Annotated in this window: 52 protein-coding genes and 4 tRNA genes (2 of these 56 cut by a window edge); 39 read left to right on the top strand and 17 right to left on the bottom strand. The window is 57.2% G+C overall.

Going from position 1 to position 57,671, the window contains the following annotated elements; all coding sequences use genetic code 11:
* The 3 genes from CLR77_RS12850 to CLR77_RS12860 all read right to left on the bottom strand — a co-directional run.
* Positions 1–504, bottom strand: partial view of a response regulator gene (locus CLR77_RS12850; protein ID WP_097461076.1) — the beginning only. Its footprint begins 576 nt before the window's first position; only the first 504 of its 1,080 coding nucleotides appear in the window; it begins with the start codon at positions 502–504; the stop codon falls past the left edge of the window.
* A gap of 65 nt (positions 505–569) precedes the next feature.
* Positions 570–1,922 (bottom strand): PEGA domain-containing protein, encoded by a 1,353-nt coding sequence (locus tag CLR77_RS12855; protein WP_097461077.1) that lies wholly within the window; start codon positions 1,920–1,922, stop codon positions 570–572.
* A gap of 177 nt (positions 1,923–2,099) precedes the next feature.
* Positions 2,100–2,672 carry a DUF2189 domain-containing protein gene (locus CLR77_RS12860; RefSeq protein WP_227519916.1) on the bottom strand — a complete coding sequence of 191 codons (573 nt, stop codon included), beginning with the start codon at positions 2,670–2,672 and terminating at the stop codon, positions 2,100–2,102.
* Between the two features lie 253 nt (positions 2,673–2,925).
* Here CLR77_RS12860 and CLR77_RS12865 point away from each other — a divergent pair, with 253 nt between their 5' ends.
* On the top strand, positions 2,926–3,372 hold the full coding sequence (locus CLR77_RS12865; protein WP_227519917.1) for a methylglyoxal synthase: 447 nt from the start codon (positions 2,926–2,928) through the stop codon (positions 3,370–3,372).
* A gap of 231 nt (positions 3,373–3,603) precedes the next feature.
* Positions 3,604–6,528: an insulinase family protein gene (locus CLR77_RS12870; RefSeq protein ID WP_097461079.1), complete on the top strand. Its 2,925-nt coding sequence runs from the start codon at positions 3,604–3,606 to the stop codon at positions 6,526–6,528.
* A 74-nt stretch (positions 6,529–6,602) separates the two neighbouring features.
* Here CLR77_RS12870 and ppsR read toward each other — a convergent pair whose 3' ends face one another.
* Positions 6,603–7,418: a posphoenolpyruvate synthetase regulatory kinase/phosphorylase PpsR gene (gene ppsR / locus CLR77_RS12875; protein WP_097461080.1), complete on the bottom strand. Its 816-nt coding sequence runs from the start codon at positions 7,416–7,418 to the stop codon at positions 6,603–6,605.
* Between the two features lie 370 nt (positions 7,419–7,788).
* On the opposite strand from ppsR, the gene ppsA reads away from it, so the two are divergent.
* From ppsA to rraA, 4 genes are all read left to right on the top strand, one after another.
* Positions 7,789–10,158: a phosphoenolpyruvate synthase gene (ppsA, locus tag CLR77_RS12880; RefSeq protein ID WP_097461081.1), complete on the top strand. Its 2,370-nt coding sequence runs from the start codon at positions 7,789–7,791 to the stop codon at positions 10,156–10,158.
* Between the two features lie 348 nt (positions 10,159–10,506).
* Positions 10,507–11,469 carry an alpha/beta fold hydrolase gene (locus tag CLR77_RS12885; protein ID WP_097461082.1) on the top strand — a complete coding sequence of 321 codons (963 nt, stop codon included), beginning with the start codon at positions 10,507–10,509 and terminating at the stop codon, positions 11,467–11,469.
* Positions 11,470–12,171, top strand: coding sequence for an NAD(P)H-binding protein (locus tag CLR77_RS12890; RefSeq protein WP_097461083.1), 702 nt, complete (start codon positions 11,470–11,472; stop codon positions 12,169–12,171).
* Between the two features lie 41 nt (positions 12,172–12,212).
* Complete coding sequence (gene rraA, locus CLR77_RS12895) at positions 12,213–12,701, top strand: ribonuclease E activity regulator RraA (protein WP_097461084.1); 489 nt, start codon at positions 12,213–12,215, stop codon at positions 12,699–12,701.
* A gap of 45 nt (positions 12,702–12,746) precedes the next feature.
* Here the strand turns inward: rraA and CLR77_RS12900 are convergent, their stop codons facing one another.
* The 4 genes from CLR77_RS12900 to CLR77_RS12915 all read right to left on the bottom strand — a co-directional run bounded on the left by CLR77_RS12900 (position 12,747) and on the right by CLR77_RS12915 (position 14,961).
* Positions 12,747–13,058 carry a PilZ domain-containing protein gene (locus CLR77_RS12900; RefSeq protein ID WP_227519918.1) on the bottom strand — a complete coding sequence of 104 codons (312 nt, stop codon included), beginning with the start codon at positions 13,056–13,058 and terminating at the stop codon, positions 12,747–12,749.
* A 155-nt stretch (positions 13,059–13,213) separates the two neighbouring features.
* Positions 13,214–13,897: a TIGR04211 family SH3 domain-containing protein gene (locus CLR77_RS12905; RefSeq protein WP_198962760.1), complete on the bottom strand. Its 684-nt coding sequence runs from the start codon at positions 13,895–13,897 to the stop codon at positions 13,214–13,216.
* Positions 13,898–14,067: 170 nt separating this feature from the next.
* The gene (locus tag CLR77_RS12910) at positions 14,068–14,367 is read right to left on the bottom strand and encodes a YciI family protein (protein ID WP_097461086.1); all 300 of its coding nucleotides are present in this window, start codon (positions 14,365–14,367) and stop codon (positions 14,068–14,070) included.
* A 45-nt stretch (positions 14,368–14,412) separates the two neighbouring features.
* Positions 14,413–14,961, bottom strand: a complete 549-nt coding sequence (locus CLR77_RS12915; protein WP_097461087.1) for a septation protein A — start codon at positions 14,959–14,961, stop codon at positions 14,413–14,415.
* Between the two features lie 80 nt (positions 14,962–15,041).
* Between CLR77_RS12915 and CLR77_RS12920 the strand changes: the two genes are divergently transcribed.
* The gene (locus tag CLR77_RS12920; protein WP_227519919.1) at positions 15,042–15,911 is read left to right on the top strand and encodes a PHP domain-containing protein; all 870 of its coding nucleotides are present in this window, start codon (positions 15,042–15,044) and stop codon (positions 15,909–15,911) included.
* 26 nt (positions 15,912–15,937) lie between these two features.
* Here CLR77_RS12920 and CLR77_RS12925 read toward each other — a convergent pair whose 3' ends face one another.
* Positions 15,938–16,477, bottom strand: coding sequence for a YecA/YgfB family protein (locus CLR77_RS12925; protein ID WP_097461088.1), 540 nt, complete (start codon positions 16,475–16,477; stop codon positions 15,938–15,940).
* Between the two features lie 241 nt (positions 16,478–16,718).
* On the bottom strand, positions 16,719–19,970 hold the full coding sequence (gene rne / locus CLR77_RS12930; RefSeq protein ID WP_097461089.1) for a ribonuclease E: 3,252 nt from the start codon (positions 19,968–19,970) through the stop codon (positions 16,719–16,721).
* 653 nt (positions 19,971–20,623) lie between these two features.
* Here rne and rluC point away from each other — a divergent pair.
* From rluC to sppA, 3 genes are all read left to right on the top strand, one after another.
* Complete coding sequence (gene rluC, locus CLR77_RS12935; protein WP_097461090.1) at positions 20,624–21,607, top strand: 23S rRNA pseudouridine(955/2504/2580) synthase RluC; 984 nt, start codon at positions 20,624–20,626, stop codon at positions 21,605–21,607.
* Positions 21,604–22,254, top strand: coding sequence for an HAD family hydrolase (locus CLR77_RS12940; RefSeq protein ID WP_097461091.1), 651 nt, complete (start codon positions 21,604–21,606; stop codon positions 22,252–22,254). The genes rluC and CLR77_RS12940 overlap by 4 nt, the downstream gene beginning before the upstream one ends.
* Positions 22,255–22,326: 72 nt before the next feature.
* Positions 22,327–23,346 carry a signal peptide peptidase SppA gene (gene sppA, locus CLR77_RS12945; RefSeq protein WP_097461092.1) on the top strand — a complete coding sequence of 340 codons (1,020 nt, stop codon included), beginning with the start codon at positions 22,327–22,329 and terminating at the stop codon, positions 23,344–23,346.
* Here sppA and CLR77_RS12950 read toward each other — a convergent pair.
* Positions 23,313–23,933, bottom strand: coding sequence for a Maf family protein (locus CLR77_RS12950; RefSeq protein WP_198962785.1), 621 nt, complete (start codon positions 23,931–23,933; stop codon positions 23,313–23,315). The two genes, sppA and CLR77_RS12950, sit on opposite strands and share 34 nt — an antisense overlap.
* A gap of 146 nt (positions 23,934–24,079) precedes the next feature.
* Here CLR77_RS12950 and CLR77_RS12955 point away from each other — a divergent pair, with 146 nt between their 5' ends.
* The 21 genes from CLR77_RS12955 (at position 24,080) to CLR77_RS13055 (ending at position 44,165) form a co-directional block, all read left to right on the top strand.
* A complete protein-coding gene (locus CLR77_RS12955) occupies positions 24,080–24,625 on the top strand; it encodes a YceD family protein (RefSeq protein WP_097461094.1) in 546 nt (181 codons plus the stop codon).
* Positions 24,626–24,688: 63 nt separating this feature from the next.
* Positions 24,689–24,868, top strand: coding sequence for a 50S ribosomal protein L32 (gene rpmF / locus CLR77_RS12960; RefSeq protein ID WP_097461095.1), 180 nt, complete (start codon positions 24,689–24,691; stop codon positions 24,866–24,868).
* Positions 24,869–24,887: 19 nt separating this feature from the next.
* Entirely contained in the window at positions 24,888–25,892 is a 1,005-nt protein-coding gene (gene plsX, locus CLR77_RS12965) for a phosphate acyltransferase PlsX (RefSeq protein WP_097461096.1), read from the top strand.
* A gap of 66 nt (positions 25,893–25,958) precedes the next feature.
* Positions 25,959–26,900 carry an ACP S-malonyltransferase gene (fabD, locus tag CLR77_RS12970; protein WP_097461097.1) on the top strand — a complete coding sequence of 314 codons (942 nt, stop codon included), beginning with the start codon at positions 25,959–25,961 and terminating at the stop codon, positions 26,898–26,900.
* 13 nt (positions 26,901–26,913) lie between these two features.
* Positions 26,914–27,657, top strand: a complete 744-nt coding sequence (gene fabG, locus CLR77_RS12975) for a 3-oxoacyl-ACP reductase FabG (RefSeq protein WP_097461098.1) — start codon at positions 26,914–26,916, stop codon at positions 27,655–27,657.
* Positions 27,658–27,778: 121 nt separating this feature from the next.
* Positions 27,779–28,012 (top strand): acyl carrier protein, encoded by a 234-nt coding sequence (acpP, locus tag CLR77_RS12980; RefSeq protein ID WP_097461099.1) that lies wholly within the window; start codon positions 27,779–27,781, stop codon positions 28,010–28,012.
* A 285-nt stretch (positions 28,013–28,297) separates the two neighbouring features.
* Complete coding sequence (fabF, locus tag CLR77_RS12985; RefSeq protein WP_097461100.1) at positions 28,298–29,545, top strand: beta-ketoacyl-ACP synthase II; 1,248 nt, start codon at positions 28,298–28,300, stop codon at positions 29,543–29,545.
* Positions 29,542–30,363 carry an aminotransferase class IV gene (locus tag CLR77_RS12990; RefSeq protein WP_097461101.1) on the top strand — a complete coding sequence of 274 codons (822 nt, stop codon included), beginning with the start codon at positions 29,542–29,544 and terminating at the stop codon, positions 30,361–30,363. The genes fabF and CLR77_RS12990 overlap by 4 nt, the downstream gene beginning before the upstream one ends.
* Positions 30,364–30,367: 4 nt before the next feature.
* The gene (gene mltG / locus CLR77_RS12995; protein ID WP_227519921.1) at positions 30,368–31,417 is read left to right on the top strand and encodes an endolytic transglycosylase MltG; all 1,050 of its coding nucleotides are present in this window, start codon (positions 30,368–30,370) and stop codon (positions 31,415–31,417) included.
* Positions 31,414–32,061, top strand: coding sequence for a dTMP kinase (gene tmk / locus CLR77_RS13000; protein ID WP_097461102.1), 648 nt, complete (start codon positions 31,414–31,416; stop codon positions 32,059–32,061). The genes mltG and tmk overlap by 4 nt, the downstream gene beginning before the upstream one ends.
* Positions 32,062–32,231: 170 nt before the next feature.
* On the top strand, positions 32,232–33,014 hold the full coding sequence (locus CLR77_RS13005; protein WP_097461103.1) for a helix-turn-helix transcriptional regulator: 783 nt from the start codon (positions 32,232–32,234) through the stop codon (positions 33,012–33,014).
* 224 nt (positions 33,015–33,238) lie between these two features.
* A complete protein-coding gene (gene putA, locus CLR77_RS13010) occupies positions 33,239–36,424 on the top strand; it encodes a bifunctional proline dehydrogenase/L-glutamate gamma-semialdehyde dehydrogenase PutA (protein WP_097461104.1) in 3,186 nt (1,061 codons plus the stop codon).
* A 226-nt stretch (positions 36,425–36,650) separates the two neighbouring features.
* Entirely contained in the window at positions 36,651–37,781 is a 1,131-nt protein-coding gene (locus tag CLR77_RS13015) for a branched-chain amino acid ABC transporter substrate-binding protein (protein WP_097461105.1), read from the top strand.
* 30 nt (positions 37,782–37,811) lie between these two features.
* A complete protein-coding gene (locus tag CLR77_RS13020) occupies positions 37,812–38,717 on the top strand; it encodes a branched-chain amino acid ABC transporter permease (RefSeq protein WP_097461106.1) in 906 nt (301 codons plus the stop codon).
* The gene (locus tag CLR77_RS13025; protein WP_097461107.1) at positions 38,714–39,643 is read left to right on the top strand and encodes a branched-chain amino acid ABC transporter permease; all 930 of its coding nucleotides are present in this window, start codon (positions 38,714–38,716) and stop codon (positions 39,641–39,643) included. The genes CLR77_RS13020 and CLR77_RS13025 overlap by 4 nt, the downstream gene beginning before the upstream one ends.
* Positions 39,640–40,437, top strand: a complete 798-nt coding sequence (locus CLR77_RS13030) for an ABC transporter ATP-binding protein (protein ID WP_097461108.1) — start codon at positions 39,640–39,642, stop codon at positions 40,435–40,437. Before CLR77_RS13025 ends, CLR77_RS13030 begins: the two co-directional genes overlap by 4 nt.
* 2 nt (positions 40,438–40,439) lie before the next feature.
* Positions 40,440–41,147, top strand: a complete 708-nt coding sequence (locus CLR77_RS13035; RefSeq protein ID WP_264754701.1) for an ABC transporter ATP-binding protein — start codon at positions 40,440–40,442, stop codon at positions 41,145–41,147.
* Positions 41,148–41,768: 621 nt separating this feature from the next.
* Positions 41,769–42,023, top strand: coding sequence for a BufA1 family periplasmic bufferin-type metallophore (locus CLR77_RS13040; RefSeq protein WP_097461110.1), 255 nt, complete (start codon positions 41,769–41,771; stop codon positions 42,021–42,023).
* A gap of 90 nt (positions 42,024–42,113) precedes the next feature.
* The gene (bufB, locus tag CLR77_RS13045) at positions 42,114–42,956 is read left to right on the top strand and encodes an MNIO family bufferin maturase (RefSeq protein WP_097461111.1); all 843 of its coding nucleotides are present in this window, start codon (positions 42,114–42,116) and stop codon (positions 42,954–42,956) included.
* Positions 42,953–43,699, top strand: coding sequence for an HvfC/BufC family peptide modification chaperone (locus tag CLR77_RS13050; RefSeq protein ID WP_097461112.1), 747 nt, complete (start codon positions 42,953–42,955; stop codon positions 43,697–43,699). Before bufB ends, CLR77_RS13050 begins: the two co-directional genes overlap by 4 nt.
* A gap of 4 nt (positions 43,700–43,703) precedes the next feature.
* Positions 43,704–44,165 (top strand): DoxX family protein, encoded by a 462-nt coding sequence (locus CLR77_RS13055; RefSeq protein ID WP_097461113.1) that lies wholly within the window; start codon positions 43,704–43,706, stop codon positions 44,163–44,165.
* A gap of 58 nt (positions 44,166–44,223) precedes the next feature.
* On the opposite strand, the gene acnB is transcribed toward CLR77_RS13055, so the two are convergent.
* Positions 44,224–46,797, bottom strand: a complete 2,574-nt coding sequence (gene acnB, locus CLR77_RS13060; RefSeq protein WP_097461114.1) for a bifunctional aconitate hydratase 2/2-methylisocitrate dehydratase — start codon at positions 46,795–46,797, stop codon at positions 44,224–44,226.
* Between the two features lie 219 nt (positions 46,798–47,016).
* Here acnB and miaE point away from each other — a divergent pair, with 219 nt between their 5' ends.
* The gene (gene miaE, locus CLR77_RS13065; protein ID WP_227519922.1) at positions 47,017–47,655 is read left to right on the top strand and encodes a tRNA-(ms[2]io[6]A)-hydroxylase; all 639 of its coding nucleotides are present in this window, start codon (positions 47,017–47,019) and stop codon (positions 47,653–47,655) included.
* An 84-nt stretch (positions 47,656–47,739) separates the two neighbouring features.
* Here miaE and CLR77_RS13070 read toward each other — a convergent pair whose 3' ends face one another.
* Both CLR77_RS13070 and CLR77_RS13075 read right to left on the bottom strand, forming a co-directional pair.
* Positions 47,740–48,477, bottom strand: a complete 738-nt coding sequence (locus tag CLR77_RS13070; protein WP_097461116.1) for a UDP-2,3-diacylglucosamine diphosphatase — start codon at positions 48,475–48,477, stop codon at positions 47,740–47,742.
* Positions 48,474–48,983: a peptidylprolyl isomerase gene (locus CLR77_RS13075; protein ID WP_097461117.1), complete on the bottom strand. Its 510-nt coding sequence runs from the start codon at positions 48,981–48,983 to the stop codon at positions 48,474–48,476. The genes CLR77_RS13070 and CLR77_RS13075 overlap by 4 nt, the downstream gene beginning before the upstream one ends.
* Before the next feature lie 275 nt (positions 48,984–49,258).
* Between CLR77_RS13075 and CLR77_RS13080 the strand changes: the two genes are divergently transcribed.
* Both CLR77_RS13080 and cysS read left to right on the top strand, forming a co-directional pair.
* Entirely contained in the window at positions 49,259–50,941 is a 1,683-nt protein-coding gene (locus CLR77_RS13080) for a glutamine--tRNA ligase/YqeY domain fusion protein (RefSeq protein WP_097461118.1), read from the top strand.
* 25 nt (positions 50,942–50,966) lie between these two features.
* Positions 50,967–52,361, top strand: a complete 1,395-nt coding sequence (gene cysS / locus CLR77_RS13085; protein WP_097461488.1) for a cysteine--tRNA ligase — start codon at positions 50,967–50,969, stop codon at positions 52,359–52,361.
* Between the two features lie 104 nt (positions 52,362–52,465).
* On the opposite strand, the gene CLR77_RS13090 is transcribed toward cysS, so the two are convergent.
* Positions 52,466–52,693, bottom strand: coding sequence for a hypothetical protein (locus CLR77_RS13090; RefSeq protein WP_097461119.1), 228 nt, complete (start codon positions 52,691–52,693; stop codon positions 52,466–52,468).
* Between the two features lie 90 nt (positions 52,694–52,783).
* Between CLR77_RS13090 and CLR77_RS13095 the strand changes: the two genes are divergently transcribed.
* Entirely contained in the window at positions 52,784–54,964 is a 2,181-nt protein-coding gene (locus CLR77_RS13095; RefSeq protein WP_097461120.1) for a malate synthase G, read from the top strand.
* A gap of 142 nt (positions 54,965–55,106) precedes the next feature.
* On the opposite strand, the gene folD is transcribed toward CLR77_RS13095, so the two are convergent.
* Positions 55,107–55,961 (bottom strand): bifunctional methylenetetrahydrofolate dehydrogenase/methenyltetrahydrofolate cyclohydrolase FolD, encoded by an 855-nt coding sequence (gene folD, locus CLR77_RS13100; RefSeq protein WP_097461121.1) that lies wholly within the window; start codon positions 55,959–55,961, stop codon positions 55,107–55,109.
* A 168-nt stretch (positions 55,962–56,129) separates the two neighbouring features.
* Between folD and CLR77_RS13105 the strand changes: the two genes are divergently transcribed.
* From CLR77_RS13105 to CLR77_RS13120, 4 genes are all read left to right on the top strand, one after another.
* Positions 56,130–56,206 (top strand) — tRNA-Pro (locus CLR77_RS13105).
* Positions 56,207–56,238: 32 nt separating this feature from the next.
* A tRNA-Arg gene (locus CLR77_RS13110) sits at positions 56,239–56,315 on the top strand.
* An 84-nt stretch (positions 56,316–56,399) separates the two neighbouring features.
* A tRNA-His gene (locus CLR77_RS13115) sits at positions 56,400–56,475 on the top strand.
* A gap of 142 nt (positions 56,476–56,617) precedes the next feature.
* Positions 56,618–56,702 (top strand) — tRNA-Leu (locus CLR77_RS13120).
* 201 nt (positions 56,703–56,903) lie between these two features.
* Here CLR77_RS13120 and CLR77_RS13125 read toward each other — a convergent pair.
* A protein-coding gene (locus CLR77_RS13125; protein WP_097461122.1) for a LysR substrate-binding domain-containing protein crosses the window boundary here: on the bottom strand, positions 56,904–57,671 show its 3' portion. Its footprint extends 192 nt past the window's final position; only the last 768 of its 960 coding nucleotides appear in the window; the start codon falls outside the window, past its right edge; the stop codon is at positions 56,904–56,906.

A 57,671-nucleotide genomic window follows, 5' to 3' on the forward strand; every position in this document is an offset into this window, starting at 1 on the left:
AATGTCGTGCTGCTCGGCCTCTGGGGAACTCATTCTCACTGTGGCTTTCACCGCCACCTCCTCATCCTCAGGTTCTGGCGCCATTTCGACACTGTCGGCCGCAGGAGGTTCCGGCAGGCTGCCTGAACTGACATCACTGTTGAGTTGTTTGAGAATCTGGTCCAGCCCGTCGCTTTGCGGCGGTTTGGTCAGAATGTTATAGACGCCGAAACGTTTGGCTTCTTCGACGAATTCCTCCGATTTCTTGGAGGTACACATGACGATAGGGATATTGGAAATCGTCGGGTTGCGCTTGATGGCCTTGGTTGCCTCGACGCCGTTCATGCCAGGCATCAGGTGATCCATGAAGATCACGTCGGGGCGGGAGTTGGACTCCAGGTAGTCGAGCGCCTCTTCAGCAGATCCCGCCATGCTGACCTGCATATCCCGATTCTCCAGGAGCTTGCTCAACGCAAAGCGGGCTACCTTGGAGTCATCCACTAACAGCGCGTTCTTGATACCCATCTAGCAACCTCGATTATTCTGTTTTTACCCTGACAGGTCCGCCGCGGTCCCTGCGTCGTTTTTATCTACTTCCAACCACTCAGGGGCGGACACTGGGTCGCCCGATAGCTGTTTTGACGATAGCACACGCCGGGTTCGGACGTGCGAGCCGTAAAGATGTCGCCTTCCGGTGTTGTCAGCGTGACTTGGCCGTATGGCTTCCCGAAACGGAATGTCGCTGCGATCTTGCTACCGTTCGGGTTGTACAGGACGCCGTCACCATGGTACTCGCCGTTAATAAACTGACCGACGTACTTGGTGCCGTCCGCATAGATTTCCGTTCCCTGGCCATGGAACTGTCCCTTGGTAAAGCCACCTTCGTAATGGCGTCCGTCAGGGTAGGTGATCTTGCCTTGGCCCTGGAATTGACCGTTAAGGAAACCGCCGACATAAAGCAGGCCGGCTTTGGTGGTGAGTGTCCCCTGGCCGTTGAGGGTGCCGCCTACCCACTGGCCGGTGTAGATATCGCCATTGGCGGTGGTAAGTGTGCCCTGGCCGCTGTATTTGCCGTCCTTGAATTGGCCGGTGTAGTTGTCGCCATTGGCTTTGGTCAAGGTGCCCTGACCGTTCATCTGGCCTTCAGACCACTCGCCGTCATAAACGGACCCGTCAGGGAAGTGCGCCGTGCCATTGCCCTGGAATTGCCCCTTATCGAACTCGCCTTTGTAGCTCAGGCCGGTTTTGTCCACATAGGTGCCGTCACCTGACATAACGCCACCCCGCCAAACGCCGTTACGGAATTCGACGGTGGTATAGGCATCGAGCAGGGCGTGCAGGGTCATTTCCTGTCCTGCTTTCAGGCGGATATCGTCGGTCCAGGGTTTGAAGCCGCTCTTGCTGACTTCAACCTTGTAGGTTCCTGGTTCCAGCTTGAGGTCGAGTTTGGTCGGCCCGTAGGATTTGCCGTTAATGTGTACCTCGTCGCCCACCACGTTGGAGCGCAAAACCAAGTGGCCGGTTGTCGGCTTGGGTTTCGGCTTTGGCGGCTCGGCCTTGACCACGGCCTGCGTGGGCGTCGGCGTTGCTGCAGGCGTAGCGGGCGCCGTCTTAACCGGTGGAGTGCTTTCCGGCGACTGGGGGCGCGCAGGCTCCGGCGAGGCAATAACGGGCTGGGGCGTCACCTCGGCCTTTGCCGGCTCTGTGTGCGATATCGGAGCGCTGGTCGTTGTGGCAATGGCCGGCGTCGTGTCTGTTTGTGGCGCTTGAGCCTTGTGCTCCACCGCGGGAGCCTTTTTATCGACAACTGTCGTGGTATCGCCAGGTCGCGGGTAATGGGCACCCACGAAGTCCGGCGTGCGCTCCAAACTCGCGAAACCGGCCGTCACCAGCAGCATCAGTGCCAGTGCGTTGGCGAAAAGAATGGGTCTGAAATCGACCATCAACACTCACCTCGAGTTCGTGCGGCTTTTGATGGGAGTGGCGAATCGCCTCTGTTCGGCGCTTGGTCGAGGCGGACTCGAACAAGATCAAAATAGCGGATATATGAAAAAATATTAGCGATTAAGTTCATGGAATGTAACAAAAAGTCACAGAGCTTCCTGAGTTTGCTGCATGTTTCACACTTTGTCGGGAAGCGGGTCACGCCGCTGCTGATTCGATTCGTGACGCCGCCTTTTCTGTTCCTGCTCCCAGGCCCTCATATGGACGTCTGCTTCGTACTCATAGGGAGACTTGAAGGGGGTCAGCACCAGATCGAATACGGCAAAGATAAAACCGATGGAAAGCCAGGCAATAAACAGCGTCTGCTCGGTATTTGCCTGAACTTCAGGGTTGGCATTGATAAAGGCCTGCAGGCTTGGCATGGCGCGGGTGACCATGACGACCGGATTGAACCAGGACAGGACCAGCGGAACCCAGAATGCGATGAATATCGGGAAAAAGCCGAAAGACCATAGAAAGCGGCGCAAGAGATAGATCAGCGTGGCTCGAATATTCCGACGCCGCAATTCCGGTACCTTGCGGATGTGCTCCAGATAACGTTTGCGTTCGACCCAATAGGCCTCGAGAACCGGGGTACGTGCTTCCGTCGCGGTGCTGGGGGATTGGCTTTTCGCCTTCTGGGCGCTTCCAGTCGACAACGTTTGTGTATCCGGTCCTGAGGGGCGAGAGTCTGCGCTGGTTTCTTTCATGCGGGCTCGTTCATCTTCTTTAGATCTCGGTATCCGGCGCCCGGAACGGCATTCAGGGCGAAGACCGACTGCAGATTCATCTAATATAGTGCAAAATAGCCCATTGCGTCGTGGTTGTGGCCGTCAGGGTCAACGTGTCGTGCTGCCTGGATGGTTCTTACAGCCATCATGGTAGCGTGACGAAGCCGGCGGTTTACCGCGACCGATTGCAGGATTCCTCACTCCGGAAACAACCCCGAACCAAACAGGGCAGATGGATTACCCGATGACGCAAACTATACGTACCGTGGCATTGGTGGCACACGACAATTGTAAACAAGCGCTTATCCAGTGGGTCGCCAATAACCGCCAGTACCTTCAGGGATGTGAGCTGATCACGACCGGCACGACCGGACGTTTGCTATCAGAACATACGCAACTGCCCGTTACCCGCCTGAATAGCGGGCCTCTCGGCGGTGATCAGCAGATCGGTGCGCGTATTGCCGAGGGGCGTGTCGATTTGCTGATTTTCTTCTGGGATCCGTTGGAGCCTATGTCGCATGATCCGGACATCAAGGCATTGTTGCGTATTGCAACTTTATGGAATATCCCGTTCGCCTGCAACGAAAGTTCGGCGGACTTCATTATTCAGTCCCCATGTTTTCAATCGTACCAGCGTCGCGAGCCGGACTTCTCCGTTTACGAGCAGCGCAAGGTTTGAGCTGAAAAATCGTAAGTGGCGTTAACGCCTTGCCGACACCGGACCCATCTGACGCTTGCCACGCTGGACATCGGCCCAGACAAACCGTCAGACTTTGGTCGTATCGGGTTCGGCGCTGCTACTGCGATGGTCGGTGGTGGACCGTCGCCAAGCCTCCCTGGGGGACTCCGGTCACCGGCCTTTACCGTGAGGCGAGCCTTCAACCTTTGACGATCAGGATACCGTTTTACTATGGCCCAGACAGAGAAACCGCCCGTTCATCCGGCTTTTCGCCATCTCAAGACCCAATATATTGCGACGTTGCAGTTGACGGTCGAAACCTATGAGCACATAGCGACGGGCGCGCATCACCTGCATATGGCGGCGGACAATGACGAGAACGTGTTTCTGGTCGCCTTGCGCACATTTCCTATGGATTCCACCGGGGTTGCACATATCCTCGAGCATACGGCGCTGTGTGGCAGCGAGCGCTATCCGGTGCGCGACCCCTTCTTCATGATGATCCGGCGTTCGCTGAATACGTTCATGAACGCTTTTACCAGTAGTGACTGGACCGCCTATCCGTTTGCCAGCAAGAACCGCAAGGATTTCGATAACCTGTTGTCGGTCTACCTGGACTCTGTGTTTTTCTCCTCCCTGGATCCCTTGGATTTCGCCCAGGAAGGGCACCGACTGGAGTTTTCCGAGCCGGAAGATCCGTCCTCTCCGTTGGTCTACCGGGGTGTTGTCTACAACGAGATGAAGGGCGCCATGAGTTCGCCTGCCTCTCAGTTGTGGCAGGCGCTGACCAGTTACCTGTTCCCGACGACGACCTATCACTACAACAGTGGCGGTGATCCCGAGCACATCGTAGACCTCAGTTACGATGACCTGCTGGCGTTCTACAAGCGTCATTACCATCCGAGCAACGCCTTTTTTGCCACCTATGGCAACCTTCCTGCGGTCGAGCATCAAGCCCGTTTCGAAGAATGGGCCCTGTCCCGGTTCCAGCGTCAGGAGATGCACCTGCCTGTGCACGATGAAAAGCGCTACTACGCCCCGGTGCGGGTGGAGCAGGCTTACCCGATAGCCGAGGAAGAAAAGACGGAGGCACGGACACACCTGGTGATGGGGTGGTTGCTGGGGCACAGTTTCGATCTTGAGACAAACCTGGAGGCGCACCTCCTGTCCAGCGTGTTGCTCGAAAACAGTGCTTCTCCGCTGCAGCGGGCGCTGGAGACGACGAGTCTGGGCAAGGCGCCGTCGCCGCTGTGCGGGCTGGAAGACGGCAACCGGGAAATGGTCTTTGCCTGTGGTATTGAAGGCAGTGAGCCGGAAAATCGCGATGCCCTGGAAAAAATGGTACTGGAGGTGCTCGAGACCGTCGCCCGCGAAGGCGTCAGTCACGAGCGGCTGGAAGCGATTCTCCATCAGCTGGAGTTACATCAGCGCGAGATTGCCGGCGACCACTTTCCCTATGGCCTGCAGCTGATTATGGCGGGCCTGACGCCGATGGTGCATGGCGGAGACCCGGTCTCATCGCTGGATATCGATCCCGTGCTGGATCGCTTGCGAGAGCGTATCAAGGATCCTGATTATGTGCCGGGACTGGTGCGTCGTCTGTTACTCGACAACCCGCACAGGGTCACCCTGACGATGGTGCCGGACCGGGCGCTGGAGAAGCGCCGGCAGGCGGCGCAGGAAGAATACCTGGCCGAGCGTAAGTCTGCGCTGAGCGAGGCGGAGGTCCAGGACATCGTTGCGCGAGCCCAGGCGCTACAGGCTCGCCAGAATCGCAAGGATGATGAATCCATTCTGCCCAAAGTGGGGCTGGAGGATGTGCCAACACAAGTGCCCGAGCCGCAGGCCCTGGTTGATGCCGAGTTGCCGGTGACCAGTTATGCCCAGGGCACCAATGGCCTGGTCTATCAGCAGGTGGTTATGCCGATGCCGGCGCTCACGGACGAGGAGTTGGCACTACTGCCGATCTATACCACCTGTCTGGCAGAGCTGGGTTGCGGTGACCTGGACTATCTGCAGATGCAGGATCGGTTGTCGGCGGAAACAGGGGGCATCGGCTCCTTTACTACTGCCAAGGGCACGATTGACGATGTTCAGGCGGTGCAGGGCTTCCTGGTACTGACCGGTAAGGCGCTGGCCCGTAACCAGGCCAAACTTGCGCAGCTGCTTCACGACCTCGTTACGCGGGTGCGTTTCGACGAAACCGGCCGCATTCGTGAACTGGTGGCCCAGTTCCGCACACGACGGGAACAGAGCGTGACCGGTAGCGGGCACATGCTGGCCATCGGGGCTGCGTCGCAAGGTATGAGTTCCGCAGCCCAGCTGTCCTATCGGCTGGGTGGGCTTGAAGGGCTTAGACGCCTGAAGCGCCTTGATGACGCTTTGGATAGTGAGGGCGGAATCGATCAGCTGGCAGCCGGTCTAGCCCGCCTGCACCAGAAGATGACCGGGGAAGCCCGCCAATTCCTGGTGATCGGCGAACAGGATAATCTGGCACCCATGGTCGGCGAACTGCGCCGCCTCTGGTCGGGTGATCTTGGCCAGGCGGGGGAAGGGTTCCAGATGTCACCGGTGAACGAGCAGGTGCAGCAGGCCTGGCTGACATCGACCCAGGTGAATTTCTGTGCGAGGGCCTATCCGACCGTCGCCGTCGATCACGATGACGCGGCGGCATTGACCGTGCTCGGCGGTTTTCTGCGCAATGGCTTCCTGCACCGGGTTATCCGGGAGCAGGGTGGTGCCTATGGTGGCGGCGCGGGCCAGGATAGCACCTTCGGAGCATTCCGCTTCTTCTCGTACCGGGATCCGCGGTTGGCCGAGACCCTCGATGATTTCGAGTCGGCATTGGCTTGGTTGCGCAAGGAGAAACATGAGCCGCAGTCGCTGGAAGAAGCTATTCTGGGGGTTATCGGACAACTCGATAAGCCTCGCTCGCCGTCAGGTGAAGCGCGCCAGGCATTCCAGAATCGGCTGTTCGGCCGCGACCAGGCTCAGCGCCAGCGTTTCCGTGAGCGAGTGTTAAGCGTGACAATGGACGATTTGCAACGGGTTAGCGACACCTGGTTGCGGCCCGAGCGGGCCAGCGTGGCGGTTGTGACCAGCCATGCGCAACGTCAGACTGTCGAAGGCCTGGGAATGACCATCGAAGAGCTGTAAGCGTTACCGGAACCGGCCGGCGTCAACAACCGGTCGGGATTATCGGGGTGGGAGGTCCACCCCGTCTGTAATGTTCAGCGCTGCCGCTCGATGCCAGTCATGACCATGACCCGTGTGGCGATTTCCTCGACCGAATACGCGGTGGTATTGAGGTAGGGTACGCGCTCCCGTCGATACATGAGTTCCACTTCCTCAACTTCGTACATGCACTGTTTTATCGATGAATAGCGCGAGTTGGGGCGACGCTCATTGCGTATGGTCGCCAGGCGTTCCGGCGTGATGGTCAATCCGAACAGTTTGGATCGGTGCTGGCGCAGTGCCGCGGGTAGCTTTTGATCCAGAATATCCTCTTCGGTGATCGGATAGTTCGCGGCCTTGAGGCCGTAGTGCAACGCCAGGTAAAGGCAGGTGGGGGTCTTGCCGCTCCGCGATACGCCGACAAGAATGACATCGGCTTCGTCATATTGGCGGGTGCGCGCACCGTCGTCGTTGTCGAGCGCGAAGTTCACCGCATGGATACGTTTCTCGTAATTGCTCTCGTTTGCGATCGCATGGGATTTACCCACCGTATACGACGAGCTGGCGTTTAACTCCTTCTCCAGCGGATCCAGGAAGGTGCCGAAAATATCCACCATGAAAGCGTCCGCTTTCGAGACTTCCGAGCGAATGGCACGATCGACAATGGTGTCGAAGATAATCGGGGGATGTCCGTCCGTCGCGCCCGCCTTGTTGATGCGGGCCACAACGCTGCGGGCCTTCTCCACATCATCAATGTAGGGAAGTGTGATCTTGCTGAAGTCGATGCGCTCGAACTGTGCAAGCAAGCTGTTGCCCAGCGCTTCTGCTGTAATGCCCGTGCCGTCAGAAATGAAGAATGCGGTTCGTTTCATGATGTGGAATACCCTGAACCCTTCCTTTTATTGAAGACGCCAGTATGTCCCAGCTTCCGTCAATTCGCCAGGGAGCGTCGCGGCACATGGCGTATTTATCCTGCGGTGACTTGACCTGAAAGACTTGCGTTTTATGGGGGCGACATCCGAATATTGGAAATCCAGGCCTGCCGGGGAATAGCGTTATAACAGAGGTTCCCTAGGTAAACAGAGATGTTTAAAGTATGATAGCGGGCTGAAATGGAAAGGCTGTGCACGGTCGCTATGAGCGCCAGGCCGTCGTTGTTGAGGGTTTGGTTGATCAGGGTCTCTGGCTGTGCGGGGGGCGAATTCTGCGCCCCGGCAATCACCACTATAGGGGAGACGCGCTTTGGAAGATTACATCATCTGGTTCGAAAAACTGGGTATGTCGGACGTCGACCGGGTCGGAGGCAAGAACGCCTCGCTCGGCGAAATGATCAGCAATCTTGCCGGCGCCGGTGTTTCTGTACCGGGAGGCTTTGCGACTACGGCCCATGCTTATCGCGAATTTCTGGCCAAGGACGGACTGCGCGACAAAATCGATGATGCGTTGGCACGGCTTGATATCAACGACGTGAACGAACTGGCGCGTACCGGTGCCCAGATCCGTCAGTGGATCGTGGATACGCCGCTCCCGCCTAAACTCGAAGAAGCCCTCGAAGCCAACTTCAAGACACTGCAGGACGGCAATGGCAATATGGCCGTGGCGGTCCGCTCCTCTGCAACCGCCGAGGATTTGCCGGATGCTTCCTTTGCCGGCCAGCAAGAAACTTTCCTTAACGTTGTCGGCTTCGACAACGTCAAGCACGCTGTGAAAGAGGTGTTTGCCTCTTTGTTCAACGACCGTGCGATTTCCTATCGTGTTCACCACGGGTTTGATCATAAGCTGGTGGCACTGTCTGCCGGTATCCAGAAGATGGTGCGCAGTGAGACCGCCTGCAGCGGTGTTATGTTTACCCTGGATACCGAGTCCGGCTTCCGTGATGTCGTGTTTATCACGGCGTCCTACGGCCTGGGTGAAACGGTGGTGCAGGGTGCCGTCAATCCCGATGAGTTCTACGTCCACAAGCCGACGTACGAAGCCGGCCGCCCTGCGATTCTGCGCCGTAACCTTGGCAGCAAGGCCATCAAGATGGTCTACGCGGAGGGTGGTGAGGCCGGTAAGTACGTTGAGACCGTCAAGGTGGAAGCCGATGACCGCAACCGCTTCTGTATCAGCGATGCGGAAATCAATGAGCTGACCAAACAGGCGATCATTATCGAGAAACATTACAACCGACCGATGGACATCGAGTGGGCGAAAGACGGTGACGACGGCCGCATCTACATCGTTCAGGCGCGTCCGGAAACCGTGAAGAGCCGTGCCTCCGCGAATGTCATGGAACGCTACCTGCTCAAGGAAACCGGTAAGGTCGTGGTGGAAGGCCGCAGTATCGGACATAAGATCGGTAGTGGCTCGGTACGGGTGGTAACCAGCATTCACGAGATGGATCGGGTTCAGCCGGGCGACGTCCTGGTAACCGATATGACAGATCCCGACTGGGAACCGGTCATGAAACGCGCTGCGGCGATCGTGACCGACCGCGGTGGGCGTACCTGCCATGCGGCGATCATCGCACGTGAACTTGGCATCCCGGCTGTTGTAGGTTGCGGCAACGCCACCGAAATCCTCAAGGACGGACAGGACGTCACCGTGTCTTGCGCCGAAGGGGATACCGGCCTGATCTATGAGGGTCGTCTGGACTTCGAACTGCGTGAAAATAGCGTCGAGTCGATGCCGCCCCTGCCGTTCAAGATCATGATGAACGTGGGTAACCCGGATCGCGCATTCGACTTCCAGTCCCTGCCCAATGAAGGGGTTGGTCTGGCGCGTCTGGAGTTCATCATCAATCGCATGATCGGTGTTCACCCGAAAGCCTTGTTGAACTTCGATTCGCTGCCTCGTGACGTGAAGCAGACGGTTGAGAAGCGTATTGCCGGTTACGCGTCGCCTGTGGATTTCTACATCGACAAGCTGGTGGAAGGCATCTCAACGTTGGCTGCAGCATTTGCGCCGAAGAAGGTCATCGTGCGCCTGTCGGACTTCAAGTCCAATGAGTATGCCAACCTGATTGGCGGCACCCTGTACGAGCCGGATGAAGAGAACCCCATGCTTGGGTTCCGCGGTGCGTCCCGTTATGTTTCAGACACCTTCCGTGACTGTTTCGAGCTGGAGTGCCGTGCGCTGCGTCGTGTCCGTGACGAAATGGGCTTTACCAACGTCGAAATCATGGTGCCATTCGTACGCACCGTGGGTGAAGGGCGTCAGGTTGTCGAAATGCTGGCCGAGAACGGGCTCAAGCGTGGCGAGCGCGGCCTGCGCGTCATCATGATGTGTGAGTTGCCGGCCAACGCCTTGCTGGCGGACCAGTTCCTCGAGCATTTCGATGGCTTTTCTATCGGCTCCAATGACCTGACGCAGCTGACGCTGGGTCTGGACCGCGATTCCGGTATCGTCGCACACCTGTTCGATGAGCGGAACGATGCGGTTAAGGTGCTGCTGTCCAATGCTATCCAGGCCTGTAAGAAGGCCGGCAAGTATGTTGGCATCTGCGGTCAGGGCCCGTCCGATCATCCGGACCTGGCCAAGTGGCTGATGGATCAGGGGATCGACAGTGTTTCCCTGAACCCGGATTCCGTGCTCGATACCTGGTTCTTCCTGGCCGAACGCGAATTGTAATGTAAGGCCTGAAGTTCCGGGGCCTCGAGTCATCGGAGAACAATGCCGCCTTCGGGCGGCATTGTTGTTTGGGGCACATTATCGTTTCGGGCGCGTGAGTCAGGACAAATTAGCGTCCGGGTGAAAGGGGCAAACCGATTAAAGGGGGCCCGAGTGACAAGGCGGATGCCTGGACAAGCGGTTGCTGCCACGGGAAAATATTCGAAACCTTAAGGCTTCGCCTGGAATAATGTTCCGAGTCGACGTTGGACCTACGATACTGAGTGTATTGTTTAATGAAACCTGCGTTTGGGTAGCAAGAGTGGAACGGCAGTGCGAAACAACGAATTCCCAGGGATGCGGTGATTGATGAGAAGCAGTAGCCAACTTTTTCCTGTCAGCCTGATGGCCGCGGAAACTAACGGCCCCTTCAATGAGGATGTCTATGAACTGCGTCCTCATAACAGTGCTGATGCATCCGTCAGTGTGGCGGTAACTCGCGTTACCGATCCGCGCGCCGCACCCGTGGGGCAGTCCATCGTATTACTGCATGGGCAGTTCGGTAATCGGCGTGTCTGGTTGACGCCGGACGCTCAGGGCCTTGCCGCGCGTCTCGCCGCTGCAGGCTACGATGTTTGGCTGCCGGAAATGCGGGGGCACGGCCTGTCGCCCCGTAATCGCCGCTGGGAGAATAACACCCTTAGCGACATTGGTCGTTTTGACTGGCCAGCTGTCAATGCCTTTGTCGTCGAACAGACGGGGCATTATCCGCGCTGGGCTGCGTTGGATATTGGGGCGCTCTCGCTAGCCTATGGCATGATCGAAGTCTCTGATTTCATGGCCGGGGTCGTCGGTCTGGGACTGGTGAACCCGCTGCGCTCGCCAGCCCGGGCGTGGGATGACCGTGGCGGACTGTCACCTATCCGTTCCTGGCGTTTGCGTCGCAAAGGGTATATCGATGGCTATGAGCGTCGTCTTGGCCCCGAGCAGGAGCCGCTGGCGCTTTATGATGAGCTGCGACACTGGCGGCAATTGGGGCGCAAGGAAGAGCATCCGGTATTCGACCATCTGCGCCGCATAAGGGAGCCAACGCTGGTAATGACGGATCACAGGCTGGACCGGGAGGGCGATTTCGGACGCCGCCTGGTGGGCCTGCTGGGCAGTCGGGAGCGCTGGTATCGTGGCTTCAGGACGCGCTCGGATGCAGCGCTGATGACCACCATGGGTGCCGCGTCACGCGTCGTGTCGGACGTTGAGGATACCTTGCTGACCTGGATTCTTAGCGGTGAGCCGGATGATGTCACGATGAAGCCCCGGATGGAGAGCGCCTGATTGGCTACGGCACGTGTTGCTGTCGTTGCTGGGGCAACGGGCCTTGTGGGCAGTCATTTATGGCCATTGTTGGCCGAAAGGACCGATGTTTGGTCTGAGGTGGTGCTACTGGCACGTCGTCCACAACCGGACCTGCCGCCAAATGTGCATTGCGTCGTTGTTGATTTTGAAGAATTGGCGACCTTGGCATCACTGAAAGCGGATGACTATTTTTGTTGTTTGGGAACGACCCTGAAAACGGCGGGTTCGAAGGAGGCGTTTCGCCGGGTCGATCATGATTATGTCGTCGATATTGCCCGTCGGTTGAAGGCAAATGGTTTGCAACAGCTTATTACGATCAGTGCGGTCGGCGCTGCGGCTGATTCGGTGTTTTTCTATAACCGGGTGAAAGGCGAGACTGAGCGGGATCTGACTGCGCTGGATGTTCCCTCGACGACCTTTTTGCGACCGTCCTTGCTGTTGGGGGAGCGCCGTGAGCAGCGTTTGCTGGAAGGTGTGGCGATTGGCTGTTTGGGTTGGACGGCGCCCCTTTGGCGGGGGCCCCTTGGGCCTTACCGGCCGGTTGAGGCCAGCAGTGTTGCCCAAGCCATGTGTCAGGTGGCCGTCGAGGGAATGTCGGGTGGCGCGTCGGCTGCACCCCGTATCGTCGATTCTGCAATGATACAAACGCTGTCCGATCGGTATCGGAAGCCCTTGTTATAGATCGTTTCAAATGTTGTTCTCAACACTTCCGGAGGTAACGCGTGAAAATTGTGACGCCAGATCTATGTGATGCCTATCCCGAGGTTCGGGTTGTCGAACCCATATTCAAGAATTATGGAGGACGCCCAGAATTTGGCGGTGAAGTGGTCACCGTAAAATGTTTTGAAGACAATTCTGTAGTGAAGGAGCAGGTGGCACTGCCTGGGCACGGTAAAGTGATGGTTGTCGATGGCGGCGGTTCCCGTCGTTCCGCCTTGCTGGGTGACATGCTAGCCGAAAAGGCCGCTCAGAGTGGCTGGGAAGGCATTATCATTTATGGTTGCATTCGGGATGTGGACGAAATCGGTAACACGGATCTGGGTGTCCAGGCGTTGGCAACGCATCCCAGAAAGACCGATAAGCGGGGGATCGGTGACTTGAATGTTCCCGTGTGTTTTGGCGGAGTGACTTTTACACCCGGACAATTTGTCTACGCCGACAATAACGGCATCATTCTGTCCGATGGTCCGCTGGAAATTCCCGACGCTTGACCGGCAGCGATGAGGACCGCGCTGAAGGCGCGGTCCCTATATCGTTTAGCGGTTAACCTGAAGAATCTCGACACCGACGAGACGATTGCCGTTATCGAGAGGTTCGCAGCGGATGACGCGCACCTTGGTGTCAAACGCAGGGAAGCTGTCGTTGTTGGATGGCAGGGAAGCGTTTAACTCACTACCCACAGTGATGGCCTCGGCCACTTCCAGAAGCATGCCGGTACCGCTCAGGTCACGACAAATACCGCGTATTTTCCGGTCGTCGCCGAGAACGCTGACATCAACTTCCGCATTCACCTTCATGCGGATAAAATCGCGCTTTTCCGAAAAGTCCCGCATGGAATTCGAGCTCATCGCCTTTATCCCTCCGCTCCGGTTGTTTTTATCTTTATAAATGCCGAACTTCGATCCGTCAAAGATCTATCTGTCATAAAACGACGAAACGATCAAATATTTGGTATTTGTGGCAGTGTTCACACACCATATGTTGTGTGTGTATCTTTTCCGATTTAGGCCCAGCTGTCATTTTTCCGGGTTGGCCGCATCCAGGGAATAATCACAGCGACGAGGATGCCGAGTCCGACCAGACCGCCGCCAATCAGCATGTAGTCCGTTTCCTTTTTGCCCTTGAGACGGTCATTCTCGGCAGCCAGGACTTCAACCTTGTTTTGCAGTTGCTGATTGGTTTCCTGGAGCTCGCGGTTCCGTTTGTCCAGGTTGATTGCGTCAGAGGAGACGGTTTTGACGTGATCAAGCTGCTGTGACAGGGTTGCCACCTGGGCTTCCAGGCTTTTCTTGTCCTGTTGCAGGCTATCACGTTCCTGTTGGACTTTTTGCAGATCGCTCTTTGCCTGCTGCAGATTGGTGCGCGACTGACTCAGTTCCTGTGTTACCTGTTTCAAGCGATCAGCGGCGATCGGTTGATCCGTCAGGTAGCGCGTCGGCAGGTAACCCTGCTGGCCATCTTCGGTTTGCACCAATGAATAGCCGGTATCGGGGTTATCCTTCAGGTCCTCGAGTTTGGTGCCGCTCTTGAGCCCCTTGTTGATGATGCGGAATTGCAAGCCCTCGCCGGAACGTAAGGGGGCGTAAAGGGTGTCGTCGATATACATGGTTTTCGCGGCCAGGGCTGGTGCCAACGAGAAAAGGCTGCTGAATACAATCGCGTACTTGAGGTGCCGGTGATACGTCACTGTTAAGAATCCCCTGGTTTCCGTCATCCGTCTGTTCTTTCTTTCAAGGCTGTAACATGGAGCTGATGCCCGCCATCACTGCGACGGCCGCCCGATTTTGTCACAACGCCACCGCGAATCAAGCTCGCGTTGATTACAGAATGCTCATACTGCAGGCTGATCTTTAGCTGTCAGGGAAGCGCCAGTTTAAAGGGCTTGACCGTGACTGAACAATAAACGCCTGCGGCCACATAGGGGTCCGCATCGGCCCAGGCTTTAGCTTCGTCCAAGGAGGCAAAGTCGGCTACAACCAAGCTGCCTGTAAATCCTGCTTCGCCGGGATCCTCAGTGTCCAGGGCAGGGTGGGGCCCGGCAATTAGCAAGCGACCTGCGTCGCGAAGGTGCTCGAGGCGGGCCAGGTGATCCGGGCGTGCGGACTTTCGGCGTTCGAGACTGTTGTCCACGTCTTCACTGATAATGGCGTACCACATGTGTTTTCCAATGTCGGGAGCGTTAAACGTTTCCAGCAGGCGGTGTTATTCTGTTGGGTCGGTTTCGTGTTTGAAGTAGCGACTCAGATAGGCAACCTGCAGGATGGCGAAAAGGATCGTCAGGCCGAACAGCCCGAAGACCTTGAATTTGACCCAGACCGGCTCACTGAAGCTGAAGGCGACATAGAGGTTGAGAACGCCGGATATGATGAAGAAGAGCGCCCAGGCAAGGTTCAGGTGCGACCAGACCGGGTTGGGCAGATTGATTTCCTTTTCCAACATACCGCGAATGATGTTACGGCCGGCGAACCACTGACTGCCCAGCAGGACGACTGCGAGTAGCCAGTTTATGATAGTGGGCTTCCACTTGATAAAGGTGTCATCATGCAGGGCAACGGTCAGGCCTCCGAAGACCAGGACGACCACGAGTGTGATAAGTTGGGTTTTTTCCACCTTGCGGTGACGTAACCACAGATAGCTGACCTGAACGACCGTGGCGACAATCAGCGCGGCCGTCGCGGTCACAATACTTTTGCTGTACTGGTAGAATCCGAAGAACACCAGGAGCGGGAAGAAGTCCAAAAGCTGCTTCATGCTTAACCTGCTCATAAGAGTGCCCGTGCATTCAGGCACGAAATATATTCACTGACGACTATTATATGGAATCCGAACGGATGCAAGCCAACGAGGCGATAAATGTGCGTATGTGTGCCGATTTCCACGCCCATAGCACGGCATCCGACGGCACCTTGACGCCACGCGAGTTGGTGGCGCGTGCAGCAGAAGTCGGGGTTACCCATTTCGCGTTGACGGATCACGACACGATCGCCGGTCTCGAGGAAGCGGCCGCGGCTGCCGAGGAGCATGGCATCCGACTGATCAATGGCATCGAGTTGTCCTGTGTCTGGCGGACCCAGACAATTCATATCGTAGGCTTGGACTTCGATGCCGCATCTGCCGATTTTCAGGCCTTGCTGTCCAGGCAAGAGGCCATGCGATGGGATCGGGCGCGCTTGATCGCGTCCCGTCTTCAGAAAGCTGGCCTTCCAGATTTATTAGCGACGGCAGAGGAAGAGGCTGGTGGTGGTGTTCCCGGTCGACCCCATTTTGCGTCGGCAATGGTTCGCGAGGGATGCGTGGACAACCTGCGTTTGGCATTTTCGCGTTATCTAGGCGCCGGCAAAGTGGGGGATGTCACACGCTACTGGCCGGAGTTGTCGGCTATCGTCGAGGGGATCGTCAATGCTGGAGGGCAGGCGGTGTTGGCCCATCCGAAAAAATATCGGATGACCGCGACAAAGTTAAGGGCCTTGTTGGCAGATTTTCAGGCAGCGGGTGGGGTCGGTCTTGAAGTGCTGACCTCAGGCCAGTCATCAGGTGACACCGGATTTCTTGCGGAATTATGCCGGCGCAACGGGTGCCTGGCATCGGTGGGTAGCGACTTTCATTTTCCAGGTGCAGCCTGGTGTGAGCTTGGGCGCCTTCCGGCATTGCCGGAAGGCCTGCAGCCCATCTGGGAGCGCTTTCGCGCCCTTAATCATTAGCGTGGTGGAAGCTGTGGGCCCTGAGGTCATTCGGGGGCATGGAAGAGTAAGTAGAGATCGGTCAAGGTGTCTGGTATGGCGTCGGACATTCGCTGGAACAGATCGTTGTTTTGACGTACCCGCTCAAAATCCTCGTCCTCGAATAATCCCGACAGCGACATGATCGGTACGAGCAGGTCGGCGACCTCCTCTTCGTTTTGATCCAGCCAATCGTCTTCGTGTAACAGGAAGGCGTCGATAAACCCGGCGCACCAGTTCTCAAGCGCATTGTGCGGGTCTCCATCCTCTGGCTCGGGTAGTTCGACTGGCGCTCCGAGATCGAAGGCCTTGCGCAGGGTTTCGCCAAGGTTTTCTATGGCCTGCGCGAAATGGGCCGGAACCTTGTCTACCGTGTCGATTTCCTGACCGGTGGACAGTGCAAAGACTTCAATGTCCGTTAGGGCGGTAGGGCCGACGACGCTGGCGGCGACTACCCCGTGAAGTCCAAAAAAATCCAGGGCTTCGTCGGCCCATTCCTCGGCAAAAAGAATCTCTTCCAGGGCAAGAATGTCTTGTTCGGACAGCATGACGGTGATCCTGTGAGGGAAGTGGCTTCGCGGGGTATCTTCGCTGGATGAGGTAAAGATTATACCCACTGGGCCGGAGTGCGTGAAAGGCGTCTTTCGGATGAATCCGTTCATCGCACGGGCTTTTTGCTGTCTGTCAGCAATTTCAGCCATTCTGGCGGGCTGATCGCTATTACACTGGGACCCGCGAGAATGCCCGCCAGGGCCGTGGATCTACCTCAGCCCTGGCGCGCATCATCATTTATTGCGGTTCGGAAGTGCCTGTGGTTTTCGGCGTTTCCGAATCTTGAGGGGTATTTTGTTGCCCTGATTCGGATGCCGCCTTGACCTTGCTCTCCACCGGCTTGGCGTCGCCGCTGTCTTTTGCCGGAGCGGCGGCTTCTTTGGCAGGCGCCGGCGCTTCAGAGGGTGCTTCCGCTTTGGCTGCCGCACCTTTTTGCTGCTGCAGCTGGCGACGGCGAACTTCGCGCGGGTCATTGGGCGCGCGGCCAGTCGAAGCGGCGGCAGCCGGAGCATTACCCATCTTCGGCGTTGCCGTCGGGGCAGGGGTGTTGTCTGCCTGAGCCATAGCGGTTGCCTTGGGAGCTTGCGCTTTTTCTTCCTTGCGCTCAGTAACCGGTGCCGGCGATGGCGTTGCCGGTTCGGCAGGCTTTGCTTCAGCCTTTTCCGGTTTTGATGCGGTCGCGGTCTCGGACGTAGCAACGGTAGCCGACTTGGGCGATACCTGGCGCTCAGGCTGTGCGGCCTGCGCCGGGCGCTCTTGCGTTGTTACGTCGGCATCGCTTTTACTCGCCGAAGTGGGGGCGGCAGCGGTCGGAGGGACTGATTTTTCCGATTTTTCAACGGATTCAGGCTTGTGCTGTGGCGCGGCTTCCTGCGCTTTGGCACTGCTCTCTGTGGCGAGCCCCTCAGCCTTTTGCGGTGCAGCTTTGGACACGGCGCGTTCGACTTTCTCCGGAGCTGCAGGCGCAGCGATGCTTTCCGTCTTGGAGGGAAGCTTCTCTGGGCTGGTCTTGGGCTTGTCGACGACGGTCTGCGCCTTGTCGCTGTCGGCTTGAGGCTTGGTCTCGGTGCGAGCTTCCGGGGCCGCTGGTTTGGCTTCGCGCGGCGCCGGTTGCTTAGGTGCACGCGTTTCAGTCGCTTGAGTCGACGTCGTTACAGATTCGCTAGCCGATTGCTGTGCTGGCTTATCGTTGTTGGCAACGGTGACGCTCTCCGCGCCCTTGCCGACTGCCGGCTTGGCTTCAGTCGGGTTCTGCGCAATGGCTTCCTTCTGGGGGCGATTGTCGTCCTGGCGCTTCTGGCCGCCTTGTGAAACGGTCTGATCGCTGGGCGAGCCATCACGATTGCGTGGGCGACGGGGCCTGCGGCGTCCTTCGTTCGCCTGATCGCCGCTGTTTTCGTTGCGGCGCTGTTGTCCCCGTTCCGGCCGGCTTTCCTGCCGATTGTCTTGGCGGCCGGTCTGTCGGTCGCCACGCTTTTCGTTGCGTTCGTTGCGTTCGTTGCGTTCGTTGCGTTCGTTGCGTTCGTTGCGTTCGTTGCGTTCCGGACGGTTTTGACGGCCCTGTTGCTGGGCATTACCGGTTTGACGGTTGTCGTTACGACGATCGCGCTGACCTTTTTCTCCATCTCGGTTGTTGCGGCCTTCGCTAGAACGGGTGTTGTCGTTCCGGGCAACACGCGTCTTGCGGCGATCCTGGCGACCGGCACGATGGCGCTGTTCGGCATCCTGGCGGGTTTCGCTCTTCTGTTGTTCCTTCTCAGCTTCCTGTTCGCTGGAAAAGAATCCGGACAGCTTGCGCGAAAGCCGGCGGAACAACCCTTCTTCCGTGGTTGGGGGGAGTCCAGGCTGTTCGGTGGCCGCTTTGGCGGCAGGCGCCGGTTGCGACGGCATGACGGATTTGACCGCAGCCTCTTCGCGGGCGACGGGCTCGCGAGTGACCATGACTTCGGCTTCTTCCGTTTCATCCAGCGTCGTCGCCAGCGCATAGCTCGCGCCTCGATCCTGTAACTGGACATCGTCGTCGCGGAGGCGTTGAACCTCAAAGTGCGGCGTTTCCATGTGCGAGTTCGGAATGACCAGCACGGAAACATTTTGTCGAGCTTCTATATCGGCAATCTGCTTGCGCTTTTCGTTCAGCAGGAAGGTCGCGACGGGAATTGGGACAATAGCGCGGACTTCACCCGTCTTGTCCTTGGACGCTTCCTCGTAAATCAGGCGCATGATGCTCAACGCGAGAGAGTCGATGCCACGAATCGTGCCTTGGCCGGTACAGCGAGGACAAACTTCACTGCGAGTCTCTCCCAGAGACGGGCGCAGGCGCTGACGCGACATTTCGAGAAGGCCAAAACGGGAAATCTTGCCGACCTGGACGCGAGCGCGGTCGATTTCCAGCGCTTCACGAACCTTCTGTTCGACTTCGCGCTGGTGACGGGCCGGGGTCATATCGATAAAGTCGATGACGATCAGGCCGCCGATGTCTCGCAGGCGCAACTGGCGGGCGATCTCTTCAGCGGCTTCCAGGTTGGTCTGCAGCGCGGTCTCTTCGATGTCGCCGCCTTTGGTGGCGCGCGAGGAGTTAATGTCGATCGACACCAGGGCTTCGGTGGGATCGATGACGATCGAGCCGCCTGAGGGGAGCTTCACCTCACGCTGGAAGGCTGTTTCGATCTGGGCTTCGATCTGGTAGCGGCTGAACAGGGGGATTTCATCCCGGTACAGCTTGATCTTGTTCTCGAAGCTGGGCATGACCGCGCGGACGAAATTCAGAACTTCCTCGTGCACGTTAGGGGCGTCGATCAGCACCTCGCCGATATCCTGGCGCAAGTAATCCCGCACTGCCCGGATAATGACGTTGCTTTCCTGATAGATCAGGAAAGGGGCCTTGCGGTTTTCGGCGGCCTTGGTGATGGAGTCCCAGAACTGCAGCAGATAATCCAGGTCCCACTGAAGCTCCTCGGTCGAGCGACCAACACCGGCCGTACGCACGATAACGCCCATGCTTTTCGGGATATTCAGGCCCGACATGGCGTCTTTAAGCTGGGACCGGTCGTCGCCCTCGATGCGACGGGAAATACCGCCGGCGCGAGGGTTGTTCGGCATGAGAACCAGATAGCGCCCGGCAAGGGAAATAAAGGTGGTTAGAGCTGCACCTTTATTGCCGCGCTCTTCTTTGTCGACCTGGATAATGATTTCCTGGCCTTCAGAGACGACATCCTTGATGTTTATTTTTCCGTCGATCTGGGAAGGAGGAGTTTTGAAGTATTCGCGGGAAATTTCCTTGAGGGGGAGAAAGCCGTGACGGTCAGCGCCGAAATCAACAAAAGCAGCCTCGAGACTGGGTTCAACCCGGGTGATCCGGCCTTTGTAGATATTGGCTTTCTTCTGTTCCCGCGTACTGGATTCGATATCGAGGTCGAACAGACGTTGTCCGTCAACCAGAGCAACACGCAACTCCTCGGGATGGGTCGCGTTGATCAGCATTCTTTTCATGAAAGGTTGTACTTTCCATCGTTTGGCGACGGAAGCGAACGGGGCGTGCACGAAAAACCGGATATGCAATATGCATCGGGTAGATGCCTGTGGAAGGGAAAACGACGAGTTTGGTTCCCTCGTGGGGCAGGATCATCAGCTCTTGGGCTTCATTGGGAAGCTCTGATGCCACAGATCGATGCGGTTCCCATCCTACTGCTGCATATCGTCCACATTGTGTTCACACCGGTTCCAAGGTCTCACGTCATATTCAGAAACTGGACCGCCCGGACTGGCATGATGCTGTGATATTCGTTGCGACACGGCCCGCGGGTGCTTCCGCGCGGATTAACATATTTCCTGCCGCTGCCTTAAAAGGTGCAGTGCAGGAGTCCTTATGAGGTCAGCCTTCCGCCGTTTCCGGCAAGTGTTCTCGAAGCGAGGGCGAGGTTGCGTTTGCTATACCGTCGCAGGATAGATTGATCGCTTCGACCGGCTGACATTCAAAGTCTATGGCCATGTGACTATAATGCTGCGTTCTCGGTCAGATGGATCCGAAAGGTTCCTCGTCCCTAGACGCAAGCCGGAATATAACAGTAATCCAGCGCCCTATCAATGGCGTGCAATGTGCAGGGCTGTCGCAACCAAGCGGCGTAGTTCCTGCGGGGAATGGCATGTCCAAATCTGCTTCCAAACCAGTTCCAGAATCCCGTGGCAATTCGGTCGAGTGGGTAACCATCGCGGCCGACCAGGCCGGGCAGCGGCTGGATAATTTTCTGCTGACTTATTTAAAGGGTGTGCCCCGGAGCATGATCTACCGGATTATCCGCAAGGGGGAGGTGCGGATTAACAAGGCCCGGATCAAGCCGGAATATCGTCTTCAGCCTGGGGATTTGGTGCGTGTGCCTCCGGTATCCCGTCCCCAAAAGGGAGAGGTTCCGATGCCGGGCGAGCGGCTCCGGCGTCAGGTCGAAGATGCTGTCGTCTATGAGGATGACAACCTGTTGCTCATAAATAAGCCCACGGGATTGGCTGTCCATGGGGGAAGCGGGTTGGATTTTGGTTTGATCGAGGTGTTAAGGGCGGCCCGCCCTGACGCCCGCTTCCTTGAACTCGTACATCGTCTGGACCGTGATACATCCGGCATCCTGATGGTTGCCAAAAGACGGCCTGCTTTGCGCTGGTTGCAGGATCAGATTCGCCAGCACCAGGTGACGAAGCGCTATCATGCGCTGGTGGTCGGTCGTTGGCCGGCCGGGCGTGACGAGGTTGATGCGCCCTTGTTGAAGAATGAGCTCAGTTCAGGCGAACGGCTGGTGCGCGTGGCTGAAGGTGGTAAGGATTCGATTACCCGGTACCGGACCCTTGAGACGTTTTCCGGCTACACGCTCGTGGAGGCGATCCCGGTCACTGGCCGTACGCATCAGATTCGTGTTCATTGCCAATTCGCCGGTCATCCGATTGCCGGCGATGAGAAATATATGGACGATGCCAGCCTGAAGGCATTCAAGGCGATTGCTGGTCGGCGCCTTATGCTGCATGCCCATGCGCTGGAGTTCTGCTTGCCCGGTGAAACCAGGGTTAAGCGTTTTGAGGCGTCTTGGGATGCGGCTTTTTCCCAGGTCATTGAAATGTTGCGTCAGAGGGAGTCGTCATGACCTACCGTGCAGTAATTTTTGATTGGGATGGGACGCTGGTCGACTCTCTGGACCATATCGCGGGCAGTCTGCGTCGGGCAGCACTCGAAATTGGGTTTCCTGCGCGAACGGAGGCTGCTTACCGCAATATCATCGGGTTGGGGATCGTTGAGGCCCTGGACGAGCTTTACCCCGGCATTACCCGTCAGGATATGAAGGCCCTGAGGGAAGCCTATAGTCGCCATTTCTTCAGTGAAACCACGGCGCCGTCCTCGTTGTTCGAGGGTATCCCTGAATTACTGGTGGGGCTTAGACGTGCTGGCCGGCAACTGGCGGTGGCTACCGGGAAGAGTCGCCGGGGGCTGGATCGGGCTTTGAATAGTTCCGGCCTCGGTCCCCATTTCGAAATTACACGCTGTGCCGATGAAACCCTGTCCAAGCCGGATCCCCTCATGCTCAAGGAGATCCTGGCGTATTTCCGTCTCGAGCCCTCGGAGGCTGTCATGATTGGCGATACGGTTTACGACCTGGATATGGCCCAGCGTATTGGTATGCCCTCAATCGGGGTAACCTGGGGGGTTCATGAAGCGAACGATTTTGCGAGTTTCGAGCCGCGAGCGATTGTCGATACAGTAGATGCATTGCAAGGGTTGCTGATGGAAGGCTGACCTTGGCCGGTGTCCCGCGAAGCTCGTCCGTGCGCCATTTATATCCGTACGCCGTCTATATAAGGAGTAAGTATGTCAGATTGGGAAAGTAAGTCGGTTGAAGGATGGAGTGGCAAGCCCGCGGAGGGCGCTGCGGCCCCTTCTGCGGAAAAGGATCTGGCAGTGGAGCGGCGCTTGATCGAGAAACTCGTCGATTCGATGCAGAGTGAGCAGCGGAAAAGCCGGCGCTGGGGGATTTTCTTCAAGTCGATAACGCTGATCTACCTGTTTTCGCTACTCATTCTCTGGCGCTGGCCGGGCGACAATGCGCTGTCGGCAAAAACGGGACCGCATACGGCGGAGGTGGACGTTAAAGGTGTCATTGCGGCGGATGCGCCCGCGAGCGCCAAGCGAATCATCAAGGGGCTTCAGAGGGCCTTTGATGACCCTAATACCCGTGGTGTCATCCTTAAGATCAATAGTCCCGGAGGCAGTCCGGTGCAGGCCGGTATGGTGTATGACGAGATCCGTCGCTTGCGCGGCCTGCACCCTGAAATCCATCTCTATGCGGTGATTACCGATATCGGTGCGTCAGGGGCCTATTACATGGCTTCAGCCGCCGACGATATCTACGCCGATAAGGCGAGTCTTGTCGGCTCCATTGGTGTGATATCGAGCGGTTTTGGCTTTACGCAGCTCATGGATAAGTTGGGTGTGTCCCGGCGATTGTATACGGCGGGAGCCCATAAGGCATTTTTGGATCCTTTCTCGCCGCAAAAGCCCGAGGAAGTGAAGTTGTGGCAGCAGGTGCTCGATACGACGCATCAGCAGTTTATCGACGCGGTCAAGAAGGGACGTGGTGATCGTCTGAAGACGGACAACGATCAGTTGTTCAGCGGCCTGGTTTGGACGGGGCAGCAGGGACTCAAATTGGGGCTGATCGATGGACTTGGAAGTCCGGAGTTCGTGGCCAGGGATGTTATCAAGGCCAAGGATATTGTGAATTACAGTTCTGAGCCTTCCGCGTTCGATCGGCTGGCGCGACGGTTTGGGGTGTCGTTCGGCACCGCGTTTGCCGATCATCTGCTGCAGACGCGTTTTGATCTGCAGTAGGCTTCCTGGAGTACGTCGACGCCGAAATGGCGAAGACCATCGATAAGGGCTATCAAGGGTAGCCCTATCAGCGCGTTGGGGTCGCGCCCCTCCAGTTTTTGGAAGAGCGCGATTCCCAGTCCTTCCATTTTAAAGCTGCCGGCGCAATCGAAGGGTTTTTCCGTTTCCAGGTAATGCTCTATATCCTCGTCCGTCAGGGGGCGAAAATGGACATTGAACGTCTCGATATGATGCCAGGTTTGGCCGTTGCTCGCATTCAGGAGGGTCAGACCTGTCAGGAAGCATACCGATTGTCCGGCGCACTGCCGCAGTTGCCGGGTTGCGCGATCCAGGTTGCCGGGTTTGGTCAGGATTTCGCCGCTGGGCGCGCGGGCGACCTGGTCCGAGCCGATAATCAGGCGATCAGGATAACGCTCGATCAAGGCGCTTGCCTTTGCGGCGGCGAGTCGGGCGACCAATGCTTCCGGCGATTCGTCTGGCAGGGGTGTTTCGTCAATGGACGGACTGGCACAATCGAATGTCAGGCCGAGTCGCTCCAGCAGGGCTTTGCGGTACGGTGACGACGAGGCAAGGACGAGAGCTTTGATAGTGGTCATCGGCTATGCAAGAAAAGAAGTGTGGTCGATGGGGAGGGATATTACCCGAGTCCGTGTTGGCTGTCCGGTAAGTTTCTTTCCTCGCGGCGATGTTAGCCTTTGACACTGAGTCCCCGCGCCCCTAAAATTGCGCGCTTATGTCGCACACTGCTGAATTGCCGACGGTCGTAGATCCATACAAGCTAGCCGATCAGGATGGTGTCGTAGAAGGTATTTTGCCGCTGACGACGCTGGAACGGTTGCATCCTTTGTTGCTCGATAACGATGCGACAGCGGAAGTTTGTCTGCGTTTCGGTCGAGATGAAGAAAATCGGCGGGTGGTGTCGGGAACCTTGTCCGCTCTTGTTCAGGTGGAGTGTCAGCGTTGTCTTGAGCCGATGATGTACCCGGTTACCTCCGAATTTAAGCTGGGGCTGGTGCTGTCGGACGAGCAGGCTGCTCAGTTGCCCAGGCAACTGGAGCCGTTGCTGATCGAAGAGCGTGAGATGGATGTGTGGCGGGTGATAGAAGACGAGCTTCTGCTGAGTCTGCCTGCGTTTCCGTTGCATCCCGAAAACGAGTGTGTGAAAGCGCCGGTTGTGGATTCCTCTCCGCAGGAGCCGGTAGCGGCAAAAGAGAATCCTTTCCGGGTCCTTCGAGGTTTTAAGGCGTCGGGTTCGGACAAAGATATTTCGGATACATGACAGTCGGCCGGTTGCTATTGTTGTGACTCGGCACAGTTAACTGAAGGTCAGGAGCTAGCAAGCATGGCGGTACAAAAGGTTCGCAAATCCCGGTCCAAGCGTGACATGCGTCGTTCGCACGACGCTCTGAGTGGTCCGGCTCTGTCCATCGACTCCACAACGGGTGAGACTCATCGTCGTCACCACGTTTCTCCCGATGGTTTCTACCGCGGCAAGAAAGTCGTAGAAACCAACGACGAGTAAGTCGCTGGATCCTCGCCTTATGGTGATGGCCACCACCGTTGCAATCGATGCGATGAGTGGCGACCGCGGCCCCCTTGTGGCCGCGGAGGCTGCCAGGCAGGCGGTGGAGAACAATCAGGCCTTGAGTGTCATTCTGGTCGGTCGCCGGAGTGATCTCGAGGCCCTTCCTTTTTTGGGTCATCCTCGTATTCGCCTGGTCGAAGCCACGGAAGTGGTGACGATGGACGAGCGGCCTTCCCATGCGTTGCGCTATAAGCAGCTCTCTTCAATGGGCGTTGCTCTGCGCCTGGTACGGGATGGTGAGGCTGACGCCTGCGTTAGTGCTGGCAACACCGGTGCTCTGATGGTGCTCGGGCGCGCCCTTGTGCGTATGTATCCCGGGATAGAGCGCCCCGCCATTATTAAGCTGATTCCTTCCTTGCATGGCCATTGCTACGTCCTCGATCTTGGCGCCAACGTCGATGCTACCGCCGAAAACCTCTATCAATTCGCGATCATGGGATCAGTGATGGCAGAGTTGATCGAGCGCAAGGCAGAGCCACGGGTGGCGCTGTTAAATGTCGGGGCGGAAGAAATAAAAGGCAGTGAGCCGGTAAGGCTGGCTGCACGGATGCTGGCAGAGTCGGAGGCGGTCAATTATATCGGCTACGTCGAAGGCAGCGATCTCTTTCGGGATATCGCCGATGTGGTTGTTTGCGATGGATTCGTCGGCAACATCGCCCTGAAGACCGGCGAAGGTGTTGCAGCTATGCTGATGGAGCTGCTCGAACAGGCGTTTGCCCGCAATTTATATGGGCGTCTTATTGGGTGGATGGCCAAACCGCTGGTGACTCGCCTATTGAGTCAGATAGACCCGGCTCGTCACAATGGTGCCAGCCTGCTCGGTTTGCAGGGGGTGGTTATCAAAAGTCACGGAAATGCCAATGCAAAGGCATTTCAAGCGGCGATCGAGCAGGCAGTACGAGAAGTTGCCATGCGATTGCCCGAAAGAATCAATAGCCGTCTCGATCAATTAGGCTTGTAAATTGATCATTTTGCTTGGACCATCGGCTAATCTCCATGACCTCAAGACTCGGGTAACCTAGCGACCATGAAAACGGCATTTATTTTTCCCGGACAGGGCGCACAGAGTCTCGGAATGCTGGCAGACGCCGGCACCGAATGGCCTATTGTGCGACAGACGTTTAATGAAGCTTCCGACGTGCTTGGCTTTGACCTATGGGATATTTGCCAGCGTGGACCGGAAGAGGAACTCAACAGTACAGCGGTAACTCAGCCGGCGTTGCTCACGGCGAGTGTTGCGCTCTGGCGTCAGTGGCTGTTGGACGGTGGCGCAAAGCCGGATTACGTGGCGGGGCACAGCCTCGGTGAGTATTCCGCGTTGGTCGCCGCCGAATCCCTGCGGTTTCTTGATGCCGTCCGTCTTGTGCGGCTTCGGGGTGAATTGATGCAGAGCGCTGTACCCCGCAATGAGGGGCGTATGGCGGCGATCATCGGCCTTGATGATGACGCTGTGCGTGAAGCATGCGCCGCGGCAGCCGAAGGCGAGGTGGTCGAAGCGGTTAACTTCAATGCACCGGGCCAGGTTGTTATCGCCGGTCATACGGAAGCAGTACGGCGCGCCTTGGAACTTGCAAAAGAGAAAGGGGCGCGTAAAGTCGTCACTTTGGCGGTTAGTGTCCCGTCTCATTGCGCATTGATGCGCGAAGCCGCAAAGGAATTGGCAGAAGATTTGCAGTCCGTTTCAATGGACAGCGCTGTCATTCCGGTAGTGCAAAATGTCACCGCGACGGTTGAAACCGATAGAGCGGTATTGATTGAGAATCTCGTTAAACAGCTTTACTCTCCGGTGCTCTGGACTGACGTTGTCCGGCAGTTGGCTTCGTTGGGTGTGACGAGTGTTGTTGAGTGTGGTCCGGGTCGGGTGCTTTCCGGGCTCGTGAAACGGATTGATCGTTCGTTGGCATTGCACAGTCTCGAATCGGTCGATGATTACAGTGCAGCGATGGCTGCACTGAAAGCGGACACTTGATCAGGAAGAAGGCATGGCACTGGAAGGAAAGGTCGCTCTGGTTACCGGCGCGAGCCGGGGTATTGGGCGCGCTATTGCCAAGTCACTGGCGATGCAGGGCGCAACCGTGATCGGTACGGCGACGACAGAGGAAGGTGCTTCAACCATTTCCCACTATTTCGCCAAGTGGGGTTTGCCGGGAGACGGTATCGTGATGAATGTCAACGATGCCCAGGCGGTTGAAGACGGCATCAAACAGATTACCAGCGCACATGGGGCGCCGCAGATACTGGTCAACAATGCCGGTATTACGCGGGATAACCTGATGTTGCGCATGAAAGATAGCGAGTGGGACGAGGTCATAGGTACCAACCTGACCAGCGTCTACCGCACCACCAAAGCGGTCCTGAAAGGTATGACAAAGGCTCGATGGGGACGTATCGTCAGCATCAGCTCTGTTGTCGCCGATATGGGCAATGCCGGTCAGGCCAACTACGCCGCCGCCAAAGCGGGTATGGAAGGCCTGACGCGCAGCTTGGCCCGGGAGATCGCCAGTCGCGGTATTACCGTGAACTGTGTGGCTCCAGGGTTTATAGACACGGATATGACCCGTAAGCTCGACGATGCGCAGCGTGATGCCATGTTAAAAGGCATTCCCGCACAGCGCTTGGGTGAGCCGGAGGAGATCGCGGATGTCGTGGCGTTCCTGGCCTCGCCGGCAGCGGGTTATATCACCGGTGAAACCATCCATGTCAACGGCGGTATGTACATGGGTTAATCGTGCAGGTGGCCGTCGCCCTTGTGCGACAAGCCCTGCGACCCTGGCTGCTTGTTTGCGGGTAGCGATTCATCTAAACTGCACGCGATCAGTGCTTGGTTAAGTACAAAGTGAGGATAATATGAGTACAGTTGAAGAGCGCGTGAAGAAGATTGTTTGTGAACAACTCGGCGTGAAGGAATCCGAAGTTCAAAACACCTCTTCGTTCGTGGAAGACCTGGGCGCTGACTCTCTGGACACGGTCGAGCTGGTAATGGCTCTGGAAGAAGAGTTCGAGACCGAAATTCCGGATGAGGAAGCCGAAAAGCTGGCCACCGTTCAGGACGCGATCGACTACATCGTCGCGCACACCTGATCAGCACGCGCTGAATCAAAACCAAGCAAAAGCCGTCCTTCACTGCTACGTCTGCGAGGGCGGCTTTTTTGTTGGTCCGGTCATCCGGTTAACAGTCCTGTCATCTGCGTATGTCATAAAGCGCGACGATTGGAGTCGGGCAGTAGTGGCAGTATTCGCTCCCGAATACTGCCCACCCCGCTTCGTAAGCTGAATGACAAAACCGCCCGCTAGGACTCATGCCGTTCGGCGTGCCTGCGGTGTGGTCTGAGCACAATGACAGCCTGAAGCCGTAGAGGTCTGAAAATGTCTGGAAGACGTGTTGTTATCACCGGTTTAGGCATGCTGACACCGTTGGGCAATGATGTTGCCTCGAGTTGGCAGGCGGTTCTTGAAGGGCGCAGCGGCATTGGCCCGATTGAGCGCTTTGATACGGAAGGGTACGCCACCCGTATCGGAGGAGCGATAAGGAACCTAGACCTGGAAGCCTATATGTCCGCCAAGGATGCGCGGAAGATGGATGCCTTCCTGCAATACGGCCTGATCGCCGCCATTCAGGCGGTTGCCGACAGTGGGTTGGAGGCAGTCTCCGACCTTGATAAAACTCGGGTTGGGGTGGCTATCGGTTCCGGAATTGGCGGCCTGGAGTTTATCGAAAGAAATTTCCGTAGCCTGGAAGCGCAGGGTCCGAGAAAGGTTTCTCCCTTCTTTGTGCCTGCCTCTGTCATCAATATGGCAGCGGGTTATACGGCGATCCGTTTTGGCTTCAAGGGGCCGAACATCGCTATCACTACGGCCTGCACCACAGGGACGCACAACATCGGTTACGCGGCGCGTACGATCAAGTACGGCGACGCGGATGTGATGCTGGCGGGTGGCGCTGAAATGGCAACCACACCGACTGGTGTGGCCGCATTTTGTGCGGCACGGGCCATGTCGACCCGTAATGACGATCCGGAAAAGGCCAGCCGTCCCTGGGATCGGGAACGTGACGGATTCGTTCTGGGTGACGGTGCCGGTGTCGTCGTTCTCGAGGAATTGGAGCACGCGCGTCGGCGCGGGGCGACCATCTATGGGGAGTTGATTGGTTTTGGGATGAGCGATGATGCTCATCACATTACTTCTCCGCCCGAAGATGGTGCAGGTGCGCAGATGGCAATGCGTAACGCGCTGAGGGATTCCGGTATAGCGCCTGATGAGGTGGGCTATATTAATGCGCATGGTACCTCCACACAGGTCGGTGACCTGGCAGAGGTGGCTGCCATCAAGGCGGTCTTTGGCGAGCATGCATACCGCCTTGCGGTGAGCAGCACCAAGTCCATGACTGGCCACTTGCTGGGGGCTGCCGGTGCCATTGAGGCAATTTTCTCCCTGTTGGCGCTACGCGACGGCCAATTGCCTCCGACAATCAACCTCGAAAATCCCGATGAGGGATGCGATTTGGACTTTGTGCCCAATGCGGCGCGAGCGACGGAACTCGACGTTGCGCTGTCCAACTCTTTCGGGTTTGGTGGCACCAACGGTACCTTGATTTTCCGCCGTTATCAGGCATGATTCGACGGTCCGTCGACTGGGTCTGGCCCGAAAATTTTCGGGTCGGAGCTGCTGACCGGGGGCTCGCCTACGGCGACGGACTGTTTGAAACCCTTCGTCTTATCGATTCACAACCGATTCTCCTGGAACTTCACTTCAAGCGTTTGCTCGCCGGGGCGCGCCATCTGGGCCTGGCTTGCGATCGTCAGCTGTTAGCCCAATGGTGGCAAGAATTGGTGCGGCGTTTGAGGGCGCAGGGGCTGGATAATGGCGTCGTCAAGCTCATCCTGACCCGGGGAAGCGGCGGTCGAGGATATCGCCCACCGGCTTCGCCACGGTTAACGGTCATTACGTCTTTTCATCCCGTTCCGCCGTTGCCCGGGGACGGCGGCGTCGCTACTGTCCTTTGCCGTACCCGCATGCATGCGACGATGGGCGGATTCAAAACGCTGAACCGCCTCGAGCAGGTGCAGGCGTCCGCCGAGTTGCCCGCCGATGCCTATGAAGGGTTGATGCTCGATCACGCTGGGCGGTTAACGGAAGGCACTCGTACGAACCTCTTCCTGATCGATGAGCAGGGACTGGTCTCGCCGCCGACCGCGTCTCTTGCGGTCAACGGCGTAATGCGAACCGCCTTGATGCAACTGCTGCCGAGTGCGGGCATTCCTGTTCGGGAGCAATGCCTCCAGTGGGATCGGGTTCGTCGGGGGCGAGGCCTTATTTTGGTCAATAGTGTCTCGGGGATTGTCGAGGTCCGTAGAATCGGCTGTCTGGAATTGCCAAGCGATTCACGAGTTGCGACAATCCGTCGACTCTCGAAACAAGCCTTCGGATTGTAACGTCTTGATAAAGCATTTGATGCGGCTGACCTTGCTGTCGCTTTTCCTGCTCGCTGTTTTTGTGGGCTATTTGTCATGGAACGGGATAAAAGGGCTGCACCAGGCCAACTCACTAATACAGCCGGCCCTGTTCACGGTCGATCAGGGCATGCCATTTTCGGCAGTGGCCGATCAACTGGCGCGAAAACATCTCATCTCCAATGCCTTTTGGCTGCGGGTCTGGGTACGTCTCAACCGTGACGGGCGTGAGATCAAGGCGGGAGAATACGAAATTACGCCCGGCATGACGACGATTCAGGTCCTTGATGAAATGATCGCCGGGCGGGTAAAGACCTGGTCGGTTCAGTTCATCGAAGGCTGGACCTTTGCCGAAATGCGACGGGCGCTCGATGATCAGGAAAAGCTTCAGCATGTTCTGAAGGGCCTTCCTGATGGAAAGATCATGGCAATGTTGGGGCATGCCGGGCAGGTGCCTGAAGGACTTTTCTTTCCTGATACCTATCAGTTTGAGCGGGGGCAAACGGATCTTTCCATTCTCCGTCGAGCCTATCAGAAAATGCAGAAGGTCCTGGATGCCGAGTGGCAGCAACGCGCCCAGAACTTACCCTATAAAACGCCCTATCAGGCGCTCATCATGGCGTCACTGGTGGAGAAGGAAACCGGGCTCGCCAGTGAACGGGCAAAGATCGCCGGAGTTTTTGTGCGTCGCCTGGAGAAAGGCATGCGTTTGCAGACCGATCCTGCGGTGATTTACGGGCTCGGTCGCCAATATCAAGGTGACCTGACACGCAAGGATCTCACCCTGGATACTCCCTATAATACCTATCGCCATGGTGGATTGCCGCCGACGCCGATAGCAATGCCAGGACAGGGCGCGATTCATGCGGCCTTGCACCCTGAAGCGGGCAGGGCGCTCTATTTTGTGGCAAGGGGAGATGGCTCCCACCAATTCTCCGATACCCTGGCTGAACATGACAAGGCGGTTCGCCGCTATCAGATCTATCACCGGCGGCGGGATTATCGATCGTCGCCGGAACAGGAAGGCAAACCATGAGTGAGCGCGGTCTTTTCATCACGTTCGAAGGGATCGAGGGCGTCGGTAAGTCCACGAATATGCAGACTGCGGCCGATCTACTGGGGGCGGAAGGGATCGACTTTATTGTCACCCGCGAGCCGGGTGGAACGCCGCTTGCGGAAGAAATCCGCCAGTTGCTCCTGTCCCCCCGAGAGGAACCGGTTCACGAGCTCACTGAACTGCTGATGATGTTTGCAGCCAGGGCACAACACCTGCACACCTTGATTCTCCCGGCGTTGGCCCGGGGCGTCTGGGTGTTGTGCGATCGCTTTACCGATGCAACCTATGCTTACCAGGGGGGCGGTCGCGGGGTGAGTCTCGACCGGATTGCTGAGCTGGAGCGTTTCGTGCAAGGGGAAGTGCGACCCGATCACACCTTTTTCCTGGATGCGCCGATCGAAATCGGCCTGCGTCGGGCGGGGCGTCGTGGTCAACCTGATCGCTTCGAAACGGAAACCCACCAGTTTTTCGAGCGGGTCCGTGATGTTTACCGGCAGCGTGCAGAGGCAGACCCTGCCCGCTATCATCGGGTAGACGCATCGGGTGCCCTGGATACGGTGCAGGCGGCACTTCGTGAAATACTCCATCCTCTGGCCAGGCGGTGGTGCGGAGGGCGGGTATAGCCGGTTTCTGGTTTGACTGGAATCTATGGAAAATGTCGTCAATCCGGAGCGCATTCCGGTTCGTAACAGAAGATGTGGTGAATTTATGAACCATTTCTGTTGAAATAGTGTGACGGCTACTGAATTAGTGTGATTACGACAAAAATACATTCTCCTTGTGAGCATGGGTTATGGCAGAGAAACGGCTTGAAGCCAATGTCATGACGTTTCCGGAGAGTACTCTCCGGCATCATCACAGCCATCACCAGTTGGTGGTTGGGCTTTCCGGCGACGCGCTTATCGAAGTGGACGGTATGTCCGTTCCTATCGATTCCGGGCACGCATGTGTCGTGCCGACGGACGCCCCGCATTCCTATTGTGGTGACTCCCGGAATCATGTGTTGGTTATCAATCTGGACGCGCTCTGCCCCGCGACCAACGATTCCCGCCATCCCGACTACGAGGTGTTTGCGCCGCTCTTCGAGAAGCCGCGTATCATGAACCTCGATTTTCGCCTGCAGTCTCTGATTCAGCTCTGTAGTAGCGAGATACTGCATCGGCCGGCTCAGGCGCTGATGGGAGAGCACTTTGCTGCGGGAATCATGTATTGCCTCAGCGACCGGCTCGGTAGAACCGTTCACCGCCGTCACCGCGCACATCACCTGGATATGGGGGAAATTGATGCCTATATCGACCGCCATCTCCATGAAAAAATACGCGTGCGAGATCTGGCGGCTCTCGCATGCTTGAGTGAATCTCATTTTCACGAGATATTTCAATCTGTTACTGGCGTATCTCCGCATCAGTACGTGATTCGGCATCGTCTGCGTCATGCCAAGAATATGTTGCGGGAATCTGACCTGCCATTGTCTGAAATCAGCCTCCGGGTTGGCTTCTCAAGTCAGAGTGCAATGACTAACGCCCTAAAGCGCCATGAGCAGGTTACGCCGTCGGCTTTCCGGAGCGCCGGATAACATTTTTCCCTTCATTTAGACGAAAGTCGTGGTCAATCGGAGTTTTTTGCAAAAACTCCAGAGCTTTTTGCTAGAAGCAAAAGGCCCGTCATCTTAATTTCATATAGAGACCTGTGACGCTGGTCAGTTGGTAGTCCAGTGCCTCACGCACCGAAACAGTTATATCCGTTTTTCGTCATCCTGCCGAGGCGTCGGGAGGGTGGGATTTTTGCGAGGTGACATTCATGTTCAAGGCGAGCGAGTTTCTGGGATCCGCATTTGATGACCAGAAACGGGATTTTTTCTGGCAAGCGATTGTCGGAAATTATGCTGTGGACGAAACCGCTTACCTGAAGGAATTACTGGCCTACAACGAGGTTGTATCGGAAGAGGTCAAGACGACGGAAGCGATTGCAACGGACCTGATCCGCAAAGTGCGGGCGCAGGACGATGCCGTCCATATGATCGATGCGTTGCTGCAGGAATACAGCCTGGATACCCAGGAGGGCATCCTGCTGATGTGTCTGGCGGAAGCCCTGATGCGGATTCCCGATAAGCGCACAGCGGATGCCCTGATCAGAGACAAGATGTCGGTGGCCGATTGGCAGAAGCACATGGGCAAGAGCGAGTCGACGCTGGTTAACGCCTCGACCTGGGGGCTTTTGCTTACGGGGAAAGTGGTCAAGTTGGACCGTAGGATCGACGGTACGCCGGCTAACGTCTTGAAGCGCCTGGTCAACAAATGCGGTGAGCCGGTTATTCGGGCTGCAATGTACCGCGCCATGGCCATCATGGGTAGACAATTCGTTCTTGGGCGGGACATCAAGGAAGCGTTGAGCAGCGGTCGCCGATACCGGGACCGGGGTTACACCTACTCCTTCGACATGCTGGGTGAAGCGGCCATGACAGCTGCGGATGCCAAGCGCTATCTTCAGGACTATCTCAAAGCCATCGAAACTGTTGGTGCTGATGATTACCCGGCGAACAAGGCGCCAGCGCCGTCTATTTCCATCAAGCTGTCGGCATTGCATCCGCGCTACGAGCAGTCCCAGGAGCATCGGGTACTGACGGAGCTCTGCGGTACACTGATTGAATTGGTGAGCTTCGCTCGTCAGCGCTCTGTGGCCATTACCATTGATGCCGAGGAGATGGACCGGCTAGAGCTGTCTTTGGCCTTGTTCGAAAAGGTCTATCGTTCCCCGGAGTGCCGGGGATGGGGGCATTTCGGCTTGGTCGTTCAGGCCTACTCCAAGCGAGCGCTGCCGGTGTTGAGCTGGCTGACCAAGCTGGCTAAGGAGCAGGGCGATGAGATTCCGGTACGTCTGGTGAAAGGTGCCTATTGGGACTCGGAAATCAAGCATTGCCAGCAACTGGGGTTGGACGGGTATCCGGTTTATACCCGCAAGGAAGCCACCGACGTTTCCTATCAGGCCTGTTTGCATTTCCTGATGAGCGAGCATACCGAGGGCGCCATCTATCCCCAGTTCGCCAGCCATAACGCCCACACCGTCGCATCCGTGCTGCGGTATGCCAAAAATCGTCAGCGCCGATTCGAATTCCAGCGGTTGCACGGTATGGGCGATGCGCTCTACGACACCGTGCTGGCCGAGTATGCGGTGCCCGTTCGTATCTATGCACCGGTCGGTGCCCATAAGGATCTGCTGCCTTATCTGGTGCGTCGTCTGCTGGAAAACGGCGCAAACTCTTCGTTTGTTCATCGTTTGGTCGATGCCGAGACTCCCATAGAGCACCTGGTGCAGGATCCTCGTCTGGAACTGCAGCGCTACGAAAGTCTGGCAAACGATCGCATTCCATTGCCGTCCGGCATTCTGGAGCCCGGCCGGCGCAATTCTTCAGGAGTCAATATCAACGTGGCCAGTGAACTCGAACCTCTGCAGAAGGCCATTGAGGCCTGGAATGACAAAACCTGGTCCGGCGGGCCGGTCGTCAACGGTAACTTGATCCAGGAGGGTGATAAGCGTGTCGTCAAGGCACCCTATGACCAGTCGGTTGAGGTCGGATCGGTGGTCTGGGCCAGTGCCGAGCATGCCGGTGCGGCGCTGGATGCTGCAGGCAATGCCTTCAAGGCCTGGAATGAAAGCCCGGCAGATGTGCGGGCTGCCTGTCTGGAACGTTATGGCGATCTGATGGAAAGGGATCGTGCCGAGCTGATGGCGCTGTGTGCACGCGAAGCCGGAAAAACCTGGCAGGATGGTATCGACGAAATCCGTGAAGCGGTGGATTTCTGTCGTTATTACGCCTTGCAGGCACGGGAAAAATTCAGCAAGCCCATGTTGCTACCCGGGCCAACCGGCGAGTCCAACGAGTTGTATCTCGAAGGGCGCGGGGTCTTCGTCTGCATCAGCCCCTGGAATTTCCCACTGGCTATCTTCAGCGGGCAGATCATGGCGGCGTTGGCGGCCGGTAATACGGTCATTGCCAAGCCGGCTGAACAGACCAGCCTGATCGCAGTCAAAGCCGTCCAACTGATGCTGGAAGCGGGTTTCCCTCCCGGTGTGATTCAGTTGCTCCCAGGAGATGGCGCTGCGCTGGGCAAGGTATTGTTGTCCGATCCTCGGGTGTCGGGTGTGGCCTTTACGGGTTCGACGCAGACCGCGCACCTGATCAACCGTACCCTGGCAGAACGCCCGGGTGCCATTATTCCGCTGATAGCGGAAACCGGTGGCCAGAACGCGATGATCGTCGACAGTACGGCGCTACCCGAGCAGGTCATCAGCGATGTGGTGCAGTCAGCGTTCGCCAGCGCCGGCCAGCGTTGTTCCGCGCTGCGGGTGCTGTATTTGCAGGAAGATGTCGCTGAGCGTATGGAAGAGATCCTGGCCGGAGCCATGCAGGAGCTGCATGTCGGTAATCCAAGCCAGCTGCGCGTCGATGTCGGGCCGGTAATCGATGAGGAGGCTTGCCAGGACCTGCAGAAGCATTTGGATGTCCTGAAGCAGAAAGGCGCCCGCTGCATTGCCCAGGCTCCGTTGTCCGAGGATTGCGCAAAAGGTCATTTCCTTCCGCCGAGCGCCTATGAGATCAAGGGCATTGGCGAACTGAGCAAGGAGCATTTCGGCCCCATCCTGCATGTTGTGCGTTATGCCGCCGCGGATCTGGACAAGGTGATCGATGAAATCAACGGTGCCGGTTACGGACTGACGCTGGGGATTCACAGCCGTAGCGAATCCACAGCAGCCTATATCGAGAAGCGCGTCAAAGTGGGCAACACCTATATCAACCGCAACCAGATCGGCGCTGTCGTGGGCGTGCAGCCGTTCGGCGGGCGCGGCTTGTCGGGTACCGGTCCCAAGGCCGGCGGTCCTCATTACCTGATTCGGTTTGCGACTGAGCGTAGTCGCACGATCAACACCACCGCAGTCGGTGGGAATGCGACGCTGTTGTCGCTGGGTGTGGAAAAAGTCTCCTGATTGACCGGGCCAAGGGGACGGCGGCCCGTGGTTGTATCCAACGGATTGGTTAATGTGAGCGCAATTGATGAGGGCCGGGTGCCGGTGGAGGACGACGCGAGCGAAAGGTCGCGTTGTTCTTGATCCCAAAAGGGTCTATACACTGGTGACCGTGGAATTCCGGTTCCACGACCTCCCGGGTTTCATCAACCTATAACTAAAAACGCAATAGTGCGGAGGAAATGCGATGTTCAAGCTGAAAACTCTTGTCGCAGCAACCGCGATATCCCTTGGGATGTCGGCGACGGCCATGGCGGCCGGTACAGTAACCTTTGGTGTGCAGGCGCCCATCACAGGGCAGTATGCCAACGAAGGCCAGGGTATCGAAAAAGCCGTCAAGCTGCTGGCTAAACAGCTCAACGATAAAGGCGGGCTTCTGGGCAAAACGGTCAAAGTCGTCTCCTGTGACGACGAAGGCAAGGCTACCCAAGGGGCTCTTTGCGCTCGTAATCTTTCCAACCAGAATGTCTTTGCCGTAATCGGCACTTACACTTCTGGTGCTGCTGGCGCCGCACAGCCGATCTATGCTCGTGCCAACATCCTGCAGACCAGTGATGGAACCGCAGAGCAGCTGACCCAACACGGTTACAAACTGTTCTTCCGGAATGCGCCCCCCAATAGCGCAGAAGCCAAGTTCACCGGTGAGTACCTGGTGAAAGGCAAGCATTACAAGCGCATTGCGGTGTTGTCCGACCACTCCAGCTTCTCCAAAGGTCTGGGTGATGCGGTTGATGAGGCCGTGAAAAAGGAAGGCGGCAATGTCGTGTTCCGTGGTTACATCAATGCGGGATCCCAGGACTACCGTTCCGTACTGACGACGGTTAAGTCGAAAAACCCGGATGTCATCTATTTCTCCGGTTACTATTCCGATGGCGGCCTGTTGCGCTCTCAGGAAAAGGATCTGGATATCAATGCGGATTTCGTGGGTGGTGACGCCAACCAGAATGTGAAGTTCGCCCAAATCGCCGGTCAGGCTGCTACGGGGACCGTGATCGTCAACGTGCCTGCGCCTGAAAACCTGCCGTACAAGGAAGCCAAAGACTTCCTGGCTGATTACAAGAGCATGTACGGTGAGCTGCCTCCCAGCATCTTTACGCTGACCAATGCCGACGGCATGCGGGCTATCGTCAAGGCCGTTGAAGCAACCAAGAGCTTTGACCCGAACAAGGTTGCCGACTACCTGCATAACCTGCGCAACTTCCCGGGTATTACCGGTCCGATGGGCTTCGACAAGCATGGCGAGCGGCTTGGTAGCGCTTTCCAGGCGTTTGAAATCCAACCCGACGGCAGCTACAAGACCGTTTATCCGACCCATTAACGTAATCGAACAAGACAGGGGCTCAACAACATGGAAATCTTCTTCCAGCAGCTCGCAAACGGGCTGACGGTAGGAAGTATCTATGCCCTGATCGCGCTCGGTTACACGATGGTCTATGGCATCCTGAAACTGATCAACTTCGCCCATGGCGACTTGGCGGTTCTGGGTGCCTTCATAGGACTGACCGTAATCACCAGTTTGACGGGCGCCGGTGCGGCGCCCTCTCACTGGGTCGTGATCCTGGCATTCGTGGTGGCAGTTTTGGTTGTTGCCATCGCGGGGGTGCTTCTCGAACTCACCGCCTATCGTCCCTTGCGCCATGCTCACCGTTTGTCCGCCGTCGTATCGGCGTTGGGAGCCTCCATGCTCCTGGAAAACGGCATCATGCTGATCTGGAGTCCGCAAACGCTGACGTTTCCGGAAGGGATACTGCCGTCAACCAATTATGTGATTGGCGGAGTTGTGCTGAACTCCACCCAAATTCTGATTGTCGCCATTTCGTTCCTGCTGATGCTGGCGTTGTACCTTTACGTCAACAAAACGCGGTTCGGCACGGCGATTCGCGCTTCTGCGATCGATCAGGATGCCGCTCGCCTGATGGGGATCAACGTCAATCGGGTTATTGTCAGTGTCTTCATCCTGGGCCCGGCCCTGGGTGCCATCGGTGGCCTGTTTATCGGGATCTACTACCGTCAGGCGGTTTTTGACATGGGGTGGATCTACGGTCTGAATGCCTTTATCGCGGCGATTATCGGCGGCATCGGTAATATTCCGGGCGCCATGCTCGGTGGCCTGTTGCTGGGGCTCTTCAACTCCCTCGCGGGTGGCTACATTTCCAGCACATGGCAGGAAGCGATTACCTTTGCCTTGCTGATCCTTATTCTGCTGGTCCGTCCGACCGGTATCCTCGGAGAAAGGGTGGCGGAAAAGGTATGAAAAAACTCACGTCGACCTGGGCAGGTCTGCTGCTCTGGGTACTCGGTCTGTTGTTGGTGCCGCTTTTTGCCGACAACAACTGGATCTTCATCATGTCCTATTTCGCCATCTACGCGGTGGTGTCGCTCAGTCAGGACGTTGTCCTTGGCCGTGCCGGTATGTACGACATGGGGCATGCGGTCTATTTCGGTATCGGGGCCTATACGACGGCTATCCTGAATACTCAGTATGGGGTACCTATCCTATGGACCTTGCCGATTGCCGTTGTCGTGTCTGCGCTGTTCGGTGCCCTGTTGTCCGCACCGATCGTGAAGCTGCGGGGGGACTATCTGTTGGTGGCCACCATTGGCTTCAACGAGATCTTCCACATGGCACTGGTTAATGATGTCGGTGGCATCACGGGTGGACCTGACGGTATCTACGGTATTGAGGCTCCATCGCTTTTCGGCCATCAGATCATGAGCCAGGGCGGGATCTTCGTGCTCAATTGGATACTGCTCGGTATTGTCCTGTTGCTGATGAATAACCTCGAAAACAGTCGTCTCGGACGCGTGTTCCGTTACCTGAAGGAAGACGAGCTGGCGGCGACAACGCTGGGCGTTAATGCGCGATATTACAAGATTCTGGCTTTTGCGCTGGGCGCCGGCATCGCAGGAGCGGCGGGTACGCTGTTCACCAGCCTTCTGCAGTCGGTCAGTCCGGGCGCCTTCGTGTTTACAGAATCGGTCACCCTGTTTGCCATCGTCATCGTAGGCGGTCAGGCGTCCATCCCAGGGGTGCTGTTGGGTGCGGTACTCATGTTTGTCGTGCCCCAGGTATTCCGTGATCTGGCCGAGTATCGTTACTTCGTCTTCGGCCTCGCGATGATCGTGATTATGGTCCTGCGGCCGCAGGGCATACTGCCCAGAAGGAGACGACTGGAATGAACGATAACAGTACGCCACTGCTGCAACTGGATAGTGTAGGGATCAACTTCGGCGGACTGCGTGCCGTTGACGATCTCAACCTGAGTATTAAAAAAGGTGATGTCGTCGGTCTGATCGGCCCCAATGGTGCCGGTAAAACCACGGTATTCAACCTGATTACCGGTGTTTATAAGCCGACCGACGGGGTGATTCGCTGGAAAGGTGAGCCGATCAGCGGTTTGCCTCCCTACCGGATTGCGCAACGCCGGATCCTGCGCACCTTCCAGACGATCAGGCTCTTCTCCGGAATGAGCGTTCTCGAGAATGTGCTGGCGGGTCAGCATATGGAAACGCATCAAACCTGGCTCTCCGGTCTGCTGTCGCTTCCGAAGCAACGCCGGGAGGAGAAGGCCTTGCGCAAGAGCTGCATGGAGATCCTCGAACAACTGGATCTTGCGTCTATTGCACATGAGGAGGCGACGTCACTGCCCTATGGCATCCAGCGTCGTGTGGAAATGGCGCGAACGCTGGCGGCCAAACCGGAGTTGCTGATTCTCGACGAACCGGCGGCCGGTCTTAACGACAGTGAGTCCGTGGAGCTCAACAAGACCATCCTGGGGATCCGCGACCAGGGCGTTACCGTGATTCTGGTTGAACACGACATGAATGTGGTCATGAACGTCACCGACCATATCTGTGTGATCAACTTCGGCCGCAAGATCGCCGAGGGCGGGCCAGAAGACATTCGCAACAACCCGCAGGTCATCGAGGCCTACCTGGGTAGCGATGATGACGACGATGAGGAGGCAGCATGAGCCTGCTGGAAGTGAAAGACCTCAAAGTCGCCTATGGCCACATTGAGGCATTAAAAGGTATTTCCCTGAGCGTCGAAGAGGGTGAAGTCGTCGCCATTCTCGGTGCAAACGGTGCCGGCAAGACGACGTTCATGCGGTCGCTGAGCGGCTTGCTGAAACCCCGTTCCGGAACCATTCAGTATGACGGGCACGACATCGGCAAAGCTCGCGCCGACGCCATTGTCGGATTGGGCATCGCCCAGTCGCCGGAGGGACGTCGTGTCTTCGGCACGCTGACGGTCGAGGAAAACCTGATGCTCGGTGCTTATACGCGCTCGCGCCCCGAAGCGCTGGAAACGCGCAAGCAGGTCTACGAGCTGTTTCCGCGTCTTCTGGAGCGGAAAGCGCAGATGGCCGGCACCCTATCAGGCGGTGAACAGCAAATGCTGGCGATCGGCCGGGCCTTAATGGCAAAGCCACGGCTGTTGCTGCTCGATGAGCCCAGCCTCGGTCTGGCGCCGATCATCGTCAAGGGGATCTTCAGTGCCTTGCGTGATATCCGAGCCTCCGGTGTGACTATCCTGGTCGTTGAGCAGAACGCCCGTATGGCGCTGAAGCTGGCTGACCGGGGTTATGTCCTGGAAGTCGGGCGCATTGTTCACGAAGACAGTGCCAAGGCCCTGATGGCATCTCCGGAAGTGCAGGAAGCCTATCTCGGTAAAGGTCATTAAATTGCGGCAGGGCGCAGGGATGCGCCCTTTATCCATTCCTGTCGCTATGGTGACCACTGGCGCCTAATTTTTGGTTCATCGCACTTTACCGGGAAAAGCGGCTTTGATTTCAAAGAGAAGTCGCTGCCCCGATACCCCTTTGTCATACCTGGAGGTTAGTGCTTGCTCTATCGGTAGGGCGCAATAACCGAAGGGCATTGCGCCGCATGGCAGCGGGCAAATTCCGAGTTTAACTTCCGGGTGTAGTATCGCCGTTGGTCAGTCATGGGGTGTTGTTACACCGAGTGGCGTCTCATTCGGCGCAATGCCCTTCGGTTATTGCGCCCTACAGCTTTTCACGCTAATCCGCGACGATCCTAATTTTTCCTCCCTGTCTATTCGTATTCGCTCCGGCCAGCGCGGCATCCTTAAAAAAGACGTTTCTATAACGTCGTCGTTTCCAATTCTTTTACACGCTTGGCGTCCACGGCTTTCACGGTAATCCGCAAAAAATTTTCCATCAAGGTGTAACAGCTACCGGGTTCATGCGTCTCCTTATCGGAACGCTGAGGAACACCGGCAATGAGCCGCTTACCTTCGTCGGCGATCACCTGAAACTTTTAACGCTATTGGAGAACGACAATGAACAAGCGCACTTTGATGGTCACCGCAATCTCCAGCCTGCTGGCAATTGGCGCCGCATCGGCTTCCGTGAACGCCATGGCGGCAGGCAAGGAGAAGTGTTACGGCGTAGCCAAAGCCGGAAAGAACGATTGCGCCACCAAGACCAACTCCTGCGCCGGAACGGTGAAACAGGATGGCGACAAGGGGGCGTTCATCGTTGTACCCAAAGGGCTTTGTGAAAAGCTCGCCGGCGGTACGCTGAACCCGATGTAAATCCGGTCCGGCGTTGGGGAGAGGTCAGCGCTCCCCAATGCCGCCTTAGGTAATCGCCATTATCATGGTTAAGGACACGGGTGTGGCACGATGAACATAACGGATTGGGTCGGGGTAGGGCTGCGCGTTCCCCATCATGGGTATTTCATGGCACAACGGCCATCGATCGGTTGGCTCGAAGTGCATAGTGAAAACTACTTCCATGACGCGAACCTTCGAGGCGAATTACTCGCGCTGGCAGAGGTTTACCCCATCAGCCTTCACGGTACTGGTCTTTCCCTGGGGTCTGTGGACCCGTTGAGTCAGCGGCATCTTGCCGCCCTCCGACGCCTGATCGACGAGGTTTCGCCAGTGCGTCTTTCTGAACACCTGAGCTGGAGTTCGGTGGGCGGAACCTATTTTAACGACTTGCTTCCGATTCCCTATACAGAAGAAGCCCTCGAGCACATGGTCGCGCGAATCGACACCGTTCAGCAGGCGCTAGGGCGGCAGTTGCTGATCGAGAACCCGTCCAGCTATCTGCAATACCGGCAGAGTTCGATGACTGAGTGGGATTTCCTGGCAGCGCTTCCGGAACGGTGCGGCTGCGGCTTGCTGCTTGACCTTAACAATATCTTTGTCAGCAGCCTGAATCATGGCTTTGCCGTCGAAGATTACCTGTCTGCGGTGCCGTTCGAACACGTCGGGGAGATTCATTTGGCCGGCTTCGAAGTGCAGCATTTCGATGACGGCGACCTCTGTATCGATACACATAGCCGGCCGGTCTCTGACCCGGTCTGGCAATGGTTTCGCGCGGTGACAGAGCGCCATGGCAAGCGTCTGACGTTGATCGAATGGGACAGGGACCTGCCAGAACCGGAAGTGCTCCTGGGTGAAGCGGGCAAGGCCAGGGATATCATGACATCATTGGCTGCAGCGGAGGTGACTGCATGAATCTCGGTACCTTGCAGCAAGCCTTTGGCGACATGCTATTGGGGCAGCCGTCAGCCATTGCGGATGCCATTTTCGACAACAGGCCGTGCCAATCGGCGCGGCTCTCTGTCTACCGGAACCATTTTCTCACCAGCTTGCAGGAAGCCTTGTGTGCGACCTATCCCCAGTGCCGGCGTCTGTTGGGTGACCCTCTGTTCTATAAGTTGACGCGCCGGTATGTCACGGAGCACCCCCCACTGGAATCCTGTGTTGTGAATTATGGTGACGGTTTTCCCGACTTCCTGGGGGCCAGCGAGGAGCTGGAGGATCACCCGGCAGCGGAAGAGTTGGCCGTGCTGGAGTGGTTGGTGGAACGGAGCAGTTTGTTACCCCCCGCAAAACCGTTTCCGTTTTCCCGCCTGGAGGCCGTCGATCCTGAGGCCTATGAACACTTGGTATTGCTTCCGGCGGCGAGTCTCCGATTCTGGACGGCAGGCTACGCTGTCGATCAGCTGTTCGATGCTTTGGTCGAGGCGCAGCCCATCCCGACCCTGTCGCCCGAAACCCTGTACCTCGCGGTGATTCATCGCGAGCAGGGCATTGCGTTGAGCCGGTTGTCTCCGGTGGCAATGGACCTGCTTGCCCTTTGTCGGGATGAAAGGCCACTGGCGGATCTGCCTGGCGGGCTACAGGACACCGTGCTGACCGAGTTGGCTGATCTATTGGGACGTGGGTTGATCGAAGATTTTTCGCTTGGGAGGTAGCATCATGGGGTGGTTTGCGCGAATTGATCGTTTTATGGCCGGAGGAACGGCATGGTTGGTACCGCTGGTTCTGCTGTTGACCCGGCTCTGGGTGGCCAATGTGTTCTTCCATTCGGGGATGCTTAAGCTCAGCGATTGGGATAGCACGCTGTTTCTATTCGAAGATGAGTACCATGTTCCGCTATTGCCTCCGGATATCGCCGCCTATATCGGCACGGCGATCGAGATCGGTGGTTCTACGATCCTGGCTCTGGGGATCTTGACCCGACCCATCGGATTACTGATGTTCGGATTCAATATCATGGCGGTCCTGTCCTATCCGCTTCTTTGGAAAAACGGCTTTTTTGATCATCAATTGTGGGGCGCCATGCTTTTGATGAATGTACTTTGGGGTGGAGGCTTCTTTTCGCTGGATCGATTGTTGTCGGCGTTGTCGGGCAGACGCCTGACGTTACAGGCCAGCTAGGGGGAATGTGGCATAAAAAACGCCAGCATAAAGCTGGCGTTTTTTGTCTTCAGGCGTCTCAGGCGCTTTGTTCTGCAGCCTGCTTCGCTTTTTCGCTATAACTTTCAATCTTGTCGAAGTTCAGGTAGCGGTAGATATCGCCCGACATGGAGTCGATACTCTTCGCGTATTCCATGTACTCCGCAACGGTCGGAAGGTGGCCCAGGATGGCTCCGACAGAGGCCAGCTCGGCCGAAGTCAGGTACACGTTGGCACCATCGCCCAGGCGGTTCGGGAAGTTACGGGTCGAGGTAGACAGAACCGTCGACTTCGCCGCGACGCGAGCCTGGTTACCCATGCACAGCGAACAGCCAGGGATCTCGGTGCGAACACCGTTGCGGCCGTAAGTGTTGTAGTAGCCTTCTTCCATCAGTTGCGCCTGGTCCATCTTGGTGGGCGGAGCCACCCAGAGACGGGTCTTCAGGGATTCGGTATTCTGCTCGAGCAGTTTACCGGCAGCCCGGAAGTGACCGATGTTGGTCATACAGGAACCGATGAAGACTTCGTCCACTTTGTCGCCGGCGACTTCGGACAGCAGACGGGCGTCATCCGGATCGTTCGGGCAGCAAACGATAGGTTCTTTGATTTCGCTGACGTCGATTTCGATGACGGCGCTGTACTCGGCATCTGCGTCTGCACGCATCAGGCTCGGGTTAGCCAGCCATTCTTCCATCGCCTTGGCACGACGCTCCAGGGTACGGACGTCGCCGTAGCCTTCAGCAATCATCCAACGCAGCATGGTGATGTTGGAGCGCAGGTATTCCGCCACCGACTCCTCGGACAGGGTGATGGTGCAACCCGCCGCAGAACGTTCTGCAGAGGCGTCAGACAGCTCGAAAGCCTGTTCGACGGTCAGGTCTTCCAGACCTTCGATTTCCAGAACGCGGCCGGAGAAGATGTTCTTCTTGCCTTTCTTCTCGACGGTCAGCAGGCCCTGCTTGATGGCGTAAAGCGGAATGGCATGAACCAGGTCGCGTAGGGTGATACCCGGTTGACGGGTACCCTTGAAGCGAACCAGGACTGACTCCGGCATATCCAGCGGCATAACGCCGGTTGCCGCAGCGAAAGCCACCAGACCGGAACCGGCGGGGAAGGAAATGCCCATCGGGAAGCGGGTGTGGGAGTCACCACCGGTACCGACGGTATCCGGCAACAGCATGCGGTTCAGCCAGCTATGGATAACGCCATCGCCCGGACGCAGGGAGACACCGCCACGATTCATGATGAAGTCGGGCAGGGTATGCTGCATTTCGACGTCGATGGGCTTGGGATAAGCCGCGGTATGGCAGAAGGACTGCATGACCAGGTCGGCGGAGAAGCCGAGACAGGCCAGGTCTTTCAGTTCATCGCGGGTCATCGGGCCAGTGGTGTCCTGGGAGCCGACAGTCGTCATTTTCGGTTCGCAGTACTGGCCGGCACGTACGCCTTTCACGCCACAGGCCTTGCCCACCATCTTCTGGGCGAGGGTATAACCTTTGCCACTGTCGGCAACCTTGGCCGGACGAACGAAAACATCGCTCGGAGCCAGGCCCAGCGCTTCACGGGCTTTATCGGTGAGGCCGCGGCCGATGATCAGCGGGATGCGGCCACCGGCACGGACTTCGTCCAGGAGCACATCGGACTTCAGAGAGAACTCAGACAGCACCTCGTCGGTGCCGTGCTTCTTGATCTTGCCTTCACGCGGATAGATGTCGATGACATCGCCTGTTTCCAGGTTGGATACGTCCGCTTCAAAGGGCAGGGCGCCGGCGTCTTCCATGGTGTTGAAGAAGATGGGCGCAATTTTTCCGCCGATGCAGACACCGCCGGCACGCTTGTTGGGAACACCGGCGATATCATGGCCGATGTACCACAGAACGGAGTTGGTCGCCGACTTACGGGAAGAACCGGTACCGACCACGTCACCCACGAAGGCAACCGGGTGGCCTTGCTTCTTCAGTTCTTCGATCTGCTCCTTGGCGTTGGTGATACCTTCGCGTGGCATCTTGTACATGGCCAGGGCATGCAGGGGGATGTCGGGGCGCGACCAGGCGTCAGGTGCGGGTGACAGGTCGTCGGTGTTGGTTTCGCCGGACACCTTGAAAACGGTGTTGGTGATAACGTTCGGGACTTCAGGCTTGTTCAGGAACCATTCAGCGTTGGCCCAGGACTCCAGGACGGCCTTGGCGTTGGCATTGCCGGCGTCGGCCTTTTCCTTGATGTCGTGGAACGCATCGAACACCAACAGGGTGTGCTTCAGTTGGGTGGCGGCTTCTTCAGCGAGTTCGGCATCGTCCAGCAGAGCGACCAGGGTTTCGATGTTGTAGCCACCCTGCATCAGGCCCAGCAGTTTGACGGCCTTGAGTTTGTCGACCAGCGGGGAGGAGGCTTCGCCCTTGACGATGGCGGAGAGGAAACCGGCTTTGACGTAAGCCGCTTCGTCAACACCCGGCGGAATGCGGTTTTCCAGCAAATCCAGCAAATAGGCTTCTTCGCCTGCGGGCGGATTTTTCAGCAGTTCGACCAGGCCGGCAGTCTGCTCGGCATTCAGCGGTTGCGGAGGAATGCCTTGAGCGGCACGTTCTTCCACATGTTTGCGATAGGCTTCTAGCACGGTTACATCCTCATCAGATTGAAGTCCCGCTGTCCACGCTGCGGGAGTCGTTGGCAGCAGTTGCCACGCGATCAGGCGGCGACATTCTAGAGGAAATGGGCCCAAAAGTTAAGGAACCTATTGATAGAGGCCGATCGTGGGAATCCCGTTATAGCCCGGCCGTATGGGACGCGTCGTGTCCGCCGGGCCGCTTTGTAATATACTGCGCGGCCTCAAGCAATGAACGAAAGAGTGCTGTCGATGCCGGTAGTGGATCTGAGTGCCATCAACGATTTTCTTCCCTGCGAAACGCCCGACGCCTGGATTGCCAGCGCCCTGGCGAATCAGGACTTGATGCTGATCGATCATGCACACTGCGAGAAAAAGGCGGCGTCGACGGCATTGAGCCTGATGTACCGTTATGTGGATCGCCCCGCGCTGTTGCACAAGATGTCACGGCTGGCTCGTGAGGAGTTGCGGCATTTCGAGCAGGTGCTGGCCATCATGAAGAAACGGGGCATCGTCTATGGACACCTGTCGCCGTCCCGTTATGCATCGGGCTTGCGCAAAGGTGTCCGCGAAGCCGATCCGGCCCGATTGGTGGATGTACTGATTGTGGGGGCCTTCATCGAGGCGCGCTCCTGCGAGCGCTTTGCCAAGCTGGCGCCTCATCTGGATGAGGAGTTGCAGGACTTTTATGCCTCTTTGTTGAAATCCGAGGCACGTCACTTCCAGGATTACCTGCATTTGGCGGAGCAGGCGGCAGGAACCGATATTTCGGATCGGATTGCGGCCTTCGCCCAGGCTGAGCGAGAGTTGATCGAGGCGCCTGACGGAGAATTCCGATTCCATAGCGGCCCGCCTGGGCCGTCCGCCTGAAGTTCAACGCAGGCTATTTCGTAGGGCGCAATGCCCTTTGGTTATTGCTCCCTACAGGTTTCCTGTTAATTCGCGACGAAGGGTTTAACCGGGCTGGAAGGCTTCCTGGATCAGCTCCGGCGCTTTGCCGGGCTCGACGCGCAGGTACCAGAGTGCCTTGTCCCAATCCCCGAGGACATACCGCGCGGCGGCTTCACCGGCCACCTCGATGTCGTGGACGGCTGGGCGATGTGTGTGTCCGTGAATCAGGCGGGCGACGTTGTGCTCCTCCATCTCCCGGATCACCTCTTCCGGGGTGACATCCATGATGGACTCTTCCTTGCCCTTGTTCTGGGCCATGCTGATTTCACGCAACTGGCGGGCAACCTGTTGACGGTCGGGCAGGGGGCGCCTGAGGAACATCGCCTGCCATTGGGGGTTGCGCATGTTCTGCCGAAACTTCTGGTAGCCGACGTCGAGCGTGCAGAGGCTGTCGCCATGCATAAGCAGTGTCGGCGTGCCAAAGAGGTCGATTACGGTCGGGTCGTTCAACAGGCTGGCGCCGGCCCGGGTGCAGAAGTCTTCTCCGATGAGGAAATCCCGGTTGCCGTGCATCAAATACAGCCGGGTTCCGTGCTGGCGGTTGAGCGCGGACAGGGCAGCGGCGACTTCGTCCTGAAGTGGGGTGCGTTCATCGTCGCCGATCCAGGATTCAAAGAAATCCCCCAGAATATAGAGCGATTCCGCTTGGCAGGCGTGCCTTTCCAGGAATTGCAGAAACGCCCGGGTGATGTCCGGGCGCTCCTCTTCCAGATGTAGATCGGAAATAAACAGTACGGTCACGCCGCGTCCCCGTCCTCGACGATTTCGGCCTTTTCGATGATAACGTCGTCAACCGGGACATCCTGGTGGCCCGCACGGCTGGTGGTTTTCACTTCTTTGATCGAGTTGACCACGTCCATGCCTTCGATCACTTTGCCGAAGACCGCATAACCCCAGCCCTCGACGGTTTTGCCGGTATGATCGAGAAACGCGTTGTCGCGCACGTTGATGAAAAATTGTGCGGACGCGGAATGCGGCTCCATGGTGCGTGCCATGGCGACGGTGCCGGTCATGTTGCTCAGGCCGTTGTCCGCCTCGTTTTGGATCGGCGCGCGGGGTTTGCGGGGAACCATGCCTGGCTCGAAGCCGCCACCCTGGACCATGAAATTGCTGATAACACGGTGGAAAATGAGGCCGTCGTAGAAACCGTCCTTCACATACTCTTCGAAGTTGCGTGCGGTTTCCGGTGCCTTGTCGTAATCCAGTTGCAGCTTGATGTCGCCAAAATTGGTTTTCAAAACAATCATTCAGGGATCCCCGTCAGAACAGTTGATGCTTGATTGGCGTGGTATTGTACGGTACACCGGGGCCAAGGGAAGCACCGGAAGTCATCCGAGTTTCCCGAGAGCATGAGTTGACCCGGCAACTGTGATTATAATACCGGCCTTTGGGAGGCCTCGGACAGCACCAGAAGGCGAAAACGTCTTCTACAAACGTCGTGGGCCCTTCTCCCTGACGCCAGACCGCCCCCTGAAACGCGGCGGCCCGTCAATCGCCGAGATCCGTTAAACGCAGAGTACCTATGAGCGCAGAATCGAAGAAAGCGAATAATTTTATCTACAACCTTATCGAAGAAGACATTCGCACCGGGAAAAACGGCGGCGTCGTCGCGACCCGTTTCCCGCCGGAGCCGAATGGGTACCTTCACATCGGCCATGCCAAGTCGATCTGCCTGAACTTCGGTATGGCGGAAGCCTTCAATGGCACCTGTAATCTGCGCTTCGACGATACCAACCCGGAAAAGGAAAGCCAGGAATATATCGAGGCCATCAAGCGTGATGTCGAATGGCTGGGTTTTCACTGGCAGGGGGACGTGCGCTTCGCGTCCAATTATTTCGACCAGCTTTACGATTTCGCCGTGGAGCTGATCAGGAAAGGTAAAGCCTACGTTTGCTCGCTGACCGCGGACCAGATGGCAGAGTATCGTGGAACCCTGACGGAGCCGGGCCGCAACAGTCCGGACCGGGATCGCAGTGTCGAGGAAAACCTCGATCTGTTCCAGCGCATGCGCGATGGCGAATTTGCCAACGGGGAGCTGGTATTGCGGGCGAAAATCGATATGACGTCGCCGAACATGAACCTGCGCGACCCTATCCTTTACCGGATTCGCTTTGCTGAGCATCACCAGACCGGCAATAAATGGTGCATCTATCCGATGTACGATTTTACGCACCCCATATCGGATGCGCTGGAAGGCATTGTCTACTCCCTGTGCACCCTGGAGTTCGAAGACCACCGTCCGCTTTATGATTGGGTGCTCGACAATATCACGATCGCCTGTCATCCACGCCAGATCGAATTTGCCCGCCTGAACCTGAATTACACGGTGACCAGTAAGCGCAAGCTGAAGCGCCTGGTCGACGAGGGGCACGTTCAGGGGTGGGATGATCCCCGGATGCCGACGGTTTCGGGTCTTCGCCGGCGCGGCTATACGCCGGAATCGATCCGGAAATTCTGCGATATGATCGGAGTTAATCGGGTCGGCGGCACGGTCGACGTCGGTATGCTCGAGCACGCTATCCGCGAAGACCTCAATGAACGGGCTCCGCGCGCCATGTGCGTCATGCATCCGCTGAAGGTCGTGCTGACGAACTATCCCGAGGACGGCCGAGAATTGCTGGAGTTGCCGGCGCATCCGCAAAAGCCGGAAATGGGCTCGCGTCAGGTGCCCTGGACCCGTGAGCTGTATATCGATCGTGAGGATTTCTCGCTGGAGCCACCCCGGAAATGGAAACGGCTGGCGCCGGATCAGGCAGTGCGTCTGCGTGGCGGCTATGTGATCACCTGCCGTGAGGTGGTCCGGGACGCACAAGGCGAGATAACAGAACTGCGCTGCGAATATGACAGTGCCACGCTGGGTGTCAATCCGGAAGGCTACAAGCCGAATGGCGTCATTCACTGGGTCTCGGCGACCGACAGCGTCGAAGCGGAAATCCGGCTCTACGACCGCCTGTTCAACCAGGAAAATCCCGATGCCTCCAAGGAAACGGATTTTGTCGACAGCATCAACCCGGAATCGCTGGTCGTACTGCAGGGCTGTCGTGCCGAAGCTGGTTTGGCCCAGGCGCGAAGCGATATTCCGTACCAGTTCGAACGGGAAGGCTACTTCTTCCTGGATGCCGATCAGGGCAGCGGAGACCGGGTGATCTTCAACCGGACGGTGACGCTGAGAGATTCCTGGGCAAAGATCGAAGCCCGGAGCTAGCGTCAACTGACACTGGGGAGTGAACGTGATTCAGATCTACAACACGCTGACGCAGCAAAAGGAAGAGTTTAAACCCATCGAGCCGGGTAAGGTCCGCATGTATGTCTGCGGCATGACCGTTTACGACTACTGCCACCTGGGACATGGGCGCGTGCTGGTCGCCTTCGATGTGGTGACCCGTTATCTCCGTCACAAGGGATACGAGGTGACCTATGTCCGCAATATCACCGATATCGATGACAAGATCCTGCGGCGTGCGGCCGAAAACCATGAGCCCTTCACAACGTTAACCGAGCGCATGATCGCTGCCATGCATGAGGACGAGCGAGCGCTGGGAGTGATCGCACCGACTCGGGAACCGCGGGCGACGGCACATATCGACGACATCATCGAAATGATCCAGACGTTGATGCATAACGGTTATGCCTATTATGCGGATAACGGCGACGTCTATTTTGCGGTGGAGAAGTTCGAAGGCTACGGCAAGCTGAGCAAGCGCAAGCTGGATGAGCTGCTTGCCGGCGCGCGCGTCAATGTTGAAGAAGCCAAAAAGAGTCCGGCAGATTTTGCTCTCTGGAAGGCGGCGGAACAGGGCGATGACAGCTGGTCGTCCCCATGGGGCTACGGTCGGCCCGGCTGGCATATCGAGTGTTCGGCAATGTCGACAGCCTGTCTGGGCGATACCTTTGATATCCATGGGGGCGGTCCGGACCTCATGTTCCCGCATCATGAAAATGAGATCGCCCAGTCGGAAGGCGCGACGGGCAAACCCTTCGTTCATGTGTGGATGCATGCCGGTGCGGTGCGGGTAAACAAGGAGAAAATGTCCAAATCCCTGGGCAACTTTTTCACTATTCGCGAAATCCTGGCCCAGTACTCCGCAGAAGTTGTGCGGTATTTCCTGGTTGCAAGCCACTATCGCAGTCAGATCGACTATTCGCCGGAAAGCCTGTCGGAAGCGCAGAACGCGCTGAACCGTTTCTATTCCGCGCTCCGAGGACTACAAGCCGTTGCGCCGGAGGGTAAAACCGACTGGGATGCCCGCTTTGAGGCAGCCATGGACGATGACTTCAATACGCGCGAGGCATTGACCGTGCTGTTCGAGTTGGCGGGACATATCAATCGCGCCAAACGCATGGAGCAAATGTCGGATGCGGCGTCGCTGGCCGGAGTGCTTGTGCGGCTGGGGGCTATCCTGGGGCTGTTGCAGCAGGACCCCGAGGCCTATTTCCAGAGTGGCGGGGTGGCGGAGCAGGGCGACGACCTGAGTGCGGAAGACATCGAAGCGATGATCGAGGCGCGCGCGGAAGCCCGTCGCCAAAAGGATTTCGCTGAAGGAGACCGCATACGCGACGAATTGAAGGCGCGCGGCATTGTCCTTGACGACAGTCGGGAAGGCACGACCTGGCGGCGAGTCTAGCGGGGATCTTCGGGAAACAGGCGGACAACGTCCGGGTTATGGCAATGTCCGTCGCATACGGCATGAACTGCTGCGATATTTCGCGTAGAATGGCGACCTCTCCATCAAAAGTGGACTATCGGTGCGCCGGTAGGGAGCATCTTGATCGACTCCCGGAGGTGTTTTCGATGATCGCTGAAGTCGGCGCCGTACTGACGAACCAGGCGCGTTTTGCCGACAGCGAACAACGCAATAACCTTTTTCGACGGTATTGATATGGCAGGATGCCTGTACGCACGGGTGTTATCTGTTTCCTGCGAGCCGTCGACGAAACCCTGTTCGCCGCCGATCATTGCGATCGGTCTTTAAGTGGCGGTGTCTTACCGTCAGGTAGCGAACAGTCTCGATAATCGGATACTCAAGCACTATTGAGGCGACACACGATGACAGAACGCGTTCAAGTTGGTGGCCTGCAGGTCGCCAAAGTCCTGTATGACTTTGTGAATCAGGAAGCTATTCCCGGAACGGGCATTGAAGCCGATGCCTTCTGGGCAGGGTTCGACAAACTCGTTCACGAACTCGCACCGCGCAACAAGGCCTTGCTCGCCAAGCGTGACGATCTTCAGGCCAAGCTGGACGCCTGGTATCGCGAGAATGGCGGTCAGTCGATCGACACGGCCACCTACAAGCAATTCCTGACAGACATTGGTTATCTGGTGCCGGAAGGCGACGACTTCCACGTAACCGTCGAAAACGTCGATCCTGAAATTGCCACCATGGCGGGCCCGCAGCTCGTGGTGCCGGTCATGAATGCGCGTTACGCATTGAATGCCGCAAACGCCCGTTGGGGTAGTCTTTATGACGCCTTGTACGGTACAGACGTGATTTCCGAGGAAAACGGTGCCGACAAAGGCCGCGGTTACAACCCGGTTCGCGGCGCCAAAGTCATCGAATACGCCCGCAATCTGCTGGATGAAGTGGCACCGCTGGCGGAGGGGAGTCACAAGGATTCGGCCGGTTACAGCATCGAAGGCGGTAAATTGGTCGTCAAGCTGGCGAATGGCGGTCAAACGACGCTGCGCGACAGTGCACAACTGAGTGGCTATACCGGCGATGCGAACGCACCGACCGGCATCCTGCTGGCCCATAACAATCTGCACCTCGAAATCCAGGTGGATCCGTCGCACCCGATTGGCAAGGACGATGCTGCCGGTGTGAAGGACGTGCTGATGGAAGCAGCGCTGACGACCATTATGGACTGTGAAGACTCCGTTGCGGCGGTCGATGCCGAAGACAAGGCGCTGGTCTATCGCAACTGGCTGGGCCTGATGAAGGGCGACCTGGTCGAAAACTTCCAAAAGGGCGGTGAGACGGTTTCCCGTCGCATGCATGCTGATCGCGAGTACACGACGCCGGACGGTGGCAAGCTGACCCTCCCAGGCCGCAGTCTGATGTTCGTGCGTAACGTCGGTCACCTGATGACCAACGAAGCCATTCTGGACAAGGACGGCAGCGAAGTACCTGAGGGTATCATGGATGGCGTGATCACCTCGTTGATCGCCATTCACGACCTGAAAGGCAATGGCCCGGTACGAAACAGCAAGACCGGTAGTGTTTATATCGTTAAGCCGAAGATGCACGGTCCGGAAGAGGTGGGTTTCACCAACGAACTGTTCGGTCGCATCGAAGACCTGCTCCAACTGCCGCGCTTCACCCTGAAAGTGGGCGTAATGGACGAGGAGCGTCGCACTACGGTCAACCTGAAGGAGTGTATCCGGGTCGTCAAGGACCGCGTCGTCTTCATCAACACGGGCTTCCTGGACCGCACCGGCGACGAGATCCATACGTCGATGGATGCGGGCCCCGTGATTCGTAAGGGTGCCATGAAGCAGGCGCTGTGGATGACCACCTACGAAGACTGGAACGTTGATACCGGTCTGGCCGCCGGCCTGCGTGGCCACGCCCAGATTGGTAAGGGTATGTGGGCGATGCCGGATCTGATGGCGGCGATGATGGAAGCCAAGATCGGCCACCCGAAAGCGGGTGCTAACACCGCTTGGGTTCCGTCACCGACGGCTGCGACCCTGCATGCTATCCATTACCACAAGGTTAACGTGCCGGCGCGCCAGGAAGAGTTGGCCAAGCGTGAGAAAGCCAAGCTGGACAACATCCTGACGCTGCCTCTGCTGGAAGATCGCGGCAGCCTGTCGGCCCAGGATATTCAGCAGGAACTGGACAACAACGCTCAGGGCATCCTGGGTTACGTCGTACGCTGGATCGATCACGGTGTGGGTTGTTCCAAAGTGCCCGACATCAATGATGTGGGCCTGATGGAAGACCGTGCGACGCTGCGTATCTCCTCTCAACACATCGCCAACTGGCTGCATCACGGCATCTGTTCCGAAGAGCAGGTGATCGAAACGCTGAAGCGGATGGCGGCTGTGGTTGATCGTCAGAATGCGAGTGATCCCACCTATCGCAACATGGCGCCCAACTTCGACGACAGCGTAGCCTTCCAGGCGGCTTGTGAGCTGGTTCTGCAGGGACGTGCGCAGCCTAATGGCTATACGGAGCCGGTCCTGCACCGTCGTCGCCGTGAGGCTAAGGCAAAGTACGGCGCCTAATAGGCTCTGTAGGGAGAAGCACCGTGGGTGCTGTCTCCCAGACAAAAAAAGCCGGATGAGTGAATCATCCGGCTTTTTTTGTAGGTGGTAGGGGGTAACGCAGAGACTACGGCCGTTGCGTCAGCGTACCGCAATCAATTTTTTAGTGATGCAGGTTATTCGCCGCGTAAAGCGTATTCTCCATGAGCGTGGCAATGGTCATCGGACCGACGCCGCCCGGCACCGGTGTAATCCAGGCTGCGCGCTCGGCGGCGGCCTCAAACTCCACGTCACCACATAAAGATCCGTCTTCGCACCGGTTCATACCAACGTCGATGACCAGGGCGCCAGGTTTGATCCATTCGCCTTTGACCAGCCCCTTCTTTCCGGCAGCCGCAACAATGATATCGCCGTCCCGGACATGGTGCTCTAGGTCACTGGTGAAACGGTGGGTCACGGTGACGGTAGCGCCTTCCAGCAGCAGTTCCAGGGCCATGGGGCGGCCAACGATGTTTGAAGCGCCGACGATAACGGCGTGCTTGCCCTTGCAGTCATAACCGACACTCTCGATCATGCGCATGATGCCCGCAGGTGTGCAGGGACGAAGCACGGGCAGGCGCTGTGCCAGCCGACCGATATTGTAGGGATGAAAACCATCGACATCCTTATCTGGGTGGATGCGCAGGAGGATGGAATCCGATGACAGGTGTGAGGGCAGGGGCAGTTGCACCAGGATACCGTCGATTTCGGGATCGTCGTTGAGTCGGTCGACCAGCGCTTCAAGATCGGATTGGCGGGTCGTTTCCGGTAGGTCGTAGTCTTTCGTGAGGAAGCCGATTTCCTCACAGGCGGCACGCTTGTGCTTAACATAGACTTGGGATGCCGGGTCGGTGCCGACCAGCACGACAGCCAGACCGGGGGGGCGGAGACCTTTTTCCTTGCGCTGCCGGACGCCCTCGGCCACTTCCTTTCTAACCTGGGCGGCGATTGCCTTACCGTCTATAAGCTGTGCTTTCATGATGTTTGTGATCGGCCATTTTGGGTGAACAAGTAGAGGCGGCGTATTGTCGCATGGTTCAATCATCAGGCCAACGTAACAAGCTTTCTGCATTGCTTGTTGACGAGCGCATAAGTCGCCGGTATTATTCGCGCCAACTTTGCTGAGACGCCTAGTGAACGAACATTTCGGGGTATAGCGCAGTCTGGTAGCGCGCCTGCTTTGGGAGCAGGATGTCGGGAGTTCGAATCTCTCTACCCCGACCACTTCTGCTCAGCTCGATGGTCGGCAGGGTCAAGCGCCCGTAGCTCAGCTGGATAGAGCAACGGCCTTCTAAGCCGTGGGTCGTAGGTTCGAGTCCTACCGGGCGCGCCACAAACCCGGTAGCTGGTGTAGGCAAAGCGATGTTTGGCCAAAGCTGCAATATGGCTGGGCATGTTGGTAGCAAGTTTGTATGTGGTGGACGTAGCTCAGTTGGTAGAGCTCAGGATTGTGGCTCCTGCGGTCGAGGGTTCGATCCCCTTCGTCCACCCCACTTCTTCCCCTGACGGGTTTTCCCGTTCTCGCTGGTGGTCTATCATTCGGTTTTATCAGTGAACGGCTCTTTGTAGCCTCTCATTGTTGTTGCGAATGATGGTTGTTGGCGGTTTTGGGCGTGTTGTTAGCGATCATCGCGTGCGAAAGTGGCGGAACTGGTAGACGCGCTGGATTTAGGTTCCAGTGCCTTCGGGCGTGAGAGTTCGAGTCTCTCCTTTCGCACCAATTTAACGGCAGCCTCCGCTTTTGGGCTTTTGGCGCGATGCCCAAGCGAAATGAACGTGCGGCTCCGTTGTTCCAGAATAATCGCCTTTCCGACTCCCTGTCTCTCATTAGCGAACCCGAGGCTTCTTGGCCACCCTGCGGATCCTGAGCTTCCTTTAAAAACGCAGCGCAGCGATCATCCCGAGTCTGAACCCTGACCGGTCATGCCAGCTTCTTCCTGACTGACTCTTGGTTCTCTCGGTCGGCGATGGCGTTATTTGTGTGTGTCTCTGCATCCTGTATCAGCATTTCAACCAACTCCCTGGCAAACGCCGGTAACTTGTCTGTATTCATCATGCAGACATGCAATTTGCGTAAAGCCCAGTCGTCGTTAAGGGCGATTAACTTCAGGGGCATTTCCAGCGCGTAGCGTCGAGCTGCCGACTCAGGAATAACGCCAATACCAACCTGTGCGGCGATCATGCGACATGCAGCCTCGAAATTACTCACCTCGACCCGCTCACGTAACACGCGCCCGATATCGTCGGCCGCTTTGATCAGAAACGAGTGAATGGCGCTGGCTTCGAACAGACCGACGTAATCGTAATCCAGCGTATCCTCGAAATTCAGGGAATCGAACTTTGCCAATGGGTGGTCTTTATGGGTGACCAGCGTCAACCAGTCACTGCGGTAAGGAAAAAACTCCATGCCGACACCGCCGGAATCGTTTGCGGATACGCCGATATCGGCAGCACCGTCAGCAACGGCTTTCACCACCTGGTAGCTGAGTCGTTCACGAAGCTCGATGTTGACATCGGGATGCTCGACCAGATAACGCTCCAGCACGGAGGGTATGAACTCATTTATCGCTGTTGTATTGGCGAAGACGCGTACTGATCCCTTAATACCTTGGGCATATTCCTGCATGTCTCCCCGAAGATGCTCAAGTTGACGCAAGACGATGCGTGAGTGTTGAACGAAGGCTTCGCC

The organism is Mangrovitalea sediminis (genome assembly GCF_002514725.1).
GTDB lineage: Bacteria > Pseudomonadota > Gammaproteobacteria > Pseudomonadales > Oleiphilaceae > Mangrovitalea > Mangrovitalea sediminis.

Excerpts from the sequence above, each read along its gene's own strand:
- CLR77_RS12855 (WP_097461077.1), bottom strand. The coding sequence starts at position 1,922 with ATGGTCGATTTCAGACCCATTCTTTTCGCCAACGCACTGGCACTGATG.
- CLR77_RS12860 (WP_227519916.1), bottom strand. The coding sequence starts at position 2,672 with ATGAAAGAAACCAGCGCAGACTCTCGCCCCTCAGGACCGGATACACAA.
- CLR77_RS12865 (WP_227519917.1), top strand. The coding sequence starts at position 2,926 with ATGGATTACCCGATGACGCAAACTATACGTACCGTGGCATTGGTGGCA.
- CLR77_RS12870 (WP_097461079.1), top strand. The coding sequence starts at position 3,604 with ATGGCCCAGACAGAGAAACCGCCCGTTCATCCGGCTTTTCGCCATCTC.
- ppsR (WP_097461080.1), bottom strand. The coding sequence starts at position 7,418 with ATGAAACGAACCGCATTCTTCATTTCTGACGGCACGGGCATTACAGCA.
- CLR77_RS12885 (WP_097461082.1), top strand. The coding sequence starts at position 10,507 with ATGAGAAGCAGTAGCCAACTTTTTCCTGTCAGCCTGATGGCCGCGGAA.
- CLR77_RS12900 (WP_227519918.1), bottom strand. The coding sequence starts at position 13,058 with ATGAGCTCGAATTCCATGCGGGACTTTTCGGAAAAGCGCGATTTTATC.
- CLR77_RS12910 (WP_097461086.1), bottom strand. The coding sequence starts at position 14,367 with ATGTGGTACGCCATTATCAGTGAAGACGTGGACAACAGTCTCGAACGC.
- CLR77_RS12915 (WP_097461087.1), bottom strand. The coding sequence starts at position 14,961 with ATGAAGCAGCTTTTGGACTTCTTCCCGCTCCTGGTGTTCTTCGGATTC.
- CLR77_RS12920 (WP_227519919.1), top strand. The coding sequence starts at position 15,042 with ATGCAAGCCAACGAGGCGATAAATGTGCGTATGTGTGCCGATTTCCAC.
- CLR77_RS12925 (WP_097461088.1), bottom strand. The coding sequence starts at position 16,477 with ATGCTGTCCGAACAAGACATTCTTGCCCTGGAAGAGATTCTTTTTGCC.
- rne (WP_097461089.1), bottom strand. The coding sequence starts at position 19,970 with ATGAAAAGAATGCTGATCAACGCGACCCATCCCGAGGAGTTGCGTGTT.
- rluC (WP_097461090.1), top strand. The coding sequence starts at position 20,624 with ATGTCCAAATCTGCTTCCAAACCAGTTCCAGAATCCCGTGGCAATTCG.
- CLR77_RS12940 (WP_097461091.1), top strand. The coding sequence starts at position 21,604 with ATGACCTACCGTGCAGTAATTTTTGATTGGGATGGGACGCTGGTCGAC.
- sppA (WP_097461092.1), top strand. The coding sequence starts at position 22,327 with ATGTCAGATTGGGAAAGTAAGTCGGTTGAAGGATGGAGTGGCAAGCCC.
- CLR77_RS12955 (WP_097461094.1), top strand. The coding sequence starts at position 24,080 with ATGTCGCACACTGCTGAATTGCCGACGGTCGTAGATCCATACAAGCTA.
- rpmF (WP_097461095.1), top strand. The coding sequence starts at position 24,689 with ATGGCGGTACAAAAGGTTCGCAAATCCCGGTCCAAGCGTGACATGCGT.
- plsX (WP_097461096.1), top strand. The coding sequence starts at position 24,888 with ATGGTGATGGCCACCACCGTTGCAATCGATGCGATGAGTGGCGACCGC.
- fabD (WP_097461097.1), top strand. The coding sequence starts at position 25,959 with ATGAAAACGGCATTTATTTTTCCCGGACAGGGCGCACAGAGTCTCGGA.
- fabG (WP_097461098.1), top strand. The coding sequence starts at position 26,914 with ATGGCACTGGAAGGAAAGGTCGCTCTGGTTACCGGCGCGAGCCGGGGT.
- acpP (WP_097461099.1), top strand. The coding sequence starts at position 27,779 with ATGAGTACAGTTGAAGAGCGCGTGAAGAAGATTGTTTGTGAACAACTC.
- fabF (WP_097461100.1), top strand. The coding sequence starts at position 28,298 with ATGTCTGGAAGACGTGTTGTTATCACCGGTTTAGGCATGCTGACACCG.
- CLR77_RS12990 (WP_097461101.1), top strand. The coding sequence starts at position 29,542 with ATGATTCGACGGTCCGTCGACTGGGTCTGGCCCGAAAATTTTCGGGTC.
- tmk (WP_097461102.1), top strand. The coding sequence starts at position 31,414 with ATGAGTGAGCGCGGTCTTTTCATCACGTTCGAAGGGATCGAGGGCGTC.
- CLR77_RS13005 (WP_097461103.1), top strand. The coding sequence starts at position 32,232 with ATGGCAGAGAAACGGCTTGAAGCCAATGTCATGACGTTTCCGGAGAGT.
- putA (WP_097461104.1), top strand. The coding sequence starts at position 33,239 with ATGTTCAAGGCGAGCGAGTTTCTGGGATCCGCATTTGATGACCAGAAA.
- CLR77_RS13015 (WP_097461105.1), top strand. The coding sequence starts at position 36,651 with ATGTTCAAGCTGAAAACTCTTGTCGCAGCAACCGCGATATCCCTTGGG.
- CLR77_RS13020 (WP_097461106.1), top strand. The coding sequence starts at position 37,812 with ATGGAAATCTTCTTCCAGCAGCTCGCAAACGGGCTGACGGTAGGAAGT.
- CLR77_RS13025 (WP_097461107.1), top strand. The coding sequence starts at position 38,714 with ATGAAAAAACTCACGTCGACCTGGGCAGGTCTGCTGCTCTGGGTACTC.
- CLR77_RS13030 (WP_097461108.1), top strand. The coding sequence starts at position 39,640 with ATGAACGATAACAGTACGCCACTGCTGCAACTGGATAGTGTAGGGATC.
- CLR77_RS13040 (WP_097461110.1), top strand. The coding sequence starts at position 41,769 with ATGAACAAGCGCACTTTGATGGTCACCGCAATCTCCAGCCTGCTGGCA.
- bufB (WP_097461111.1), top strand. The coding sequence starts at position 42,114 with ATGAACATAACGGATTGGGTCGGGGTAGGGCTGCGCGTTCCCCATCAT.
- CLR77_RS13050 (WP_097461112.1), top strand. The coding sequence starts at position 42,953 with ATGAATCTCGGTACCTTGCAGCAAGCCTTTGGCGACATGCTATTGGGG.
- CLR77_RS13055 (WP_097461113.1), top strand. The coding sequence starts at position 43,704 with ATGGGGTGGTTTGCGCGAATTGATCGTTTTATGGCCGGAGGAACGGCA.
- miaE (WP_227519922.1), top strand. The coding sequence starts at position 47,017 with ATGAACGAAAGAGTGCTGTCGATGCCGGTAGTGGATCTGAGTGCCATC.
- CLR77_RS13075 (WP_097461117.1), bottom strand. The coding sequence starts at position 48,983 with ATGATTGTTTTGAAAACCAATTTTGGCGACATCAAGCTGCAACTGGAT.
- CLR77_RS13080 (WP_097461118.1), top strand. The coding sequence starts at position 49,259 with ATGAGCGCAGAATCGAAGAAAGCGAATAATTTTATCTACAACCTTATC.
- CLR77_RS13090 (WP_097461119.1), bottom strand. The coding sequence starts at position 52,693 with ATGATCGGCGGCGAACAGGGTTTCGTCGACGGCTCGCAGGAAACAGAT.
- CLR77_RS13095 (WP_097461120.1), top strand. The coding sequence starts at position 52,784 with ATGACAGAACGCGTTCAAGTTGGTGGCCTGCAGGTCGCCAAAGTCCTG.
- folD (WP_097461121.1), bottom strand. The coding sequence starts at position 55,961 with ATGAAAGCACAGCTTATAGACGGTAAGGCAATCGCCGCCCAGGTTAGA.